The 53,939-nt window shown below is 65.4% G+C and carries 47 protein-coding genes, 1 other RNA gene and 1 pseudogene; 29 read left to right on the top strand and 20 right to left on the bottom strand.

Translation table 11 applies throughout. The annotated features are described in order from the left end of the window. Positions 1-174: 174 nt before the first annotated feature. The 3 genes from U5A58_RS37750 to U5A58_RS37740 form a co-directional block, all read right to left on the bottom strand. Positions 175-546: an SMR family transporter gene (locus tag U5A58_RS37750; protein ID WP_158757904.1), complete on the bottom strand. Its 372-nt coding sequence runs from the start codon at positions 544-546 to the stop codon at positions 175-177. 137 nt (positions 547-683) lie between these two features. After that, positions 684-2,375, bottom strand: a complete 1,692-nt coding sequence (locus tag U5A58_RS37745; protein ID WP_321965136.1) for a glycosyltransferase family 39 protein — start codon at positions 2,373-2,375, stop codon at positions 684-686. Between the two features lie 160 nt (positions 2,376-2,535). Next, complete coding sequence (locus tag U5A58_RS37740; protein ID WP_321917233.1) at positions 2,536-2,910, bottom strand: Mth938-like domain-containing protein; 375 nt, start codon at positions 2,908-2,910, stop codon at positions 2,536-2,538. A 533-nt stretch (positions 2,911-3,443) separates the two neighbouring features. Here U5A58_RS37740 and U5A58_RS37735 point away from each other — a divergent pair. The 6 genes from U5A58_RS37735 to U5A58_RS37710 all read left to right on the top strand — a co-directional run bounded on the left by U5A58_RS37735 (position 3,444) and on the right by U5A58_RS37710 (position 9,849). Beyond that, positions 3,444-4,682: a pyridoxal phosphate-dependent aminotransferase gene (locus tag U5A58_RS37735; RefSeq protein WP_321965135.1), complete on the top strand. Its 1,239-nt coding sequence runs from the start codon at positions 3,444-3,446 to the stop codon at positions 4,680-4,682. Positions 4,683-4,758: 76 nt separating this feature from the next. After that, complete coding sequence (locus U5A58_RS37730) at positions 4,759-6,090, top strand: homoserine dehydrogenase (RefSeq protein ID WP_321965134.1); 1,332 nt, start codon at positions 4,759-4,761, stop codon at positions 6,088-6,090. A 10-nt stretch (positions 6,091-6,100) separates the two neighbouring features. Beyond that, the gene (gene thrC / locus U5A58_RS37725) at positions 6,101-7,552 is read left to right on the top strand and encodes a threonine synthase (protein WP_321965133.1); all 1,452 of its coding nucleotides are present in this window, start codon (positions 6,101-6,103) and stop codon (positions 7,550-7,552) included. Between the two features lie 297 nt (positions 7,553-7,849). Further along, positions 7,850-9,076 (top strand): gephyrin-like molybdotransferase Glp, encoded by a 1,227-nt coding sequence (gene glp, locus U5A58_RS37720; protein WP_415774350.1) that lies wholly within the window; start codon positions 7,850-7,852, stop codon positions 9,074-9,076. A 13-nt stretch (positions 9,077-9,089) separates the two neighbouring features. Further along, on the top strand, positions 9,090-9,347 hold the full coding sequence (gene moaD / locus U5A58_RS37715; RefSeq protein WP_321965131.1) for a molybdopterin converting factor subunit 1: 258 nt from the start codon (positions 9,090-9,092) through the stop codon (positions 9,345-9,347). Positions 9,348-9,366: 19 nt separating this feature from the next. Next, positions 9,367-9,849, top strand: coding sequence for a molybdenum cofactor biosynthesis protein MoaE (locus U5A58_RS37710; RefSeq protein WP_321965130.1), 483 nt, complete (start codon positions 9,367-9,369; stop codon positions 9,847-9,849). Between the two features lie 102 nt (positions 9,850-9,951). Here U5A58_RS37710 and U5A58_RS37705 read toward each other — a convergent pair whose 3' ends face one another. Further along, on the bottom strand, positions 9,952-10,512 hold the full coding sequence (locus U5A58_RS37705; protein ID WP_321965129.1) for a group III truncated hemoglobin: 561 nt from the start codon (positions 10,510-10,512) through the stop codon (positions 9,952-9,954). Between the two features lie 216 nt (positions 10,513-10,728). Between U5A58_RS37705 and U5A58_RS37700 the strand changes: the two genes are divergently transcribed. Beyond that, on the top strand, positions 10,729-11,229 hold the full coding sequence (locus U5A58_RS37700; RefSeq protein WP_321965138.1) for an Rrf2 family transcriptional regulator: 501 nt from the start codon (positions 10,729-10,731) through the stop codon (positions 11,227-11,229). A gap of 257 nt (positions 11,230-11,486) precedes the next feature. Beyond that, positions 11,487-14,084: an ATP-dependent chaperone ClpB gene (clpB, locus tag U5A58_RS37695; protein WP_321965128.1), complete on the top strand. Its 2,598-nt coding sequence runs from the start codon at positions 11,487-11,489 to the stop codon at positions 14,082-14,084. A 136-nt stretch (positions 14,085-14,220) separates the two neighbouring features. On the opposite strand, the gene U5A58_RS37690 is transcribed toward clpB, so the two are convergent. The 3 genes from U5A58_RS37690 to U5A58_RS37680 all read right to left on the bottom strand — a co-directional run bounded on the left by U5A58_RS37690 (position 14,221) and on the right by U5A58_RS37680 (position 17,603). Then, a complete protein-coding gene (locus tag U5A58_RS37690; RefSeq protein WP_415774349.1) occupies positions 14,221-14,769 on the bottom strand; it encodes a YidB family protein in 549 nt (182 codons plus the stop codon). A gap of 16 nt (positions 14,770-14,785) precedes the next feature. Next, positions 14,786-15,373 carry a helix-hairpin-helix domain-containing protein gene (locus U5A58_RS37685; RefSeq protein ID WP_321965127.1) on the bottom strand — a complete coding sequence of 196 codons (588 nt, stop codon included), beginning with the start codon at positions 15,371-15,373 and terminating at the stop codon, positions 14,786-14,788. A 217-nt stretch (positions 15,374-15,590) separates the two neighbouring features. After that, a complete protein-coding gene (locus U5A58_RS37680; protein ID WP_321965126.1) occupies positions 15,591-17,603 on the bottom strand; it encodes a sigma-54-dependent Fis family transcriptional regulator in 2,013 nt (670 codons plus the stop codon). 488 nt (positions 17,604-18,091) lie between these two features. Here U5A58_RS37680 and U5A58_RS37675 point away from each other — a divergent pair, with 488 nt between their 5' ends. The 6 genes from U5A58_RS37675 to lipA all read left to right on the top strand — a co-directional run bounded on the left by U5A58_RS37675 (position 18,092) and on the right by lipA (position 24,217). Then, positions 18,092-19,159: an ATP-NAD kinase family protein gene (locus U5A58_RS37675; protein WP_321965125.1), complete on the top strand. Its 1,068-nt coding sequence runs from the start codon at positions 18,092-18,094 to the stop codon at positions 19,157-19,159. Positions 19,160-19,208: 49 nt separating this feature from the next. Further along, positions 19,209-19,985, top strand: coding sequence for an SDR family NAD(P)-dependent oxidoreductase (locus U5A58_RS37670; protein ID WP_321965124.1), 777 nt, complete (start codon positions 19,209-19,211; stop codon positions 19,983-19,985). Positions 19,986-20,052: 67 nt separating this feature from the next. Further along, positions 20,053-21,030 (top strand): thiamine pyrophosphate-dependent dehydrogenase E1 component subunit alpha, encoded by a 978-nt coding sequence (locus tag U5A58_RS37665; RefSeq protein WP_321917211.1) that lies wholly within the window; start codon positions 20,053-20,055, stop codon positions 21,028-21,030. A 46-nt stretch (positions 21,031-21,076) separates the two neighbouring features. Beyond that, entirely contained in the window at positions 21,077-22,081 is a 1,005-nt protein-coding gene (locus U5A58_RS37660; protein ID WP_321917209.1) for an alpha-ketoacid dehydrogenase subunit beta, read from the top strand. Between the two features lie 4 nt (positions 22,082-22,085). Beyond that, positions 22,086-23,207: an acetoin dehydrogenase dihydrolipoyllysine-residue acetyltransferase subunit gene (locus tag U5A58_RS37655; protein ID WP_321965123.1), complete on the top strand. Its 1,122-nt coding sequence runs from the start codon at positions 22,086-22,088 to the stop codon at positions 23,205-23,207. Between the two features lie 2 nt (positions 23,208-23,209). Further along, complete coding sequence (gene lipA / locus U5A58_RS37650; RefSeq protein WP_321965122.1) at positions 23,210-24,217, top strand: lipoyl synthase; 1,008 nt, start codon at positions 23,210-23,212, stop codon at positions 24,215-24,217. A gap of 44 nt (positions 24,218-24,261) precedes the next feature. Here lipA and U5A58_RS37645 read toward each other — a convergent pair whose 3' ends face one another. The 8 genes from U5A58_RS37645 to trxA form a co-directional block, all read right to left on the bottom strand. After that, the gene (locus U5A58_RS37645; protein ID WP_321965121.1) at positions 24,262-25,629 is read right to left on the bottom strand and encodes an MATE family efflux transporter; all 1,368 of its coding nucleotides are present in this window, start codon (positions 25,627-25,629) and stop codon (positions 24,262-24,264) included. 7 nt (positions 25,630-25,636) lie between these two features. Further along, positions 25,637-27,391, bottom strand: coding sequence for a glycosyltransferase family 39 protein (locus tag U5A58_RS37640; RefSeq protein WP_321965120.1), 1,755 nt, complete (start codon positions 27,389-27,391; stop codon positions 25,637-25,639). 321 nt (positions 27,392-27,712) lie between these two features. Beyond that, complete coding sequence (locus tag U5A58_RS37635; RefSeq protein ID WP_069267507.1) at positions 27,713-27,976, bottom strand: type B 50S ribosomal protein L31; 264 nt, start codon at positions 27,974-27,976, stop codon at positions 27,713-27,715. Positions 27,977-28,133: 157 nt separating this feature from the next. After that, a complete protein-coding gene (locus U5A58_RS37630; RefSeq protein ID WP_321965119.1) occupies positions 28,134-28,970 on the bottom strand; it encodes a M90 family metallopeptidase in 837 nt (278 codons plus the stop codon). A 35-nt stretch (positions 28,971-29,005) separates the two neighbouring features. Further along, the gene (locus U5A58_RS37625; RefSeq protein WP_321965118.1) at positions 29,006-30,562 is read right to left on the bottom strand and encodes an MFS transporter; all 1,557 of its coding nucleotides are present in this window, start codon (positions 30,560-30,562) and stop codon (positions 29,006-29,008) included. Next, positions 30,559-31,101: a MerR family transcriptional regulator gene (locus U5A58_RS37620; RefSeq protein ID WP_321965117.1), complete on the bottom strand. Its 543-nt coding sequence runs from the start codon at positions 31,099-31,101 to the stop codon at positions 30,559-30,561. Before U5A58_RS37620 ends, U5A58_RS37625 begins: the two co-directional genes overlap by 4 nt. Positions 31,102-31,269: 168 nt before the next feature. Further along, positions 31,270-32,532 (bottom strand): transcription termination factor Rho, encoded by a 1,263-nt coding sequence (rho, locus tag U5A58_RS37615; RefSeq protein ID WP_027818379.1) that lies wholly within the window; start codon positions 32,530-32,532, stop codon positions 31,270-31,272. A gap of 294 nt (positions 32,533-32,826) precedes the next feature. Further along, entirely contained in the window at positions 32,827-33,153 is a 327-nt protein-coding gene (trxA, locus tag U5A58_RS37610; protein ID WP_027818380.1) for a thioredoxin TrxA, read from the bottom strand. A gap of 454 nt (positions 33,154-33,607) precedes the next feature. Between trxA and ffs the strand changes: the two genes are divergently transcribed. The 5 genes from ffs to U5A58_RS37585 all read left to right on the top strand — a co-directional run bounded on the left by ffs (position 33,608) and on the right by U5A58_RS37585 (position 38,861). Continuing rightward, positions 33,608-33,706: signal recognition particle sRNA small type (gene ffs, locus U5A58_RS37605), an RNA gene on the top strand. A gap of 220 nt (positions 33,707-33,926) precedes the next feature. Next, positions 33,927-36,338 carry a DNA polymerase III subunit gamma/tau gene (locus tag U5A58_RS37600; RefSeq protein ID WP_321965116.1) on the top strand — a complete coding sequence of 804 codons (2,412 nt, stop codon included), beginning with the start codon at positions 33,927-33,929 and terminating at the stop codon, positions 36,336-36,338. Between the two features lie 82 nt (positions 36,339-36,420). Then, positions 36,421-36,747 (top strand): YbaB/EbfC family nucleoid-associated protein, encoded by a 327-nt coding sequence (locus tag U5A58_RS37595; protein WP_028204938.1) that lies wholly within the window; start codon positions 36,421-36,423, stop codon positions 36,745-36,747. Between the two features lie 185 nt (positions 36,748-36,932). Further along, positions 36,933-37,529: a recombination mediator RecR gene (recR, locus tag U5A58_RS37590; RefSeq protein ID WP_133184310.1), complete on the top strand. Its 597-nt coding sequence runs from the start codon at positions 36,933-36,935 to the stop codon at positions 37,527-37,529. 51 nt (positions 37,530-37,580) lie between these two features. Further along, positions 37,581-38,861, top strand: a complete 1,281-nt coding sequence (locus U5A58_RS37585; RefSeq protein WP_321965115.1) for a CaiB/BaiF CoA-transferase family protein — start codon at positions 37,581-37,583, stop codon at positions 38,859-38,861. 75 nt (positions 38,862-38,936) lie between these two features. Here the strand turns inward: U5A58_RS37585 and U5A58_RS37580 are convergent, their stop codons facing one another. Then, entirely contained in the window at positions 38,937-39,908 is a 972-nt protein-coding gene (locus U5A58_RS37580) for an NADPH:quinone oxidoreductase family protein (RefSeq protein WP_233881626.1), read from the bottom strand. Between the two features lie 269 nt (positions 39,909-40,177). Here U5A58_RS37580 and surE point away from each other — a divergent pair, with 269 nt between their 5' ends. Genes surE through U5A58_RS37555 form a run of 5 tightly spaced genes read left to right on the top strand, consistent with a single transcriptional unit; the run spans position 40,178 to position 44,854 of the window. Then, a complete protein-coding gene (gene surE, locus U5A58_RS37575; protein WP_321965114.1) occupies positions 40,178-40,939 on the top strand; it encodes a 5'/3'-nucleotidase SurE in 762 nt (253 codons plus the stop codon). Beyond that, a complete protein-coding gene (locus U5A58_RS37570; protein ID WP_321965113.1) occupies positions 40,936-41,997 on the top strand; it encodes a protein-L-isoaspartate(D-aspartate) O-methyltransferase in 1,062 nt (353 codons plus the stop codon). The genes surE and U5A58_RS37570 overlap by 4 nt, the downstream gene beginning before the upstream one ends. Before the next feature lie 5 nt (positions 41,998-42,002). After that, the gene (locus U5A58_RS37565; protein WP_321917185.1) at positions 42,003-42,926 is read left to right on the top strand and encodes a peptidoglycan DD-metalloendopeptidase family protein; all 924 of its coding nucleotides are present in this window, start codon (positions 42,003-42,005) and stop codon (positions 42,924-42,926) included. 13 nt (positions 42,927-42,939) lie between these two features. Continuing rightward, a complete protein-coding gene (rpoS, locus tag U5A58_RS37560) occupies positions 42,940-44,055 on the top strand; it encodes an RNA polymerase sigma factor RpoS (protein WP_321917182.1) in 1,116 nt (371 codons plus the stop codon). 19 nt (positions 44,056-44,074) lie between these two features. Further along, entirely contained in the window at positions 44,075-44,854 is a 780-nt protein-coding gene (locus tag U5A58_RS37555) for a 3'-5' exonuclease (protein ID WP_321965112.1), read from the top strand. A 23-nt stretch (positions 44,855-44,877) separates the two neighbouring features. Here the strand turns inward: U5A58_RS37555 and U5A58_RS37550 are convergent, their stop codons facing one another. From U5A58_RS37550 to U5A58_RS37540, 3 genes are all read right to left on the bottom strand, one after another. Then, on the bottom strand, positions 44,878-45,759 hold the full coding sequence (locus U5A58_RS37550) for an endonuclease/exonuclease/phosphatase family protein (RefSeq protein ID WP_321965111.1): 882 nt from the start codon (positions 45,757-45,759) through the stop codon (positions 44,878-44,880). A gap of 168 nt (positions 45,760-45,927) precedes the next feature. Then, complete coding sequence (locus U5A58_RS37545) at positions 45,928-46,233, bottom strand: hypothetical protein (protein WP_321917177.1); 306 nt, start codon at positions 46,231-46,233, stop codon at positions 45,928-45,930. 91 nt (positions 46,234-46,324) lie between these two features. Then, on the bottom strand, positions 46,325-46,516 hold the full coding sequence (locus U5A58_RS37540; RefSeq protein WP_321965110.1) for a hypothetical protein: 192 nt from the start codon (positions 46,514-46,516) through the stop codon (positions 46,325-46,327). Positions 46,517-46,745: 229 nt separating this feature from the next. Here U5A58_RS37540 and rlmD point away from each other — a divergent pair, with 229 nt between their 5' ends. Continuing rightward, complete coding sequence (rlmD, locus tag U5A58_RS37535) at positions 46,746-48,164, top strand: 23S rRNA (uracil(1939)-C(5))-methyltransferase RlmD (protein WP_321965137.1); 1,419 nt, start codon at positions 46,746-46,748, stop codon at positions 48,162-48,164. 113 nt (positions 48,165-48,277) lie between these two features. On the opposite strand, the gene U5A58_RS37530 is transcribed toward rlmD, so the two are convergent. Further along, positions 48,278-49,117, bottom strand: coding sequence for an outer membrane protein assembly factor BamD (locus U5A58_RS37530; RefSeq protein WP_415765986.1), 840 nt, complete (start codon positions 49,115-49,117; stop codon positions 48,278-48,280). A 98-nt stretch (positions 49,118-49,215) separates the two neighbouring features. Between U5A58_RS37530 and U5A58_RS37525 the strand changes: the two genes are divergently transcribed. The 4 genes and pseudogenes from U5A58_RS37525 to U5A58_RS37510 all read left to right on the top strand — a co-directional run. Continuing rightward, the gene (locus tag U5A58_RS37525; protein ID WP_321965109.1) at positions 49,216-50,469 is read left to right on the top strand and encodes an RluA family pseudouridine synthase; all 1,254 of its coding nucleotides are present in this window, start codon (positions 49,216-49,218) and stop codon (positions 50,467-50,469) included. Next, the gene (pgeF, locus tag U5A58_RS37520) at positions 50,466-51,344 is read left to right on the top strand and encodes a peptidoglycan editing factor PgeF (RefSeq protein ID WP_321965108.1); all 879 of its coding nucleotides are present in this window, start codon (positions 50,466-50,468) and stop codon (positions 51,342-51,344) included. Before U5A58_RS37525 ends, pgeF begins: the two co-directional genes overlap by 4 nt. Before the next feature lie 408 nt (positions 51,345-51,752). Then, on the top strand, positions 51,753-53,696 hold the full coding sequence (gene phaC / locus U5A58_RS37515; protein ID WP_321965107.1) for a class I poly(R)-hydroxyalkanoic acid synthase: 1,944 nt from the start codon (positions 51,753-51,755) through the stop codon (positions 53,694-53,696). A gap of 108 nt (positions 53,697-53,804) precedes the next feature. Next, positions 53,805-53,939, top strand: a pseudogene (locus U5A58_RS37510) (acetyl-CoA C-acetyltransferase); the annotation flags it as partial.

Below are 53,939 nucleotides of genomic sequence, written 5' to 3'. Positions count from 1 at the left end.
ACGGTCGACTGCGGAGAAGACTGGGTCATGAGTGCTTTGCTCTTTGCTCGTCAGAAAGTGGGGCCGGGCAGCAAGGCCGCCGCGGCGCATCTTACGAAATACTTATATGGGCGCAACAGGCTGCGCTGCAAGCGCTCTCGCAACGCGCGCCGGAGTCGTGGGCGCTGCGGCGCCTTAGCTGCGCGCGAGCACGAACACGCCGATCAGGATGATGCCGATGCCGACGAGCCGCTGCACGCTCATCACCTCGCCGAACAGATACCACGCCGCGAACGCGTTGACCACGTAGCCGAGCGAGAGCATCGGGTAGGCGATCGAGACATCCACGCGCGAGAGCCCGACGATCCACACGACTACGCTGAACACGTAGCACGTGAGGCCGCCGAGAATCGGCACTTGCGTCGCGAGCTTCAGGCCAATGGGCAAGATGTTCGCACGGCTGAATTCGAAGTGTCCAACGGCATTGACACCCGCTTTCAGCAACAGTTGCGCGCACGCGTTCAGGCCGACGCCGGCGAGGATGCAGATCAGGGAAATCGGATTCATCGAAAAGGGTGATTCAACGGGTTATCGGGTTGCGACGGGAAGGCCGGCGTGAGCTGGCCGCAACCGCGCGGCCAGCCCGATTATCGCGCATGCGTCAATCGGGGCCAGGAAGGTGCCAGGGAGGTGCCAGAAAGCGCTCAGGATTGCGGCTTCTCGACGATCACGCGCCGTGCGTCGCGGGCGATCACCTGCATGGGCAGGCCCTGCGCAGCCAGTTCTTCGTAGCGCTTCTCCGGAATCAGCGCGAGCGCGTAGCGGTCGGCTTTCCAGCGCGCTTCCCAGTCGGCGATGGTCGGCACCCATTTTTGCGGTTCCTCGGAGATGCCGAAGGCAAGCTCGTCGGTGACCTCGACCATCGTCATCGTGTGGCGCACGTAGAAGGGCATGGTGTGGTCGAGTACGCCCACGGAGTAGAAGGGCGTGTCGGGCGGCAGCTTCGCAATGGCGGCGCGCACCGCGGGTGCGAGCGGTGCGCCGGAGCTCAACGTGCCGAACACATCGTGGCCCGTGCCCGCGATGGTCGCGAGCAGCAGCCAGGCCGTGCCGAGCGCGAGCGCCGGCGCGCGCGCGCCGGTTTCGGGCGTCCGCTTCGCGCGGTTCAGCCGCAGGCCGACCATCGTCACGACGAAGGCCACCGCCGCGGCGGCGAACACCCACACCTGGAACTCGCGGTAGAGCGCATTGGGGTTGCGCGCGTCGCCAAGATGCGTGAGCACGAACGAGCCCCCCATCAGCACGACGGCGAGAAGCGCGTAGCCCGCAAGGTGCTTGTTCCACTGCGCGCGCGTCATGACCGGCAGGTACATGCCGATGATGAGCGCAACAGGCGGCGCGATCGGCAGGACGTAGGAGACGAGCTTCGAGTGCGAGGCGCTGAAGAACAGGAAAATGAACACCGTCCACACGAGCATCAGCACGACGGGCGAGAAACCGTTGGGCTGGCGCGGCGCGCGCAGCGCATGGCGCACACTCTGAACGCTCACCGAAAGCCACGGCATGAAGCCCACCAGCATGACCGGCACGAAATAGTAGAACGGGCCGGGACGGTTCTGCGCGGGGGTGAGGTAGCGCTGGAACTGCTGGACGATGAAGAAGAAGTTGAAGAACTCGGGATTGCGCTGCTGCACGAGGATGAACCACGGCGCAACGATCGCGAAGAACACGATCAGGCCGCTCACGAGATACAGACGCTTCCAGAGCGCCCAGTCGCGCGAAATCGCCGTATAGAGCACGAGCACCGCGCCCGGCAGGATCAGGCCGACGAGGCCCTTGGAGAGCACCGCCATCGCCATGGCCGCCCAGCACACCCACATCCACAGACGTGCGTGGTTTTTGGGCAGGTTCGGGCGCTGCGCGAGCAGCAGCGCGCACAGCGTGAGCTGCATCCAGAACGACAGGCCCATGTCGAGCGTGTTGAAGTGGCCCATCAGGTTCCAGTACGGCGCGCAGGCGAGCACGACCGCGGCGAAGAAGCCCGTGGCGGCGTTGAACACGCGCGCGCCGGTGAAGCCGATCAGCAGCACGCCGGCGAAGCCGGTGAGCGCCGTGTAGAGGCGCGCCTGCCACTCGCCGATGCCGAACCACGCGAACGTGAGCGCGTTCATCCAGGTTTGCAGCGGCGGCTTCTCGAAGTACTTGTAGTCGTTGTAGCGCGGCGTGATCCAGTCGCCGGTCGCGAGCATCTCGCGCGCCATTTCGGCGTAACGGCCTTCGTCGCTCGGCAGCAGGTGGCGCCAGCCGAGCGGCAGGAACCAGATCACGGCGAGGGCGAGGATCAGGAGCAGGATCGCGCTGCGGTTGAGCGGTAGCCTCGATGGCGTATCGTTCATGGGTTTCAGCCTGTTCTTGTTGCAGTCGTTGCGGTCGGGGTGCGGGCGTGCGCGCCAGGCACGCGCGGCACCTGCGCCACGCCCGGCGCGCGCGCTTCGCACGCGGCGCGCAAGTGTACTACGCCGCCGTTCGGCGACCTGAAGGCAAGCTTAAGGCGCGTCAGCTTTCGATCAGAAGCGCGGCCGCCACGCGGCGGCCTTCGGCCATGAGGATGTTGTAGGTGCGGCAAGCTGCCTTGAAATCCATCGCCTCGACGCCAATGCGTTTCGCGGCGAGCGCCGCGGTCAGGCGCGGGTGCGGAAAACGCAGCCGCTCGCCGCTGCCGAACACCACCACCTCGGGGTTCAGCGGCAGAAGCATCTCGAAGAGTTCGGGCGTGAGGGCGTCGAACGCGTGCACCGGCCAGGGCGTGACCGGCGATTCGGGCATCACGATGATGCTGCCCGCGTGGCGTTCGAGGTTCACTTCGACGTAGTCGGCGCCGTAACCGGTCACGGTGTTCAGCGCGGCACTGGAGTCCTGGTGTAGTTTCAAAACGGGGTTCCGGGATAAGGGCAGGCCGGGTGCGCGAGCGAGGGGCGCCTATCCTGTGCCGGCGCCGGTCTCGGCGCGAACCGCCTTGTCGCCCGCGCCGTATAGCCCGCCGTCGCCCGTTTCGCGACCCGCCTCCTGGCCGATTGCGCATTGCGGAAGTTGGTCAAAATCCGCTAAATTATAACTTTTTAGCCGCCGCTGCGGCGGTGAGCGGGGGAGCCCGCGCCGGCAACCGCTACGCGCGCCATCCGCGCATCGGACAAGGGCAGCCACAAGCTGCCGGGGCGGTCTGAGGTGATCTCAACGGACGCTTTGCGTGGCGTTGCGAGTGCGCGAGGCGCTTCCTCGCAATCGTGCACGGCTTTTGTCCCGCCGGGGGCGCGCCTCCGGCTCCCTTGTATGTCTTGTCCGCCAGGGCGCCATCCGCCGGCCGGTCGACGGCATTTCAGCCTGTTCCAGCCCTTTTACCGCGTCTGACTCGTCTCCGACGCCCTGACTGATTCTTTGACCGATTTTCTGACCGACAGCCCGCCGTGAAACCGATTCTCAAATCCAACAAGCTGCAGAACGTTTGCTACGACATCCGCGGGCCGGTGCTCGAGCACGCGAAGCGCCTCGAAGAAGAAGGCCATCGCATCATCAAGCTGAACATCGGCAATCTCGCGCCGTTCGGTTTCGACGCGCCCGACGAGGTCATTCAGGACATGATCCTGAACCTGCCGGGCTCCTCGGGGTATTCGGATTCAAAGGGCGTCTTCGCCGCGCGCAAGGCGATCATGCACTACGCGCAGCAAAAGGGCGTCAAGGGCGTCGAGCTCGACGACATCTACATCGGCAACGGCGCGTCCGAACTGATCGTGATGGCCATGCAGGCGCTGCTGAACGACGGCGACGAAGTACTGCTGCCCGCGCCCGACTATCCGCTCTGGACGGCGGCGGTGAGCCTGTCGGGCGGCACGCCCGTGCATTACATCTGCGACGAGTCGAACGCGTGGATGCCCGACCTCGACGACATTCGCGCGAAGATCACGCCGAACACGCGCGCGCTCGTCGTGATCAACCCGAACAACCCGACCGGCGCGCTCTATTCGGACGACCTGCTGCGCGGGCTTGTGACGATCGCACGCGAGTACGGCCTGATCCTGTTCGCCGACGAGGTCTACGACAAGATCATCTACGACGGCAAGACGCACACCGCGCTCGGCTCGCTCTCGGAAGACGTGATCACGGTCACGCTCAACAGCCTCTCCAAAAGCTATCGCGCGTGCGGCTACCGCGCGGGCTGGATGTTCCTCTCGGGCATGACGGGCGAAAACCGCCGCCGCTCGAAGGACTACACGGAAGGCCTCGGCATTCTCGCTTCGATGCGCCTGTGCGCGAACGTGCCGGGCCAGTACGCGATCCAGACGGCGCTGGGCGGCTATCAGAGCATCAACGAGCTGATCCAGCCGGGCGGGCGCCTCTATCGTCAGCGCGAGCTGGCGTACAACATGCTCACGGCCATTCCGGGCGTGACCTGCGTGAAACCCGAGGCGGCGCTCTACATGTTCCCGCGCCTCGACCCGAAGCTCTATCCGATCGAGAACGACCAGCAGTTCATCCTCGATCTGCTGTTGCAGGAGCGCGTGCTGCTCGTGCAGGGCACGGGCTTCAACTGGAAGCAGCCGGACCACTTCCGCGTGGTGTTCCTGCCGAACGTCGACGACCTGACCGATTCGATCAACCGCATTGCGCGCTTCCTCGACGGTTATCGTCACCGGCACGGCACCTGATCCGGTCACGGGCTGGGTCACCGGGCCACACGCGAAAACGCATTCCCTTTCACATATCTAGACGAACACACGCTGCATGGAACCGATCAAAGTAGGTCTCTTGGGCTTCGGCACGGTGGGCAGCGGCACCTTCACGGTACTGCGCCGCAACCAGGAAGAAATCAAACGCCGCGCGGGCCGCGGTATCGAGGTGGCGCGCATTGCCGTGCGCAACCCGGCCAAGGCCACGGCGGCGCTCGGCAATGAAGCCGGCACAGTCGATCTGACAACCGACTTCAATGCCGTGGTCGACGACCCCTCGATTTCGATCATCGCCGAAATGATCGGCGGCACGACGCTCGCCAAGGATCTCGTGCTGCGCGCGATCGCTAGCGGCAAGCACGTGGTCACGGCGAACAAGGCGCTGCTGGCGGTGCATGGCACCGAGATCTTCGAAGCGGCGCGCACCAAGGGCGTGATGGTCGCGTTCGAGGCGGCGGTGGCGGGCGGCATCCCCATCATCAAGGCGCTGCGCGAAGGCCTCACGGCCAACCGCATCCAGTACATCGCCGGCATCATCAACGGCACGACGAACTACATCCTCTCGGAAATGCGCGAGCGCGGGCTCGACTTCGCGACCGCACTGAAGGCCGCGCAGGAACTGGGCTACGCCGAAGCCGATCCGACCTTCGACATCGAAGGCGTGGACGCCGCCCACAAGGCCACGATCATGAGCGCGATCGCGTTCGGCGTGCCGGTGCAGTTCGACAAGGCTTACGTGGAAGGCATCAGCAAGCTCGACGCCATCGACATCAAGTACGCGGAAGAACTGGGCTATCGCATCAAGCTGCTCGGCATTGCGCGCCGCACCGAGCGCGGCATCGAGCTGCGCACGCATCCCACGCTGATTCCGGCCAAGCGCCTGCTCGCGAACGTGGAAGGCGCGATGAACGCCGTGGTCGTGCATGGCGACGCCGTGGGGACGACGCTGTACTACGGCAAGGGTGCGGGCGCAGAGCCGACGGCCTCGGCCGTGGTCGCCGATCTCGTGGACGTCACGCGTCTGCACACGGCCGACCCGGAGCACCGCGTGCCGCATCTGGCGTTCCAGCCGGACAGCCTCTCGAACACGCCGATCCTGCCGATCGACGAAGTCACGAGCGGCTATTACCTGCGCCTGCGCGTGGCCGACCAGACCGGCGTGATGGCAGCCATCACGCGTATCCTGGCCGACAGCGGCATCTCGATCGATGCGCTGCTGCAGAAGGAAGCGGAGCAGGTCGACGCGCAGGGCAAGGCGGAAACCGACATCATCCTGATCACGCACGAGACGGTCGAGAAGAACGTCAACGCGGCGATCGCGCAGATCGAAACGCTCGCGACGGTAAAGTCGCCGGTCACGAAGCTGCGTATGGAAGGACTGAACTAAGGCAAGGGCTATGAATTACGTATCCACGCGCGGCGCGGGTGCCGGCGAGCATCACTCGTTTTCCGACATCCTGCTGGGCGGTCTCGCGCGCGACGGCGGCCTGTACCTGCCGGCCGAGTATCCGCAGATCAGCAAGGAAGAACTCGCGCGCTGGCGCGGCCTCTCGTACGCGGATCTCGCGTTCGAGATCCTCTCGAAGTTCGCCGGCGACATTCCCGCCGACGACCTGCGCGACATCACGCGCCGCACCTACACGGGCGAGACGTACCGCAACGTGCGCCACGGTGAAGACGCGAGCAAGATCACGCCGCTTACCACGCTCGGCGAGGAAAACGGCGCCAAACTGTCGCTGCTCGAACTCTCGAACGGTCCGACGCTTGCGTTCAAGGACATGGCGATGCAGCTGCTCGGCAACCTGTTCGAGTACGCGCTCGCGAAGGCCGGCCAGGAGCTGAACATTCTCGGCGCGACGTCGGGCGACACCGGCAGCGCCGCGGAATACGCCATGCGCGGCAAGAAGGGCGTGCGCGTGTTCATGCTCTCGCCGCACAAGAAGATGAGCGCGTTCCAGACCGCGCAGATGTTCAGCCTGCAAGATCCGAACATCTTCAACCTCGCCGTGGAAGGCGTGTTCGACGACTGCCAGGACATCGTCAAGGCCGTTTCGAACGATCACGCGTTCAAGGCGCAGCAGAAGATCGGCACGGTCAACTCGATCAACTGGGCGCGCGTCGTGGCCCAGGTCGTGTACTACTTCGCCGGTTACTTCGCGGCGACGCAGTCGAACGACGAGCGTGTTTCGTTCACGGTGCCTTCGGGTAACTTCGGCAACGTGTGCGCGGGCCATATCGCGCGCATGATGGGTCTGCCGATCGAAAAGCTCGTGGTCGCGACCAACGAGAACGACGTGCTCGACGAGTTCTTCCGCACCGGCATCTATCGCGTGCGCGGCTCGGCGGAGACGTATCACACGACGAGCCCGAGCATGGATATCTCGAAGGCGTCGAACTTCGAGCGCTTCGTGTACGACCTGCTGGGCCGCGATCCGGCGCGCGTGACGCAACTGTTCCGCGACGTGGAGGAGAAGGGCGGTTTCGATCTCGTGGCGAGCGGCGATTTCGTGCGCGTGCAGCAGTTCGGCTTCGTGTCGGGCCGCAGCACCCACGACGACCGCATCGCGACGATCCGCGACGTCTACTCGCGTTACAAGACGATGATCGACACCCATACCGCCGACGGCGTGAAGGTCGCCCGCGAACACCTGCAGCCCGGTGTGCCGATGATCGTGCTCGAAACCGCGCAGCCGGTGAAGTTCGGCGAGACGATTCGCGAGGCGCTCGACCGCGAGCCGGAGCGTCCGGCAGCGTTCGATGGGCTGGAGGCACTGCCGCAACGCTTCGAAGTCGTGCCCGCCGATGCAAAGCGCGTGAAGGACTATATCGCCGCTCATACGGCAGACTGATCGACGCAGCCGGGGCCGGATCTGCTTCTGGTCCTGGCGCGTTGCTCTTGCATCAGCTTTCATGCGGCGGCGGGTTGCTCGAACCCGCCCGCTGCAACTCGCCAGCCGACCCTGCGCGTTCGCCTGCATGGCGCGCCAGGGATATCCACGGCATAAGGCGCAGCGCGCCCATCGCGCCGCTACAATAACAGCAGACCAACCGCTGCTGGCGGCCCGCCCGCCAAGTCCGAGACGACCTCGATGTCCACGCCTACGTCCCCGTCTTCCGCTGCGCCGGCACCCGCGCCGCGCGCGCCGATGCTTTCCACCGCCGACGCCCTTGCCACGCTGCTTGCCGCCGCGAAGCCGCTCGACGGTACCGAAACGATTTCGACGTTCGACGCGCTGAACCGCGTGCTCGCCGCAGACGTCGTTTCGCCGCTCGACGTGCCGCCGATGAATACGAGCGCAATGGACGGCTACGCGGTGCGCGTGGCCGATCTCGCGCAAGGCAGCCGCCATCTGCCGGTTTCGCAGCGCATTCCCGCGGGGCACGCGCCACAGCCGCTCGCGGCGGGCACGGCGGCGCGCATTTTCACTGGCGCGACGGTGCCCCCGGGCGCCGACGCCGTGGTGATGCAGGAGCAGACCGAGGCGGCGGACGGCGCCGTCACCTTCCTGCATGCGCCGAAGGCGGGCGAATGGATCACGGCGCAGGGCGCGGACATCCGCAAGGACACGGTCATCCTGCCGGCGGGCACGCGCCTTACGCCCGCGGTGCTCGGGCTCGCGGCTTCGGTGGGGTGTGCTGCGCTGACCGTCGTGCGCCGCGTGAAGGTCGCGGTGTTCTTCACCGGCGACGAGCTGACGATGCCGGGCGAGCCGCTCAAGCCCGGTGCGATCTACAACTCGAACCGCTTCACGCTCACGGGCCTCTTGCGCAACCTCGGCTGCGAAGTCACGGACTACGGCATCGTGGCGGACCAGCTCGACGTCACGCGCGCGACGCTGCGCAAGGCGGCCGCTGCGCACGATCTCATCCTCACCTCGGGCGGCGTGTCGGTGGGCGAGGAGGATCACGTGCGGCCCGCCGTGGAGGCCGAAGGCCGCATCAACCTGTGGCAGATCGCCATGAAGCCGGGCAAGCCGCTCGCGTTTGGCGCGGTGCGTCGTGCGCAAGGGGCAACGGATGCGCAAGCGGGCGAGGCGTTCTTCATCGGGCTGCCGGGCAACCCGGTTTCGAGTTTCGTCACCTTCCTGCTGTTCGTCCGTCCGTTCCTGCTGCGTCTCGCGGGTGCGACGCACGTCAGCCCCCGCGCGCTCTCGCTGCGCGCCGACTTCACGCAGACGAAGGGTGACCGCCGCAACGAATTCCTGCGTGCGCGCGTGAACCCGGCTGGCGGTCTCGACCTGTTCTCGAACCAGAGTTCGGCCGTGCTGACCTCCACGGTCTGGGGCGACGGCCTCATCGACAATCCGCCCAACCATGCGATCAGCGCGGGCGAGACCGTGCGCTTCATTCCGTTCACCGAATTGCTGTACTGAAAAGCCTTAACCGATGAAGATCCAGCTGAAGTTTTTTGCGAGTGTGCGCGAAGCGTTGGGCGTCGCGGACGAAACGGTCACGCTGCCTGAAGGCATCGTCACGGTCGGCGACGTGCGCGGCTGGCTGCGCGCGCGCGGCGGCGTGTGGGCCGATACGCTGGCGGAGGGCCGCGCGCTGCGCATGGCGTGCAATCACGTGATGACCGACCCGCGCACGCGCATTACCGAGGGCTGCGAAGTCGCGTTTTTCCCCCCGGTGACGGGCGGCTGAGCGCGACAGGAGATTCACGATGCCCGTGCGTGTACAAACGGAAGATTTCGACCTCACCACGGAGGTTGCGCAACTGCGCGCGCGCAATCCGGCGATCGGCGCGGTGGCGTGCTTCGTCGGCACCGTGCGCGACCTGAACGACGGCAGCACGATCGCCTCGCTCGAACTCGAGCACTATCCAGGCATGACCGAGAAGGCGCTGGAGGCGATCGTCGAGGCGGCGCAGCGGCGCTGGGCGGGCATCGAGGTGCTGATCGTGCACCGGGTGGGCAAGCTCGCGCCGCTCGATCAGATCGTGCTGGTCGCGACGACCTCGAAGCATCGCGGCGACGCGTTCGCGTCCTGCGAGTTCGTGATGGACTACCTCAAGACCGAGGCGCCGTTCTGGAAGAAGGAAGAAACAGAGCAGGGCGCGCGCTGGGTCGACGCACGCGAGAGTGACGATGCGGCGCTGGCGCGCTGGGGCGTGGCGTCGGGGAATGTTTCGCGGGAATCCAGCTAGGCGGTTGTTCGCCGGGCGCAGGCGGGTCGATTTTATCCGGCCACCTTGTCTCTCGAATGCAACTAACTGCCTAGCTCGCTCTCTCGCTGAAGGCAGACATGCTTACTCTGCCGGCGTGTTCTCGTCGACATCCATTTGGCGGCCAACAAAACGGGCTGGAAACGGCTCGCCGCCTGGGCGCGTAGGCAAGTCATGGCCGTGCCCGGCGGGCCGCCTGCGCGGCGCTACGCGATCGAGGATCGCCTGTTGCTCGGGCGGAATCGCGTAGTCCCAGCCAAAGCGGCTCAGTTGCAGGCTTTGCGCAATGCGCAGTGCGGGCTCCATGAACTGCACCGCCGCTGCCGGCTCGTAGCGTGCCTGAACGGTATCGAGGAAGAGATAGAGCCAGCGGCTGAAATGCTGCGGCTCGACGCCCGGCACTGGATCGTGCGCCTGCTGCACATTGCCGCGGTAGGTCTTGGTGCCGAGCACGAGGCTGGACCAGAAGCGGCACATCTTCGGCAAATGTTCGTCCCAACGCCCGGCCAGCACGCCGTCGAACACCGGGCCGAGCATGGCGTCGTCGCGCACGCGGTCGTAGAACGCGTAGACCAGTTCGCGGATGTTTTCTTCGGTTGGCTCGGCGTGCGGAGCGCCGGAAGGGCGGGTGTCGGGGCGAATCATTTGGGGCCTGGGTGATACCTGGAGTGCATGGAGTGTAGCGGCGGCGGGGCGCCGGTACGTCAGCACGCTGCGGCCCTGAGCCGCAGGTACGCTGCCAGGCACTGCGAAGTGACCATCGAAGTGCCCATGATACCCAGTCCGGGCAAAACCTGCATGCTAACTGCATGTTATTGTATGGGTTCTGTCACCCGCATCAGCGCCGTCATTGCCCCCGCCATGAGACTGACCGACTACACCGACTACTCGTTACGCGTGATGTTGTATCTCGCGCTGCGTCGCGACAGCCTGGCCACGATCCAGGAGATTTCGGACGCCTATGGCGTGTCGAAGAATCATCTGATGAAAGTGGTGCAGCGCCTTGGAGAACTCGGCTGGGTCGATACCATTCGCGGGCGCAACGGCGGCTTGCGGCTCGCGCCGGCCTCGCTCGATCTGACCGTCGGCGCGGTCGTTCGTCAGACCGAGAGCGACTTCTCGCTGGTCGGCTGCTTTCCGGACGAACACGGCGAGCGGCGTAGCTGCGTCATCGAGCCGCAGTGCAGGCTCAAGCACGCGTTGGCGGCGGCGCGCGATGCGTTCCTCGCGGAACTCGACCGTCACACGATCGGCGAACTCGCGCAGCCGGCAGACGCATTGACCGGCCTGCTCGGCCTCGCACCGATCCAGTTCATGCCGCGTGTGCAGACGGCTCGGCCCGCGTCTTCGCGGGAGCATTGAGGGGCGCGTTGGCGCCTCGTTCTCACACACCTGTTCTTCGCCCCGCAGCGGCGCCGCTTGGCAGCGGCGCTTTGCCTCGCACGGCTCCGGCCGCCTCTCAGTCCTCCCCCGTTTTCTCACGCCTCGGCAACGTTGCTGGCGGCCGCTGCGCGCGCTCGAATGCCGAAAATCGGAAAAAATGACGCCAGAGCGCTTGAAACCGGCGTGTCCCCCCTCAAATTTGGTGACAGTCTAGAAATCTGGAGGTCTCGCATCAAATGAGAATCGACAAACTCACCACCAAGTTCCAGGAAGCCATCGCCGACGCGCAAAGCCTCGCGGTTGGCCACGATAACCAGTACATCGAACCCGTCCACCTGCTGGCTGCGCTCGTCGCGCAGCAGGATGGCTCCGCGCGCTCGCTCATGTCGCGCGCCGGCGTGCAGGTACAGGCGCTGCAGAACGCACTGAACGACGCGATCAACCGTTTGCCGCAGGTACAGGGCACCGACGGCAACGTGCAGATCGGCCGTGAACTCACGGGTCTGCTCAATCAGGCCGACAAGGAAGCGCAAAAGCTCAACGACACGTATATCGCGAGCGAGATGTTCCTGCTCGCCGTGTCCGAGGACAAGGGCGAAGCCGGTCGTCTCGCGCGCCAGCATGGGTTGACGCGCAAGTCGCTGGAAGCCGCGATCGTCGCGGTGCGCGGCGGCGCGCAGGTGCACAGCCAGGACGCCGAGAGCCAGCGTGAGGCGCTCAAGAAGTACACCGTCGACCTGACCGAGCGCGCGCGTTCGGGCAAGCTCGACCCCGTGATCGGCCGCGACGACGAAATCCGCCGCTCGATCCAGATCCTGCAACGGCGCACCAAGAACAACCCGGTGCTGATCGGCGAGCCGGGCGTGGGCAAGACGGCCATCGTCGAAGGCCTCGCGCAGCGCATCGTCAACGGCGAAGTGCCCGAGACGCTCAAGGGCAAGCGCGTGCTCTCGCTTGACATGGCCGCGCTGCTCGCGGGCGCGAAGTATCGCGGCGAGTTCGAGGAGCGCCTGAAGGCCGTGCTCAACGACATCGCAAAGGACGAAGGTCAAACCATCGTCTTCATCGACGAAATCCACACGATGGTCGGCGCGGGCAAGGCCGAAGGCGCCATGGATGCGGGCAACATGCTCAAGCCGGCGCTGTCGCGCGGCGAGCTGCATTGCATTGGCGCGACGACGCTCGACGAATATCGCAAGTACATCGAAAAGGATGCCGCGCTCGAGCGCCGCTTCCAGAAGGTGCTCGTGGATGAACCGTCGGTCGAGGCGACCATCGCGATCCTGCGCGGCTTGAAGGAGAAGTACGAGCTGCACCACGGCGTGGAAATCACCGACCCGGCGATCGTCGCGGCGGCGGAACTGTCGCATCGCTACATTACCGACCGCTTCCTGCCCGACAAGGCCATCGACCTGATCGACGAAGCCGCTTCGAAGATCAAGATGGAAATCGATTCGAAGCCCGAAGCCATGGACAAGCTCGATCGTCGCCTGATCCAGCTGAAGATCGAGCGCGAGGCCGTCAAGAAGGAAAAGGACGAAGCGTCGCAAAAGCGTCTGCAGCTGATCGAGGAAGAGATCGACCGCCTGAGCCTCGAATATAAGGACCTCGAAGAGATCTGGACCACCGAGAAAGCCGCGGTGCAGGGCGGCGCACAGATCAAGGAAGAGATCGACCGCGTGCGTGCGGAAATCAATCGCTTCCAGCGCGATGGCAAGCTCGAGAAGGTCGCGGAACTGCAGTATGGCAAGCTGCCGGAACTCGAGGCGCAGCTCAAGCAGGTCACGCTCGCCGAGGCGAACGAGCAGAACAACCCCACGCGTTTGCGCTTGCTGCGCACGCTGGTGGGCGCCGAGGAAATCGCAGAAGTCGTGTCGCGTTCGACCGGCATCCCCGTGTCGCGCATGATGCAGGGCGAACGCGAAAAGCTGCTGCAGATCGAGGAAAAGCTGCACGAGCGCGTGGTGGGCCAGGACGAGGCCATTACCGCCGTTGCCGATGCGATCCGCCGCTCGCGCGCCGGTCTTTCAGACCCGAACCGGCCGTATGGCTCGTTCCTGTTCCTCGGGCCGACGGGTGTGGGCAAGACCGAGTTGTGCAAGGCGCTGGCGGGCTTCCTGTTCGATTCAGAAGACCACCTCATCCGCATCGACATGAGCGAGTTCATGGAGAAGCACAGCGTGGCGCGTCTGATCGGCGCGCCGCCGGGATACGTGGGCTATGAAGAGGGCGGCTATCTGACCGAGGCCGTGCGTCGCAAGCCGTACAGCGTGATCCTGCTCGACGAAGTCGAGAAGGCGCACCCGGATGTGTTCAACGTGCTGCTGCAGGTGCTCGACGACGGTCGTATGACGGACGGCCAGGGCCGCACCGTGGACTTCAAGAATACGGTGATCGTGATGACGTCGAACCTCGGTTCGCACCTCATCCAGGCGATGGCCGGCGAGCCGCAGGAAGCGGTGAAGGACGCCGTGTGGAATGAAGTGAAGCAGCAGTTCCGCCCCGAGTTCCTGAACCGGATCGACGAAGTCGTCGTGTTCCATGCACTCGATCGCTCGAATATCGAGTCGATTGCGAAGATCCAGTTGCAGCGTCTGCGCGAGCGTCTGGAGAAGCTCGACATGGAGCTCATGGTGTCGGACGACGCACTCGGTCAGATCGCCAAGGTCGGTTACGACCCGCTGTTTGGAGCACGGCCGCTCAAGCGGGCGATTCAGCAGGAGATCGAGAATCCGGTCGCCAAGCTGATACTCGCGGGCAAGTTCGGACCGAAGGATGTGATTCCGGTCAGCGTGCACGACGGGAAGTTTGTGTTCGAGCGCGTAGTGCACTAAGGCGTGCAGCGAAACCCGGGTCAGGCGTGTGCCGTGAGGTGCGCGCCGAGCCGAAACAAGAAGGGCAGCGGAGTGATCCGCTGCCCTTTTTTCATGCCTGCGACGTATGGCTGTGAATAGGCCTGTGAAGCGTTGCTCAGGCCTGCTTGTTGCCGCCGCCAAACAGCGACGCAAGCCCGCCAAGCGTGCCGAGCACGCTTTCGGTGTTGATCTGGCCGCCTTGCGGCACTTCGCCGTTCGGCGTGCCCGCGTTGACCACGTGCGGCAGCACCTGGGCGAGGAGCCCGCTGACCTGGTCGGGCTGCATGCCGACCTTCTGTGCAAGGCCGGAGACGACGTCCGAGCCGAGCACGTTGTGCAGTTGGTCGGCCGAAACAGGCTGGTTCTCGCCGTTGCCGACCCACGACTGGACGACGTCGCCGAGGCCGCCTTGCTGGAACTTCTCGATGAGGCCGTTCAGGCCGCCGGGCTGGTTGTTGACGAACTCCATCGCCGTGGCGATGAGCTGGGCCTGGCCGCCGCCTTGCTGTTGCGATTGCGAACCGAGCAGGGAACCGAGGGTATCTAGCAGACTCATGACGATCTCTCTGAGTGATGGCCGCGACGGGGGACGCGGCCGGTAAGTCGGACGGCGCGCGCGTTGACGGCGCCGCGATTCGAAGTCCGGCGCACGGTGTGCGTGCACCGGATGTTGGCAGCGATCACGCGCCGGAAGCGGCCGCTGCGGACGCGGCCTTGTCCTTCTTCGACTTCTTGGTCTTTTTCGCCTTCGTATCGGATGCCGAGGCAGGTGCTGCCGCAGCGGAGCCCGCTTCCGGCGCGCTCGCAGCCGCGGCTGCCTTGTCCTTCTTGCTCTTGTGCTTCGACTTGCCCGCCGCGTCCGAGGCGGCTTGCGCGGTGGTCGCGGCCGCCGGCGTCTGCGCCGTCATCGGATTGGCCGTGGTGGCAGCGGGTGCGGCGGTCGTTGCAGCGGCGCTCTTGCCGCTCTTCGTGCTAGCCGTCTTGCCCGCCGGCGGCGCGGACGAGCCGTTGATCGTGAGGCCTGCCGCCTCGAGGTTCTGCACCGACTTCGGGCCAATGCCCTTGACGCGGTTCGCGAGGTCGTCGGCGTCCTTGAACGGGCCGTTCTTCGTGCGTTCGTCGATGATCGCCTTGGCGTGCACAGGGCCGATGCCCTTGACCGATTCGAGCGCGGTTTCGTCGGCGGTGTTCACTTCCACGGCTGCGGCGAGCGCGGCGGACAGCGACAGGCCGATGGCGAGGAACAGCATCAGCAGCTTCTTGAGCATGGCAATCACTCCATTGAGGGCATTTCAGTTAGCCGGGAACGGACGACGCATCCAGCGGAGGGGCTGCGGTACAAGAATAGGCCAGATGGCCTATTCGTGGATCGCGAGCGCTCGATTTATACCGGTCGAGGTGTGGCAAGTAAATCGCACCGCACAATATTTAATACTTCTGTGCATTTTGGCGACGCCAAATGCCAGGCTGTCAGTGCAATCTGGTTCAAGCGCGGTGCGGCCCGACGATGCCGAGCTTCGCAATGCGCCGATACAGCGTCGCGCGCGAGATGCCTAGCGCCTGCGCGGCGGCGTTCGGACGCCAACGGTGCGCCGTGAGCGCTACGACGATGCGTGCGCGCTCATCTTCGTCGGAGAGCGGCGCGGCAGGCGGCATGCCGGCTGCGGAGCCGCGCGCGGTGGCCGGTGCAAGTTGCGGCAGGCTCGCCGCGAGGTCGGCGCTCAGGTGCTGCGCTTCGACCAGCACGGTGTCGCATACGGCGCATGCGTAACGCATCGCATTGCGCAGCTGCCGCAGGTTCCCTGGCCACGCGAAGGCCGCGAGCCGTGCGGCGAGCGTGGCGTCGAGCGCGAGCGGGCGGCCGGCGGCCTGCGCTTCTTCCGCGAATACCGTGTCGATGAGCATGGCGATGTCGCGCCGCTCACGCAGCGGCGGCAGCGTGAGCACCGCACCGCTCAGCCGGTAGTAGAGATCGTCGCGGAACGTCCCGGCGCTGGCCATTTGCGCGAGGTCCCGGTGGGTTGCGCACACCACGTCGATATCGATGCGCACCGCTGTTTCGCTACCGAGCGGCAAGACTTCGCCCTCGGCGAGCACGCGCAAAAGGCGCGTTTGCAGCGCGAGCGGCATGTCGCCGATTTCGTCGAGAAAGAGCGTGCCGCCGTCGGCCATCGCGATTTTGCCGCGCGCCCCATGGCGGCGCGCGCCCGTGAATGCACCCGGCGCATAGCCGAACAGTTCGCTCTCGATCAGCGACTCGGGCAGCGCGCCGCAGTTCACGGCGATGAAGGGTCGATTGCGTCGCGCGCTGGCGTCGTGAATGGCGCGTGCGAACACTTCCTTGCCGGCGCCGGTTTCGCCGAGCAGCAGGATCGGCAGACGCTTGCCTGCTACGCGTTGCGCGATGCGCGCATTTTCGGCGACGCGTGTGTCGACGCTGCGCAAGAAGGGGCCGAGCGCACTGCGATCGTATTCGTGCGCGTCGGCGCCGTCGCGCCGCAGCGGCATCGCGCCATGCGCCGCGCTGGCGCCGCCGCTGTGGCCGCTACGTGCGCTGTGTCCACCGTAACCGCTAGCCCCAAGCGGCGCGCGAATGCGCGCATACAGCATCGAGCCGTTCGCGCGCAGGCGCAGCGCCGCGATGGTTTCGATGCGCCCGATGTCGCGCAACTGCACGTGCGACGAATCGAAAATCTCGTCGATATGACGCGGGCCGTCGAGGCACGGCATGCACTCGCGTGCGCGCCGGTTCGCGGCGACCACGTTGCCGTTTTCGTCGAAAGCGATCAGCAGTTCGGGCTGCGCCTCGACGTAGTTGCGATTCTGGTGACCGAAGAGGATCCAGCACGACGCGAGGCGATGCAGGAAATAGCCGTCTTCGATGAGCGTGGCGCTCTGGCGCACGAGCTGGTTGACGATGCGCTGGCTTTCGCGATTGTCGGGCGACTGCACGGCCGAAGCGTCGAGCACGCCGATCAGCTCGCCGCCCGGCGCGAAGATCGGCGCGGCGCTGCACGTGAGCGTGGTGAACGCGGCGCGGAAATGATCGGTCTTGTGCACCGTGATGGGTGCGAGATCGGTGAGCACGCTCGCGATGCCGCAGGTACCTTCCTCGCTCTCCGACCAGCACGAGCCGATATAGAGCCCCGCGTGCTTGAAGTCGTTGCGGCGCTCGCGGTCGAGTCGATAGTCGATGGTCACGCCATGGGCGTCGGTCAGCATCACGCAGTAATCGGCTTCGCGCACCATATCGTGCAGGCGCGTGAGGCATTGGCCCGAGGCGCGCAGGAAGGACTCCTCGCGATCGCGGATCTCGCGCAGCTCGGCGGCGCTCAGCACGCGCGGACCGATCACGGAGCCAGGGTCCAGCTGATAGCGCTCGAACGAGCGCTGCCACGACGAGACGAGACGCGGCGAATCGGACGGCGCAGGCAGGCGGCCTTCTACGGCGCCACGCACGCGCTCGGCGTGCCGGGTAGACGCAAGGGCGTAGGGCATGAGCGGTTCCAGACGGTGGCTCGCAATGAGCGTCGGGGTACGTCGGCAAAACGTCGGATTACGTCGGACCGGAAAGCGTTCGGCGGGAGTCTTTTGTAGCACATCCTTTGCGCGCGATCACACCGCAGCGCAGCATGCGAGACGGTTGAGACGATTGTCTCAGCGCGCGGTGTCCCGCGTTCCGGCGCGCGACGCTGGGCGTCTCAGCCGCGGCACAGGCAGGCCGCGCGGGCGTGTGCGCGTTTTCGTCCGCGCGGGTGGCCGGTTGTGCGCGTGGACGCATTGCGCGTGCGAGACGGCGGCTGAGACGCCACACGCGACGCAAACGGCGCTCGCCCCACGCCATGCGATTGCCGCAGAGCCCCGTCGCGCGGCCTTCTACGCGGATACAGCGTGTCCTCGCCGTCATTGGCATGACGCTTGCAGAGTTTGCGGGCAAAAGCGGCGCGCAGCAGCTCACAGTGCGACGCCAACAGGAGACAAGACCCGTGACGACGCCCGTGACCGTAGGCGTGATCGCGAACCCCGCATCGGGCCGCGACATTCGCCGTCTCACTTCGCATGCATCTGTCTTTCCCACGGCCGAGAAGGCGAATATGGTCGTGCGCCTGCTCGCGGGCCTGGGCGCGCTCGGCGTCGCGCGGGTGCTCACATTGCGCGACAACACGGGCGTAGCCGCGCTGTTGCTGCGGGCGATCGAGACGCACGCGGCCATTGCCGCGCACGAGCCCTGGCCCGAGGTCGTATTCGTCGATCTGCCGGTGAGCGAAAGCGTTGCCGATACGCACGCGGGCGTCGATCACATGGTGCGTGAAGAAGTCGCGCTGATCGCGGTGCTCGGTGGCGACGGCACCCATCGCGCCGTCGCCGCGCATTGCGGCGCCACGCCGCTGCTCGCGCTCTCGACCGGCACCAACAACGCCTTTCCCGAACTACGCGAGGCCACCGTCGCGGGTCTCGCGGGCGCGCTCGTCGCGACCGGCGCGGTGCCCGCGGAAACGGCGCTCTCGCGCAACAAGCGGCTCGTCGCGCGCTGCGTGGAAGGGCCGTCGCGCGGGCGCGAGGAAATCGCGCTCGTCGATATTTGCGTGGCGCGTCAGCCATTCATCGGCGCGCGCGCGATTTCAGAAAGTTCGGATATCGAATCACTTTTCTTGACCTTTGCGCCGCCCGACGGCATCGGCCTCTCGTCGATCGGTGGGGCATGGGCGCCGGTCGGGCGCGACGCCGCGCACGGTCTGCATATGACTTTCGCCGAGCCAGGCGCGCCCGAGGGCGGCGCAGCGGGGGTGCCGTTGCTCGCACCGATCGCGCCGGGCCGCGTCGAGCGCCTGACGATGCGCACCTGCCAGCGCCTTGAAGTGGGCGTGGCGCTGCCGCTCGAAGCGGGCCACGGCACGCTCGCGTTCGACGGCGAGCGCGAAATCGAACCGGCGCGCGGCGACCGCTATGAAGTGACGCTCGACTGGCACGGCCCGCTGACCGTCGATGTTGCGCGCACGCTGCGTTACGCGGCGTCGCATCAGTTGTTGCGCGAGGCCGCCGCGCGCGTGTAGCGGCCTGGCTTGCTTGCTCCACTCATAACCGAAACAAGGAGACATCGGCATGGACACACCCTTGAAAGGCCAGGTCGCGATCGTGACCGGCGGTGCACGCGGCATCGGCCGCGGCATTGCGCTCACGCTCGCGCAGGCCGGTGCGGACGTACTGCTCGCGGATCTGCTCGAAGAACCCCTGGCAGCAACGGTCGAAGAGATACGCGCGCTCGGCAGACGCGCGGCATTCGCCAAGGTCGACGTCACCCAGGCGGCACAACTCGAAGGGATGGTCTCGCAGGCGATCTCCGAACTCGGTGGCCTCGATATTCTCGTGAACTGCGCCGGCGTGATTTCGATTAATCCGGTATCCGAATTAACGGAGCGGGACTGGGACTTCGTCATGAACGTCAATGCAAAGGGCGTGTTTCTCGGCTGCAAGGCTGCGTTGCCGCATTTCCTCACGCAAAAGCGTGGGCGGATCATCAACGTCGCTTCGATCGCAGGCAAGGAAGGGTTTCCGAATCTCGCGCACTACAGCGCCTCGAAGTTCGCCGTGGTCGGCTTCACCAACGCGCTCGCCAAGGAGGTTGCGCGCGAAGGCATCACCGTGAATGCGATTTGTCCCGGCATCGTGCGCACGTATATGTGGGACCGGCTCTCCGACGAATGGAAGACGCAGGGCGAGAGCGTCGAAGAATCCTGGCAGCGCCACCAGCTCACGCTGATCCCGCAAGGCCGCGCGCAAACACCGGAGGACATGGGGCGGCTCGCGCTGTTCTTCGCAACCATGGACAACATCACGGGCCAGTCGGTGAACATCGACGGCGGTTTCACTTTTCACTAGGAGCAGTGGCATTTCCCACAGCAGGCGAATCCAGAGCGATACAACGTAGTCCACCCAGGAGACAACCATGTCACTTCAGTTGAACAAGGAGCAGTTGCTCACCGCGTACCGGTCGATGCGCACGATCCGCGAGTTCGAGGAACGGCTGCACGTCGAATTCGCGACCGGCGAGATTCCAGGCTTCGTGCACCTGTACGCAGGCGAGGAGGCGTCCGCGGTCGGCACGATGAGCCACTTGAACGACACCGATTACGTCGCCACCACGCACCGCGGCCACGGCCACTGCATCGCCAAGGGCGTGGACGTGCACGAAATGATGGCCGAGATCTATGGCCGGACCACGGGGTCGTGCCGCGGCAAGGGCGGCTCGATGCATATCGCCGACTTGTCGAAGGGCATGCTGGGCGCGAACGGCATCGTGGGCGCGGGCGGTCCGCTCACGTGCGGCGCGGCGCTCGCCGCGAAGCAGAAGAAGACGGGCGGCGTGGGCGTGTGCTTCTTTGGCGACGGCGCGTCGAACCAGGGGGTGATCTTCGAGTCGATGAATCTCGCCTCCGTGTGGCGCCTGCCGGTGATCTTCGTCGCGGAAAACAACGGCTACGCCGAGGCGACGTCGTCCACGTGGTCGGTCGCTGCCGACAACATCGCCGACCGGGCGAACGGTTTCGGCATGCCGGGCGTGATCGTCGACGGTTTCGACTTTTTTGCCGTGTACGAGGCTTTGGGCGAAGCCATTGCGCGAGCGCGCAACGGCGGCGGCCCGACGCTCGTGGAAATGAAACTCTCGCGCTATTTCGGCCACTTCGAGGGCGACGCGCAAACCTATCGCGCGCCTGGCGAAGTGCAAAAGCTACGCGAGGAAAAGGACTGTCTGAAGCGCTTCGAGGAGCGTGTGGTGCGTGCCGAACTCGCAAGCAGCGACGATCTGCGCAAGGTGGACGCCGAAGTGAAGCAACTGATCGACGACGCGGTCACGCAGGCCAAGGCCGCGCCGTTGCCGCCGGCCGAAGCGCTGCTCACCGACGTGTACGTGTCGTATCCCTGAGCGCTGCGCGCTCGGGTCATCAGGATTCCAGATCAAGGAGACGAAAATGGCACGGAAAATCACCTATTCGCAGGCCATCAACGAAGCGCTGGCTCAGGAGATGGGGCGCGACGAGAGCGTGATCGTCATGGGCGAGGACAATGCGGGCGGCGCGGGCGCGCCGGGCGAGCAGGACGCGTGGGGCGGCGTGCTCGGCGTGACGAAGGGCCTTTACGGGAAGTTCCCGGGGCGCGTGCTCGATACGCCGCTCTCGGAAGGCGGCTTCATCGGTACGGCGGTGGGCGCGGCGGCGTGCGGCATGCGGCCGGTAGCGGAGTTGATGTTCATCGACTTCATGGGCGTGTGTTTCGACCAGATCTTCAACCAGGCCGCGAAGTTCCGCTACATGTTCGGCGGCAAGGCGGTCACGCCGGTCGTGATCCGCACCATGTATGGCGCGGGCTTGCGCGCGGCGGCGCAGCACTCGCAGATGCTCACCTCGCTTTTTACGCATATTCCGGGGTTGAAGGTCGTGTGCCCGGCCACGCCTTATGACGCCAAAGGCCTCATGATCGAAGCGATTCGCGACAACGATCCCGTGATCTTCTGCGAGCACAAACTGCTCTACACGATGGAAGGCGATGTTCCGGAGGAATCCTATTCGATTCCGTTCGGCGAGGCCAATATCGCGCGCGACGGCGACGACGTCACGATCGTCACGTATGGGCGCATGGTGCACTACGCGCTCGACGCCGCGCAGAAGCTCGCGAAAGACGGCATCGAAGCAGATGTGATCGACCTGCGCACCACGTCGCCGCTCGACGAGGAAACGATCCTCGAAAGCGCGCGCCGCACGGGCCGCGTCGTGGTCGTGGACGAAGCGAACCCGCGCTGCTCGATCGCAACCGACATTGCCGCGCTCGTCGGTCAGAAAGCGTTCAAGGAGCTGAAGGCCCCGGTCGGCATGGTGACCGCGCCGCATACGCCGGTGCCGTTCGCGGCGTCGCTGGAAGACCTCTACATCCCCTCGGCGGACAAGATTGCCGAAGCCGCGCGCGCAGCAAGGAGCTGAAGTCATGCCGATTCACATGATCACGATGCCCAAATGGGGCCTGTCGATGGAGCAGGGCCAGGTGAACGGCTGGCTCAAATCGCTCGGCGACAAGGTCACCAAGGGAGATGAATTGCTCGATGTCGAGTCCGACAAGATCGCGTCGGGGGTGGAGTGCGCGTTCGAGGGCGTGTTGCGGCGGCAGATCGCTCAGGAGGGCGACACGCTGCCCGTGGGCGCGCTGCTAGGCGTAGTAGCCGATGCCGAAGCCGCAGACGCGGATATCGACGCCGCCGTAGCCGAATTCCAGCGCGACTTCGTGCCTGCGCAAGCGGGCGACGCCGACGCAGGGCCGCAGCCGGAAAAGGCGCAAATCGGCGGCAGGATCATGCGCTACCTGAAGCAGGGTGAAGGCGAGGGCGTGCCGGTCGTGCTGATCCACGGCTTTGGCGGCGATCTCAACAACTGGCTCTTCAACCACACGGATCTGGCGGCGGAGCGTACCGTCTGGGCGCTCGATCTGCCGGGGCACGGCGAGTCGGGTAAGGCGCTCGAGAGCGGCAGCCTCGACGAGCTTGCGCAGAGCGTGATCGCATTCCTCGACGCGCAGAACATCGGCCGGGCGCATCTCGTCGGGCACTCGCTGGGCGGTGCGGTGGCGATGGCGGTGGCCGAGCAGGCGACCGGGCGCGTGGCTTCCCTTGCGCTGATTTCGAGTGCGGGCCTGGGGAGCGAGATCGACAGCGCGTATATCGAGGGCTTCGTCGCGGCGGCGAACCGCAACGCGCTCAAGCCGCACGTGACGAAGCTATTCGCCGATCCCGCATTGGTCACGCGTCAACTCGTCGAAGACCTCGTGAAGTACAAGCGGCTCGAAGGCGTGCAGGCCGCGCTCGGCAAGATCGCCGGGCAGGCGTTCGAGGGCGGCGCGCAGCGGCGCGTGTTCCGCGAGCGCGTTGCCTCGCTCGCGCCGCGCACGCTCGTGATCTGGGGCGAGGCCGACCAGATCATTCCGGCGCGCCATGCGCAGGGGTTGCCCTCGCAGGTGCGCGTGGAAGTGATCGCGGGCAAGGGGCATATGGTGCAGATGGAGGCTGCGCAGGAAGTCAATCGCCTGCTCAAAGCCTTTCTCGACGAAGGAGCCTGAGCATGGAGGCCGCTACTTCCCGCACGTCTCATGCGTCTCACGTGTCGAGCACGGCACTCGGTCAGGAGGGGCTGCGCAGCCGCGAGAAGCTTGCGCGGATTCCGGTAAAGATCGTGCCGCCCACCGGCCGCGACGCCGTCTTGCCGAAGCCGTCGTGGCTGCGCGCACGGCCGCTCATGAGCGAGACCGTCGCGGGCGTGGCGGCCGTCTTGCGCGAACACCGGCTTCATTCGGTGTGCGAAGAGGCAATGTGCCCGAACATCGGCGAATGCTTCTCGCAGCGCACCGCGACTTTCATGATCATGGGCGGGCTTTGCACGCGGCGCTGCCCGTTCTGCGACGTCGCTCACGGGCGGCCCGCGCCGCTGGACGAGGAAGAGCCCGCACATCTGGCGGCGGCGGTCGCGGCGCTGGGCTTGCGTCACGTCGTCATCACGTCGGTCGATCGCGACGACTTGCGCGACGGCGGGGCGGCGCACTTCGCGCGCTGTATTGCACAAGTGCGTGAGCGTGTGCCGGGGATCGGCGTCGAAGTGCTGACGCCGGATTTCCGCGGCCGCATCGCCCGCGCGCTAGACGCGTTTTCGCTCGCGTGGCCCGACGTGTTCAATCACAACATCGAGACCGTGCCCTCGCTTTATCGCGCGGCGCGGCCAGGTGCGGACTATCGCGGCTCGCTCGATCTGCTGGCGCGCGCCAAAGCGGTGAACGGTGCGCTCGTCACGAAGTCGGGGTTGATGGTGGGGCTGGGCGAAACCGACGCGGAGCTGCTCGCGACCATGCGCGATATACGCGAGCAGCGCGTAGAAGTGCTGACGATCGGGCAGTATCTCGCGCCGTCGAAGTTTCATTTACCGGTGAAGCGCTATGTGCATCCTGATGAATTTGCCGGATTGCGCGCGGCAGGCCTCGCGATGGGGTTTAGCGAAGTCGTGGCCGGCCCGCTTGTCCGTTCCTCGTATCACGCGGCGCAGACGGTGGAGTCGGCGCGACGAGCCGAGGCGGGGTGAGCTGTCTTTGCAACTAACCGCCGAACGCATTTTGCGACAGCAGGCTACGCGCCTGCTCGCAAAAATCGCGTACTCACCCGAGCGAGATAGAACAGGAGCCCAGCACCGGCAATCAACAGGCTCGCCATGTTGGCGAGCCAGAAGCCGCGCGCGCCCGTCGCCCAGGCGGGCATCGTGCCGGTCACGTCGAAGCCCAGCGCGTAGCCGCCGCCAAGCCCCACGCCCCAGAGCGCGATCGCATAGATGATGGTCGGCACGACCGCGACCTTGTAGGCGCGCAAGGCGAAGGCTGTCGTGATCTGCAGCGCGTCGAACACGTGATAGCACGTGACGATGGCGACGAGCGGCATGGCCGCGATCGCCACGGCGGGGTCCGGCGTGTAGCCGCCGATGATGAGCGGGCGCAGCACGAACACGATCGCGCCGTAGCAGCAGGCAATCGCCACGGCAGTGGCCACGCCGTGCCGCGCGAGCGTGCGCGCCTCGGCCGGGCGATTGCCGCCCAGCGCCTGCGCAACGAGCGTCGAGGTCGCCACGCCGATCGACAGCGGCGTCATGTAGAGCACTGCGCCGATGTTGCCGGCGATCTGATGACCGGCGAGCGTGGTCGTGCCCATGCGCGCGATGAAGATCGCCATGAACGTGTACGACGTCACTTCGATGAGGTACGAAAGCCCCATCGGAATGCCGAGCTTGAGCAGTTCGGCCTGGCGCTTCCATTCGGGCCAGCAGAAGTGCTTGAAGATTTCGAACGGCTCGAATACGTCGACACGCGTGAACGCGACGGCCGCGCACAACGCGAGCGCCCAGTTGATCGACGTGCTCGCGAGCGCGCAACCCGGGCCGCCGAGCGCCGGCACCCCAAGACCGCCGAAGATGAGCCACGTGTTGAGCGGCACCTTCAGGACGAGCGCGCCGACTTGCAGGAACATCACGAGGCGCGGCCGCCCCACGGCATTGGCGAGCGAGCTGTAGATGCGAAAGGCCAGCGCCGCGGGCAGCCCGAACGAGAGCAGCCGCAGATAGCCGACGGTGCGCTCGCGCAGCGCTTCGGGCGCCCGCGCGAGGTCGAGCAGCGGACCGGGAAAGTAGAGGATCGTGAAGCCGATTGCCATCAACACGAGCGCGAGCCAGAACGCCTGGCGCACTTCGAGACCGATCTCGGTGTCCTTGCGCGCGCCGTAGAGCTGCGCGGCAACCGGCTGCAGCGCGCTGAGAATGCCCGTGAGGGCGATGTAGACCGAGACGTAAATCGACGATCCGAGGCCGAGCGCTGCGAGGTCGAGCGCCGAGTAGCGGCCGACCATCGCGGTGTCGATCACGCCGAACGCGATGATCGCGAGCTGGCCGACCAGCACCGGCCACGCCAGCGCGGCAATGCGCCGGACGTCACCGACGAGCGTCGTCGTCACCGCAGCCTCAGTCCGGACGCTTGCGCCAGACATGCTTCTTGAGCGGCGGCGTCGGGCGGTCGGTGCGCACGTACAGGCGGAAGCGTTCGTCGCGGTCGGCCACGCGGCGGCCTTCCCATACGAGCTTCCACACGTAGTCCGGCATCGGGCTCGGCTCGCTGTAGTCCTGCGTGTCCTGGCGCAGGATCACGTCGCAGTCCTCGTTGAACGAGAAGTGCATCTTGCCGAAGTACGCGAACGTGGCGATCTGCGCGTCGCCGAGGCGCACGGGCGAGATGCACTGATAGTCGGCGGGCAGGTGCGCGGCGATCTGCTCGGCCACATCCTTGTAGGTCCGGCTGTAGTTGACGACCGGCAGCCAGAGCGTCATGAGCAGCACCCACATGAGCGTGGTGCCGCCGCTCGAGAGCACGACGCTGCGCCACAGCACCTTCGGATGACGCGCCACGCGCCACTGCACGAGCGCCATCCAGCACACGGTGACAGCCACCGCGCACACGAACGAGAGAATCTTGAACTGCGGCACGAAGCCCGGCGCGAGGCGCGCGAGATTGCGCGCGAGCGGTGCAGGGAAGCCGGTCATGCCCGCGAGCCACACGAGCCACACGAAGGTGCCGAGAATCGTGAAGCTCAGCACCGCGAACCAGTCGATCGCGTTGATCGCGCCGCGCTTGAGCGTAGGCAGCGCGAAGGTCGCGAGCACCGAAAGCGCGGGCAGCACGAGCATGAAGAGCCGGTTCGATTCGTGGCTCTGCACGACCACGAGGATGAGCAGCGGCACGATCACCGACAGCGGAATCGCGATGTGCGGCTTGCGGCGCAGTCCCGCCCAGCTCACGAAGGCCCAGATCGCCAGCGGCCACGCGGGCCAGGTGAAGAGCGGCAGGTTCTTGGCGGCGTAGCGCAGCACGTAGCCCGGCGGTCCCGCGAAGGCATTGACGTTGGTGTGCGCCCACTGGTTGAGAAACCAGACAGCGTCGTCGGGGTAGAAGTGCAGCGCCAGCAGCGGCCATGATGCGGAGATCACGAGTGCGACGGGCAGGCCCGCCACGAGGAGCCAGCGCGAGCGCGTTTCGGGGGCGATGGCGAGCATGGCGAGCGTGCCGATCAGGAGCGCGCCCACGAGCACGGGGCCGCTCGATAGCATCACGATGCCGAGCGCGAGGCCCCACCAGAGGGCGCCCTGAACCGGCTTGTCGATGGCGCGCACGATGCCGTACACGACCATGGCGATGCCGACGAACTGCATGAGTTGCGGCGTGGTTTCGTGGCCGCGCTCGGCGAGGCCGAAGCAGGCGAGCAGAATGAGCAGGGCGCCGTCACCGAGGGTGCGGCCGTAGTCGCGCGGCTCGGGCTCGCCGCCGAATGCGTACTTGAACGGCTGGACTTCGGGGCGCCGGCCCAGCAGATACGCGCTGTACCAGACGAACGCGCACGCGAGACAGAACAGCACGCCCGTGGCGATACGCGAGGCGTTGCTGGCGTCGACCCACGGTGCGAACAGGCGAATACAGGCGGCACCGAGCCAGTAGCCGAGCGGACCGTTCTCGGTCACGTACTTGCCGACGAGGTTCGGCAGCAGCCAGTCGTGCGAGGTGCCGCCCGCCATCGTCCACATCACGCCGAAGCCCGCCGCATCCTCGTTCTTCCACGGGTCGCGGCCAAAGAGGCCGAACGCCGCGAAGACGATACAAATGGTCAGCAGCAGCCAGCGCGGCAGGGCGCTGGTGGCGGAGGCGGTCAGTCGAATGGCTGGCTTCATGCAGTACGAAGGGAGACGGATAAACCGGGCGTGCTCGAGCGGGCGGCTCACACGCGAGGGTCAAGCAGGCATGCGCGGCAGACGGTACATCCGGCCGTGCGCCGCGGAGCAATCCGGCATTCTAGCCGGGCCGGTGACCGCGCGTCACGGCGTTAGCCGCGTATTAATCCAACGAAATATCTGAAAAGGGGCGGTAAGTCGCATCCGCCTGGCCCGCTGGACTGCACAACGGTGGCGCAGACAACAAAAAAGGGCAGCGTATGCTGCCCTTTTTGTGCACGTTCAATGCGGGACCGGCGAGAAGCCGGTGCGGCGAGGTGCTTACTTGCCGGCCTTGCCCGAGGCGCGTGCGCCGAACTTCTTGTTGAACTTCTCGACACGGCCTGCCGTGTCCATGATCTTTTGCGTGCCCGTGTAGAACGGATGCGATTCCGACGACACTTCGATCTTGGCGAGCGGGTAGGTCTTGCCGTTGAATTCGGCGGTTTCGCGCGTCTGGATCGTCGAGCGGGTCACGAACTTGAAGTCGTTCGAAACGTCGATGAACAGGACTTCGCGGTAATCCGGGTGAATGCCTTCTTTCATGATTATTCCTTAAATCTGGCGGTAGCCAACCCGCGTGCCTGCAACACCATGTTGCCGACTTTGCTCGCGCGAGCCACTTACCCAAGGGTCGAAAAACGGCGATTATGCCAGATAATCAGCCGGTTGGCGAATTTTTGAGGGCTCCGCGCGACAGGTTTCAGGCTGGTTGGCCATCCAACGCGCCCACGCGCGCCGGGTCCTGGCGGTAATACCGCGCAAGCAGCCGGTAAAGCTCGGGATATTCCGCTTCGAACGCCTTCGGCTTGACGAAAAGCGCCTCGCTGCACACTGCAAAGAACTCCGACGGATGGTCGGCGGCATAGGGGTCGATCAGCGAATCGCGCTCGAAGCGCGCCCAGCGGCGCTCCGGCACCGCGTCCACCTTGTCGCAGAACTGATCATAGGCATTGTCGAACACGTCGGCCCACGCCTGCGCGTCGAGTGGCGCATGCCAGCGTCGAAAAAGGGGCGGATGGCCGTCGGCCTCTCCGTTGAGCATGTCGATCTTGTGCGCGAACTCGTGGATCACGACGTTGTACGCGTCGCTGCCATCGGTCATCTGCGCGTCTTCCCACGAGAGGATCACGGGGCCGCCTTCCCAGGCTTCGCCGCTCGCGTCGTGCTCGACCTCGTGGACCACGCCGTCCTCGTCCTCGACGGTTTTGCGGATCACGAATTCGCCCGGATAGACGACGACGCCCACCCAGCCCTTGTAGAGATCGAGCGAAAGATTGAGCACAGGCAGCGACGCTTGCGCGGCGATCGCCACGGTCATCGGGTCGGTCAGTTCGAGATCGTGCGCCGTCGAGAACTCCTTCTGCGCGATGAAGAGGCTCGTCAGCTCGCGTAGGCGTACGAGGTCGGCGGCGTCGAGGTGCTTGAGGAACGGCAGCCCATTGACCGTAGCCTGCCAGAGCGCGTCGTCGATCGCGTAGGCGCGCAGCGCTTTTTCGCGGCGGCGCGCGTCGAACCAGTGAGAGAGTTTCGAAAGCATCGCTGGGTGTGTTTTCCCGTGCGTCTGAGTGTCGTTCAGTCAATCTGCTTTTGCCACGCGGCGAAGATCCCGCCGCACACCGCCACGCCAATCAGGAAGTAGAACCCGTCGAGCGAACTCAGAAAGCTCGCCTGCTGCGCGACCATGCGGCTCACCTGCGCGAGCGCGAGTCCATGCGCTTCGCTTGCGGACCGGCCCATGAGCTCGAACGAATGCGTGAGCGCGGCGTACGTGCTCTGAAACGCCGGGTTGAACGGATTCACGAATTCGGCGAGCCGCGTCTGGTGCAGCGCGAGCCGGTGCTGCTCGACGATGATAACCGTGGCGGTGGCGAACGATATCGTCAACTGCCTGACGATGTTTTTCAAGCGGTAACCGTGTGTGAATTCTTCGATCGCGAAGATGCGAAACGTGAGATTTGCGACGGGCAGTACGATGAAGAGCAGCAGCAGGCCGCGCAGCAGCAGCGGCGGGATGAGCCAGGCTTCGCTCGCGTCTGGCGTGAGCTGCGTCATCCAGAACGAGATGAACGCCGAGAGCACGAAGCCCGGCACGATGATCCATTTCTTGTGCGTGATGAACTTCGCGTAGCGGAAATAGAAAAAGAGCGCGCCGGCCGAGATGAGCGATGTGACGCCGGTGAGGCGTCCGGCATTTTCGACGGGATAGTTGAATCCGCCTTCGAGCAGCCGCGAGACCAGATAGCTGAGTGCCGTGCTCAGGTAGTAATAGGCCATGTAGAGCAACAGGCCCACCTGGAACGGTTTCTCGCGTAGCGCGTGCAGGCGCATGAGCGGCTTCGGATGATGCCACTGGTGCCAGCCGAACCAGGCGAGCGCGGTGACGCCGACGAGCGTGAGCAGGATGATTTCCGGCGACGCGCTGAAGAGTTCGAAGCGCACCTGCTGCATGGCGATTTGCAGCGCGCCCTGCGCAAACGCGAAGATGATGTACGGCCAGAAGTGCGCTTCGCCGCGCTCCTCTGGCAGCAAGTGACCCGTATCGGGCAGTGCGAGCAGGGCTAGCACGGCATAGAGCACGCCTGCGGGTGCGCAAAAGGCGAACAGGGCGCGCCAGTCGAAATGCGCGACGAGCTGGCCGCCCACGAGCGGCGCGAGCGCGCTGGAGAGCACGATGAGAATGAGGAACGCGCGCGTTGCGACCGGGCGTTGTTGCGGCGTGAAGCTGATCTGGATGAGGATGCGGCAGGTGCCCATCATCGGGCCGATGAAATAGCCCTGAAATCCGCGCGCGAAGGCGAGTTCGATCGATGATTCGCACAGAGCGGCCGCGATTGCGCCGGCGGAATAGAGCAGCAGGCAGCTAGCCACGTAGCGCCGGTAGCCCATGCGCTCCACCCACCATTGCTGCTGCAGGATGCCCAGAACGGCGCATACGGCGTAGGCGCTCGACGACCAGACGAGCTCGTCGGGCGAAGCGTTGATGCCGCCCGCGATATAGCTCGTGAAGAACGAAAAGATCGCGTTGTCGTAGTAGTCGAGACCGGTCGCGAGGGCGAGCACCCATGGGAAAAAGTCGCCGCGCAGGCGTGCCGCGCTGAAGATCGGCTCGCGGGGTTGGGCCGTGCTCATGCCGAATCGTTGTCGTCGCGTGCTTGGCCTGCAGGCTCTGTAGCCTTGCCGCTCGCGGCCGCCTTGCGGCGCCGCGTGGCGGCGAGGCGTTGCTCGATCAATTGATCGGAAGGCTCGCCGGCCAGCCGCCGCTGCAGGTAATCGAGATCGTCGGCAAGCTCCGCGCGCACCGTCTGCGCTTCCTTCAACTCGCGGCGCACGTCCGCAATGCGCGTGTCCAGCGTTGCGATCTGCTGCGTAAGCGCGTTAGCGATTTGCTGCAGCGACTCCTGCGAGTAGCGCCGGCGGCCTTCGCCCGCCTGCTCGAGCGGCCGCTTGAGCATTTCGGTGATGCCGTGCAGCGAAAAGCCGAGCGCGCGCAGCCGCAGGATGCGCGAGAACTGCTCGAGGTCGTGCTCGTCGTAGAGCCGGTAGCGGCCTTCGCTGCGCGAGGGGCTGACGAGCCCACGCTCTTCGTAATATTTGAGCGTGCGCGGCGTGACATTGAGCCGCTCGGCGGCGTCGCGCACCGTGAGTAGCGCAGGGGAATCCTTGGGCATGAGGCACTCTTTTTTCGCCGTGGGGCGATCGAGACATGCCGCGCATTATAGTTTAACGTGAACGTTCACGTACACGTACACGTTGTGGCGTGAAACGATGTGCTGCCGGAAAAGAAAAACGCCCGCGAATTCGCGGGCGTTTTGCACTGAATCGAGCGGGCGAGGGCGTTAGCCGCCGCGGCGCATCATGTCGAAGAACTCGGAGTTGTTCTTCGTCTGACGGATTTTGTCGAGCAGGAATTCCATGGCCTCGACTTCGTCCATGTCGTGGATGAACTTGCGCAGCACCCAGATCTTCTGGAGGATGTCCGGCTTGATCAGCAGCTCTTCGCGGCGCGTGCCCGACTTGTTCAGGTTGATCGACGGGTAGACGCGCTTTTCGGCGAGGCGGCGCTCGAGGTGCACTTCCATGTTGCCGGTGCCCTTGAACTCTTCGTAGATCACGTCGTCCATGCGGCTGCCGGTTTCGATCAGCGCCGTACCGATGATGGTGAGCGAGCCGCCTTCTTCGATGTTGCGTGCCGCACCGAAGAAGCGCTTCGGACGTTGCAGTGCGTTGGCGTCCACACCACCCGTGAGCACCTTGCCCGATGCGGGCACAACGGTGTTGTAGGCGCGGGCGAGACGCGTGATCGAGTCGAGCAGAATCACGACGTCGTGCTTCATTTCGACGAGGCGCTTGGCCTTTTCGATCACCATTTCGGCGACCTGCACGTGACGCGCAGCCGGTTCGTCGAAGGTCGAGGCGATCACTTCGCCTGCCACCGAACGCTGCATTTCGGTCACTTCTTCCGGGCGCTCGTCGATCAGCAGCACGAACAGGACCACGTCGGGGTGGTTCTGCTTGATGGCGTGCGCGATGTGCTGGAGCATCACGGTCTTGCCGGACTTCGGCGACGCGACCAGCAGACCGCGCTGACCCTTGCCGATAGGCGCGATCATGTCGATGATGCGGCCCGTCACGTTCTCCTCACCGCGCATTTCGCGCTCGAGCAGCAGCACCTTGTTCGGGTGCAGCGGCGTGAGATTCTCGAACATGATCTTGTGCTTCGAGGCCTCGGGCGGCTGGCCGTTGACCTTGTCCACCTTCACGAGCGCGAAGTAGCGTTCGCCGTCCTTCGGCGTGCGCACTTCACCTTCGATCGTGTCACCGGTGTGCAGGTTGAAGCGGCGGATCTGCGACGGGCTGATATAGATATCGTCCGTGCTGGCGAGATACGAGGTTTCCGGCGAGCGCAGGAAGCCGAAGCCGTCGGGGAGCACTTCGAGCGTGCCGTCACCGAAGATCGTTTCGCCCGTCTTGGCGCGCTTTTTGAGAATCGCGAACATGAGTTCCTGCTTGCGCAGGCGGTTCGCATTTTCGATCTCGAGGCCATTGGCCATCTCGATCAATTCGGACACGTGCAGAGACTTGAGCTCGGAAAGATGCATACGGAGAACCCGTCGGGGAGGATGCGACGAAAAGAAGTCAGGGGGAACAGAAGCGAGCGGAACCGCTCAAGGACTTTTGCTTGAAACTTTGCTTGAAACTTTTATCAGGGCGCCGGATAGACGCTTTATGAATTCTAGCATAGCACACGCCAGAAACCGTCAGTGAAGACCGACAGCAAGTTTTGACGTGTTTTTATGGTGCGTGTTGTCGCATGACAACACGCACCATTGCGTGGCTCGTTCCCTTGCTGGCCGGACAATGCGCCCGGCAGGGTGGGGCGGCCGACGAAGAAGTTACAGGTGGCTGTCCAGGAACGCGGTGAGCTGCGACTTCGACAGCGCGCCGACCTTCTGCGCCGCCACGGCGCCGTTCTTGAAGAGGATCAGCGTGGGGATGCCGCGCACGCCGAACTTCACCGGCGTCGACTGGTGCTCGTCGACGTTGATCTTTGCGACCTGAAGGCGATCGCCATAATCCTTCGCGACTTCATCGAGAATCGGCGCGATCATCTTGCACGGACCACACCACTCGGCCCAGAAGTCCAGCAGCACGGGCTTGTCCGATTTCACGACGTCCTGTTCGAACGATGCGTCGCTGATATGCTTGATTTGTTCGCTCATTGTATGAATACCTCTTTCGATTCGAGGCTGAGTAAATTGCTCGCCACGATACACCAAAACTGAAAATTCATCCGGGGCCGCCGGGGCGGCCAGACCGAACCCGAGTCACACGTCCGAACCACACGCCATTCGCACGAAAACCACGTGGCCCAGCCAATTGCCGACGCCAGTGTAGCCTAAATCCCTATGCGTTGCCGACGGTGATAGTACTCATGCCGCAAGCAGGGTTTCCGTCCTGCAGACCACATTCGGCGGGATATTCCGGCGGCGGCGCAACCATTTTCGCGGGGCGTTTTCGTGCGACACCTTGTGTTCCTGAACGCTATCTGGAGGCGGCGCGGGCCGTTGCAAGAGGGGGCGCTTCATGGTGCGCAAGGACGTCTGGAGCGGCTTGGCACGTTTTTTCGCACTGCAGCAGTCGCATTGCTGCGCGAGCGATGTTAGAATGCGCCGTGACGGGCCTCCTCGCATGGAGGGGCGGTCAACCTGGTCAGGTCGGGAACGAAGCAGCCACAGCCGTTTTCCGCCAGTGCCGAGGGTCAGGCTCGTCACCTTCCTCTTTTTTCTTCCGGTTTTTCCCCCGATACGACATTCACGCCGCGCAATTGACTGCGCGACGCCGTGCTTCGTTCGTCGTGTTTTTCAAGCCTTCATCGCCGCTGTTTCGGCGCTTCGCAATCGCTCGCTGGTGCCGCCGCACGGCCGCGGCGCAGTAAGCATTGGCCGCCTTTCGATTCATCTGGACGCGCGGGCGTTGCTGATACAATTTCCGGATGACCTATCAAGTTCTCGCACGCAAATGGCGACCGAAGGATTTCGCTTCGCTCGTCGGACAGGAGCACGTGGTGCGCGCGCTCACGCACGCACTCGACGGCGGCCGCCTGCACCACGCGTATCTCTTCACAGGCACGCGCGGCGTGGGCAAGACGACGCTGTCGCGGATCTTCGCCAAGGCGCTCAACTGTGAGACCGGAGTGACGTCGAAGCCGTGCGGCGTGTGCCGTGCGTGCCGGGAAATCGACGAAGGGCGCTTTGTCGATTACGTCGAGATGGATGCGGCGAGCAATCGCGGCGTGGACGAAATGGCTGCGCTGCTCGAGCGTGCGGTCTATGCGCCGGTCGATGCGCGCTTCAAGGTCTACATGATCGACGAAGTGCACATGCTCACGAACCACGCCTTCAATGCGATGTTGAAGACGCTGGAAGAGCCGCCACCCCATGTGAAGTTCATCCTTGCGACGACCGATCCGCAGAAGATTCCGGTCACGGTGCTGTCGCGCTGTCTGCAGTTCAATTTGAAGCAGATGCCCGCGGGCAACATCGTCGAGCATCTCACGCACATTCTCGGTGAGGAGAAGGTCGAGTTCGAGCAACAGGCGCTGCGCCTGCTCGCACGCGCGGCCGACGGCTCGATGCGCGACGCGCTTTCGCTCACCGACCAGGCCATCGCGTATTCGGCCAACCAGGTCACCGAAGAAGCGGTGCGCGGCATGCTCGGCGCGCTCGATCAAAGCTATCTCATCCGCCTGATCGACGCGCTCGTCGCCGGCGACGGCGCGAACGTGCTCGCCATCGCCGACGAAATGGCGCTGCGCAGCCTGTCGTTCTCCACGGCGCTGCAGGATCTCGCGAGTTTGTTCCACCGCATTGGCTGGGCGCAATTCGCGCCTTCGTCGGTGCTCGACGAGTGGCCCGAAGCCGACGACATCCGCCGTTTTGCGCAGTCGTTGAGCCCGGAGCAGGTCCAGCTTTTCTATCAGATCGCGACCCTCGGCCGCAGCGAGCTAGGCCTCGCGCCCGACGAATACGCGGGCTTCACGATGACGCTGCTGCGCATGCTCGCGTTCGAGCCTTCCGTGGGCGCGGGCAGCGTGGGCAGTGCGCCGGCTTCGAAGCCCGCTGTGGCGGGTCCGGGCGCGCGTGCGGCGGCTCCGGTTGCGGCGTCGGCGCGCGGCGCGGAGCCTGCCGTTGCGCAGCCGTTCGCGCCGAAGCCGGCAGCACCCGTGCCGCCGCAAGCCGAAATCCTGGCGAGTGTGCCGCCGGCGGTGGAAGCCGCTCCGGCGAATACGCCCGTTGTCGAGCCGCAAGCGAGTGCGCCTGCACCGCTCGCCAAGCCAGCGGCCGAAGCGCGCGTCGTGCCGCCCTGGGAGGACGAGGGCGAGTCTGCACCGAACGTGAGCACGGTGCCGGATGCTGCCGCTGCCGCCGAGGTCGAACCGGCCACAGCTGCACCCGCTCCAGCCGAAGAGACGCAAACCGTTCAAAGCGCCGCAGCCGTTGCGCCCGCACCGCAAGTCGAGACGCGTGAAGAGCCTGCGGCTGCGGCGTCCACGCGCGGTGGTGCAAGCGCTGCGCTCGACGTGCTGCGCAGCAAGGGCATGCGCGTTGCCACGGGCCGCGCTCCCGCAGCCGCTGCCAGCGGGGCCGCCCCGGCGCCCGCGCCGAAGGCTGCGCCGCGCATGGAAGTGAAGGTGCCGACGCCCGATCCGGCCCGCCGCGCCGCCGCCGCGCAGGAAGCGCAGGCGCGCCAGCCGGCGCGCAACGCCAACGCGCAGCAAGATGCCTCGGGCGCGCCGCCGTGGGACGATATCCCGCCCGACGACTATGTGCCGCTCGGCGCCGACGACGCATATTTCGCGCCGCCCGACGATGGTTTCGTGTCGGCCTACGACAGCGAGCCGTCCGCGCCGCGCGCCGGCGCTTCGGCGCCGACGCCGTCGCCGGCCGTGGTCGATGTGAGCAAGCTGCCGCCTGGCATCCCGCTCGATCCGATCGGCTTCACCGGCGACTGGCCCGCGCTTGCCGCCACGCTAACGCTCAAGGGCATCTCGTACCAGCTCGCCTTCAACAGCGAACTGATGGCGCTCGAAGGCACGCTGCTCAAACTGAGCGTGCCGGTGCCGCAGTACGCCGAAGCCTCGCAGGTGGCGAAGCTGAAGACGGCGCTCGCCGAGCGTCTTGGCAAGGCCGTTGAAGTGAGCGTGGAAGTCGGGCCTGCACGCCGTACGGCGGCCGCGCTCGACGCAGCAGAGCGCGCCCAGCGTCAACGCGAAGCCGAGCGCGAGATCGGCGCCGATCCCTTCGTGCAGCAACTGATTCGCGACTTCGGCGCGAGCATCGTGCCGGGCTCGATCCGGCCGGTCGCGCCGGACGCCGCATCGGGCGGCAGCCAGGCCGCCCACTGATTTGCGCCGCGCGGCGCGGCAAGCGTCGCGCGCTTTTGAGCGCATCGATTCGAACGACTACGATCCAGAAGGAGCAGTGACTATGTTGAAAGGCCAACTCGCAGGGCTCATGAAGCAAGCCCAGCAGATGCAGGAAAACATGAAGAAGATGCAGGAGCAGCTTGCCCAGATCGAAGTCGAGGGTCAGGCGGGCGCCGGTCTCGTCAAGGTCACGATGACCTGCCGCAACGACGTGCGCCGCGTGTCGATCGATCCGAGCCTGCTCGCAGACGACAAGGACATGCTCGAAGACCTCGTGGCTGCGGCGTTCAACGACGCGGTGCGTAAGGCCGAAGCGACGTCGCAGGAAAAGATGGGCGGCATGACCGCCGGTCTGCCGCTGCCGCCGGGCTTCAAGATGCCGTTCTAAGGAACGTTGCGAGCGCCGCGTCTGCTTTCGGCAGGCCGGCGCCCGCGCGTCTCGTGTGCCTTCTCGTGGCCGGTACGGCTGCGCAGGCGCTGGCATCGAGGCGCCAAAACTACCAGGCAGCAGCCAGTCGTCGCAAGAAGCCACATCCGCTTCAACCCCCGTCGCGCATCTCGCGCTGAATCCGCATGAAACAACCTTCCGCTCTCGCCGCTCTCGTCGAGGCGCTGCGCGTGTTGCCCGGCGTCGGGCCGAAGTCGGCGCAACGCATGGCGTATCACCTGATGCAACACGACCGCGACGGCGCCGAAAAGCTCGGCAACGCGCTTCTGTTCGCGACCGAGAATCTGAAGCATTGCGAGAAGTGCAACACCTTCACCGAAGCTCAGGTCTGCGAAACGTGCCTCGACGAGGAGCGTGACCCGACGCTCCTGTGCGTGGTCGAAACGCCGGCCGACCAGATCATGCTCGAACAGACCATGACGTACCGCGGTTTGTATTTTGTGCTGATGGGGCATCTGAGTCCGCTCGATGGCATCGGTCCGAAAGAGATCCATTTCGACCGCCTCGTGAAGCGCGCCTCGGACGGCGTTGTCAAGGAAGTGGTGCTCGCAACCAATTTCACGAACGAGGGCGAGGCAACGGCCCACTACCTCGGCCAGACGCTCAAGGCGCGCGGGCTCGCCGTCACGCGCCTCGCACGCGGCGTGCCGGTGGGCGGCGAGCTCGAATACGTCGACGCTGGCACCATTGCGCGAGCCATGCTCGACCGGCGCTCGATGTAGCGTTTCGCCATGCCTTGGCGCCGTTAGCCGAACAGAACGACAGGAGACACCATGAGCGCAGCCGCTGCTTCCCCCAATTCCGCCGATTCACAATCGAACGCATCCGCAGCCAAAGGTACGGGACCGCTCGCGGGCGTGAAAGTCCTCGAACTCGGCACGCTGATCGCCGGCCCCTTCGCCGCGCGCTTTCTCGGCGAGTTCGGCGCCGAAGTGATCAAGATCGAAGACCCCAAGGGCGGCGACCCGCTGCGCAAATGGCGCAAGCTCTATCCGGAAGCGGGGGGCACGTCGCTCTGGTGGGCCGTGCAGGCGCGCAACAAGAAGTCGGTTACGGTCAATCTCAAAGCCGAAGAGGGCAAGGAGATCGTGCGGCGCCTCGCGAAGGAAGCCGATATCGTCATCGAGAACTTCCGGCCTGGCCTGCTCGAAAAGCTCGGGCTCGGCTACGACGTGCTCTCGAAGGAGAATCCCGGTCTCGTGATGGTGCGGCTCTCTGGCTACGGCCAGACGGGCCCGTACCGCGACCGCCCGGGCTTCGGCGCGATCGCCGAATCGATGGGCGGTCTGCGTCACATCACCGGCTATCCCGAGCTGCCGCCGCCGCGCATCGGCATTTCGATCGGCGACTCGATCGCAGCTTTGCACGGCGTGATCGGCGCGATGATGGCGCTCCATCACCGCAACATGAACGGCGGCAGCGGCCAGATCGTCGATGTCGCGCTCTATGAGGCCGTGTTCAACATGATGGAGAGCGTCGTACCCGAGTACGGTGTCTACGGGATGGTGCGCGAGCGTACCGGCGCGTCGCTGCCGGGTATCGTGCCGTCGAATACGTATCCGTGCCGGGACGGCAGCATCGTGATCGGCGGCAACAGCGATCCGATCTTCAAGCGCCTGATGATGGCAATCGAGCGCGCGGACCTCGCCAACGATCCGCAACTCGCGCACAACGACGGCCGCGTGCCGCGCACGGCGGAGATCGATGGCGCCATCGCAGCGTGGCTTTCCACGCGCACGATCAACGAAGCACTCGACGTGCTCAACGCCGCCGACGTGCCCGTGGGCCGCATCTACAGTGTGGCTGACATGTTCGCCGATCCGCAGTTCGCGGCACGCCAGATGATTCAGCAGTTCCGCTGGCAGGCGCCGGGTGCGAAGGAAGGCGAGGGCGTGGATATCGCGCTGCCTTCGGTCACGCCCAAGCTCTCGGTAACGCCTGGCGACACGCGCTGGCTTGGACCCGCGCTCGGCGAGCATACCGATGAAGTCCTGCAAGCGTTGGGTTATGGCGCGGACCACATCGCACGGTTGCGCGAGCAACAGATCGTCTAGGGCAGCTGGCATCATGCAAAACGGCTCGCACATCGCGAGCCGTTTTCGTTTTACTTGCCATGTCGCAGGAAGCGCTCAGGGCTCGATCACGATCTTGCCTGTCACCTTGCGCGAAGCCATGTCCTTGAGTGCCTGCGCTGTATCGGCGAGCTTATAGCGCTTCGAGACGTACGGTTTGAGCTTGCCTTCGCCGATCCAGCCGACCATTTGCGCGAACGCGGCCGCATTGTGCTGCGGCTCGCGGCGCGCGAAATCGCCCCAGAACACGCCGACGAGGCTCGCGCCCTTGAGCAGCGCGAGATTGAGCGGCAACCTGGGAATCTCGCCATTCGCGAAGCCCACGACGAGATAGCGCCCGCGCCACCCGATGCTGCGAAACGCCGGCTCGGCATACTCGCCGCCCACCGGGTCATAGATCACGTCGGGGCCCTTGCCGTCGGTGAGCGCCTTGACGCGCTCGCGCAAGTCCTCGGTGCTGTAGTTGATGGTGGCGTCCGCACCGAAGCGGCGGCAGACTTCGAGCTTCTCCTCGCTCGAGGCCGCCGCGATCACGCGCGCGCCGAGCACCTTGCCGATCTCCACCGCAGCGAGGCCCACGCCGCCCGCGGCGCCGAGCACGAGCATCGTTTCGCCTGCGCGCAGCGCGGCGCGATCGACCACGGCGTGGTGCGACGTGCCATATGCAAGCGTGAAGGCGGCGGCCGTTGCGAAGTCGGCGCCCTCCGGCAGCGCCACGCACGCCGACGCGTCCGCAAGCGCCTGTTCGGCGAACGCTCCCGTGCCTACGTACGCCACCACGCGCGTGCCCGGCGCGAGCTTCACGCCTTCGCCCGCGGCGCGCACCACGCCTGCGAGTTCGGCGCCGGGCGTGAAGGGCAGCGGCGGCTTCATCTGATACTTGTTCTCGATGATGAGCACGTCGGGGAAGTTGACGGCCGCGGCCTTCACGTCGATCACCACCTGGCCCGGGCCCGGCACCAGGTCGGGCGAGTCTTCGAGCGTGAGCGAGTCGGGCGGGCCGTACTGGTTGCAGCGGATTGCGCGCATCGTGTCTCCTGTCTTGGTCCGGTTCGGTTGCTTTCAGTTGCATCGGTCATGGATTCGCTACAGCAGGACAGTGTACGGCAATCCGTCTTGATGCGAACGATCGTGCGATTTATTTCGTATCGCTGCCACGTGTCTTTCCAGGCGTAGCGCGAATGCGAATGCGTCCCGGATCGGCAAGCGATTCGACGTTCGACTCAAGGCCCAACGCGTGCTGCCGCAAGGGCCGGGCTGTCGTTCGCGTGCCTTCTTTCCTCGGTTACAATCGCTCGATGCGAATACTACTCAGCAACGACGACGGTTATCTCGCCCCCGGCCTGGCCGCGCTCTATGAAGCGCTCAAGCCGCTCGGCGAAGTCACGGTCATGGCGCCCGAGCAGAACTGCAGCGCCGCATCGAACTCGCTTACGCTGTGGCGCCCGCTGTCGGTGTTGCGATCGGCGAGCACCGGCTTCTACTACGTGAACGGCACGCCCACCGACTCGGTGCACATCGCGCTCACGGGCATGCTCGACCAGCAGCCCGACCTCGTGGTCTCCGGCATCAACAACGGCCAGAACATGGGCGAGGACACGCTGTACTCGGGCACCGTGGCTGCGGCGACCGAAGGCATCATGTTCGGCGTACCGGCCATTGCGTTTTCGCTCGTCGACAAGGACTGGGTGCACCTCGATTCCGCTGCGCGCGTTGCGGCCGAAATCGTTGCGCATTACCTCGCGAACCCGTTGCCGGGTCATCCGCTGCTGAACGTCAACATCCCGAACCTGCCGTACGACGAACTGGGCGATTGGCGCGTCACGCGCCTCGGCAAGCGTCATCCTTCGCAGCCCGTGATCCGCGAGACCAACCCGCGCGGCGAGCCGATCTACTGGATCGGGCCGTCGGGCAGCGCGCGCGACGCGAGCGAGGGCACGGACTTCCACGCGGTGTCGAACGGCCACGTGTCGATCACGCCGCTGCAACTCGATCTCACCCATACGCAGATGCTGTCCGCGACGCACGACTGGGCGCGCAAGGGCGGCAGCGTTTCATGACGGGCGAGCGCACGAAGCGTTTTCCGCTCGGGCTTGCGGATCTCGTGCGCGAGCCGCGCCGGCGCGACACGCGCCCGGGCGATGCACGCACGCCGCTCGCGGGCGCGGGCAACAGCAGCGTCTCGAAACCAGGCGTCGGCGCGCTCGCGAAGCCGGGCACGAAGGTCGGCACGCCGGCCGTTGCGAAGTCCAACGCAAACGCACCGTTCAAGGCGCCGCCTGCGAAGCCGGTCAATGCAAAGCCAATGGCCGCAAAGCCGGCAGGTTCGATCAAGCCAACGCATCCTGCTGGCAGCGCGGCCGCGCCACGCGCCGCAATGCCGGGTGGTGCGAGTGCGCCGCGTCCTGCCGTCACCGTCACGGGCGCGCCTGGCGTTGCGCTCAACGGCGCGCATGCACTGACTTCGGAACGCGTACGCGAACGCATGGTCGAACGCCTGCGTGCAAACGGCATTGCCGATGCGCGCGTGCTCCAGGCGCTCGCGGCCGTGCCGCGCCACATGTTCATCGACCCGGGTCTGGCTACCCAGGCCTACGAAGATGCGGCGTTGCCGATCGGTCATCACCAGACCATCTCGAAGCCTTCCGTGGTCGCGCGCATGCTCGAACTCGCGGGCGCGGGCCGTGTGCTGGAGCGCGTGCTGGAAATCGGCACCGGCTGCGGCTATCAGGCCGCCGTGCTGAGCCAGATTGCGCGCGACGTGTATTCCATTGAACGCATCAAGCCGTTATACGAGCGCGCGAAGACGAATCTTCGTCCGCTGCGTATCCCGAATATCCGCTTGCACTACGGCGACGGACGGCTCGGTTTGCCGTCGGCGGCGCCGTTCGACGCGATCGTGATCGCCGCCGCCGGCTTCGACGTGCCGCAGGCGCTGCTTGAGCAACTCGCCATCGGCGGGAAGCTCGTGGCGCCCGTGGCGGTGTCCGGCACGCAGAGTGCCGCCGGCGAAGCGACGCAGGTCCTCACGCTCGTGGAGCGCACGGGGCCGGCGCAGTGGCGGGAGTCACGCCTGGATCGCGTTTTCTTTGTCCCCTTAAAATCTGGAGTGATCTGAATCCGATGAGTATGTTGCGCGCGATCAAAAGAAACCGCCCGAATGTCGACCTGCCCGCAGCCACGCTGATCGCAGCCCAGCGCGGCACCGCGGTCGTCGCGCTCTGCCTTCTGGCCGCATGCGCCACGCGACTCGATCAGGCACCTGTGGTGGACCGCACCGCGCCGCTCGGCACGGCGGCCGCGCAGCCTCCGGTGCCGCTCGGGCCGCCGCCTCCGGGATACTACCGGGTGAAGCCGGGCGATACTCTCTATAGGATTGCGCTCGAAAACGGCCAGAATTATCGCGACATCGCGACGTGGAACAATCTCACCAATCCCAATCAGATCGAGGTGGATCAGTTGTTGCGCGTCGTGCCGCCGGGTGCGAATCCGTCGGCGTACACGCCGGGCGTTGTGACCGCGCCGGTTCCGGGTGTGGGTGCTGCACCGGGCGCAGCGGCAGCAGGCTCGCCTGCGCAGCCGCCGCTCTACGGTCCGGGTGCGAATGCATCGGCGCCTACGGCGGCCGTGCCGCCGCAGCCGGGTGCAAGCGGCGGTGATATGGCCGCGGCGCCAAGTGGCAACATCGCGCTTGCGTGGCCGGTGCGTGGTCCGGTGCTCAACGGCTTCGACGATACGAAGAACAAGGGCATCAATATCGGCGGTGCGCCGGGCGATCCTGTCAAGGCTGCTGGCGATGGGCGCGTGGTTTATGCCGGAAATGGGCTGCGCGGTTACGGCAATCTCATTATCATCAAGCATGACGCGACGTTCTTGACCGCGTATGCACACAACCGGACTTTGATGGTAAAAGAAGGGGATGCGGTCACCAAAGGTCAGAAGATCGCCGAAATGGGCAATACCGACTCGGACCGGGTGATGCTGCATTTCGAAGTACGCCGTCAGGGTAAGCCCGTCGACCCACTGAAGTACTTGCCGCCGCAATAAAAGCGAGCCGACCATGCCGAAATCGAAGCGCCGTCTGCAGCAATCCGAGTCTGACAGCCAAGCCGCCCAGGTTTCGGTGGAGGACGGCGCGCAGGCGGGCGACGACGACACGTCGCCCGACCTCGACGGCGGCCGCGATTTCGAGGAGCGCGACGAGCGCGAGGAACGTGAAGAGCGCGATTCCCCGGCCGACGAAGGTGGCTCGGGCGAGGGCGCCGAAACGGCCGAAGCCGCACCCGACGCCGACGATTTCCGTGCCATGCTGCAGGCCGAACTCACGGCCGACACCATCCAGCATTATCTGAACCGGATCAGCGTGAAGCCGCTCCTCACTGTCGAGGAGGAGCAGCGCTACTCGCGTCTCGCCAAGGCCGGCGAGTTCGAGGCGCGTCAGGTCATGATCGAGCGCAATCTGCGCCTCGTCGTCAGCATTGCCAAGGGTTATCTCAATCGCGGTGTGCCGCTGCTCGACTTGATCGAGGAGGGCAACCTCGGCCTCATGCACGCGATCGAGAAGTTCGATCCCACGCGCGGCTTCCGTTTCTCGACGTATGCGACCTGGTGGATCCGCCAGAGCATCGAGCGCGCCATCATGAACCAGGCGCGCACCGTGCGCTTGCCGGTGCACGTGATTCGCGAGCTCAACCAGGTACTGCGCGCGAAGCGCCATCTGGAGAAGAATTCGCTCAACGCCGACTCGGCCTCGGAGCGGCGTGACGCGAGCATCGACGACATCGCCTATCTCACCGGCAAGACCACCGATGAGGTCACCGACATTCTCGCGCTCAACGAACACACGGCTTCGCTCGACGCGCCGCTCGACCTCGACCCGGCCAGCAGCCTGCTCGACCTGCTTTCGGACGACCAGAGCCAGTCGCCGGATGCCGAAGTGCAGCACCGCGAGCTGGAAACGCTTACACGCGCATGGCTCGGGCGTTTATCCGATAAGCATCGCCACGTCATCGAGCGGCGCTTCGGGCTGAATCATATCGAGCCCGCCACGCTCGAAGAGCTGGCCGACGAGATGGGTCTCACTCGCGAGCGCGTGCGGCAGATCCAGCAGGAAGCGCTGGTGCGCCTCAAGCGCTTTTTCGCATCGAACGGCGTGCGCAAGGACGCCGTTCTCTAAACCCTCGCAGTCCATCTGAATGACAGTTCCTGTACTCGTATTCGACATCGAGACGATTCCCGATGTCGACGGCATTCGCCGTCTCGAAGATCTGCCTGCCACGCTCACCGACACCGAAGTGGCCGAACACGCGTTCGCTGCGCGCCGCGAGAAAACCGGCAGCGATTTTCTGCCGCATCATCTGCAGCGCGTCGCCGCGATCTCGTGTGTGTTCCGCGACGGGCAGGGCTTTCGCGTGCGCTCGCTCGGCACGCCCGAAGACGGCGAAGCGCGCCTGATCGATTCGTTCTACCGCACAATCGAGAAGTACTCGCCGCAGCTCGTTTCGTGGAACGGCGGCGGCTTCGACTTGCCGGTGCTGCACTATCGCGCGCTCGTGCACGGCATTCGCGCGGTGCGCTACTGGGAAATGGGCGACGCGGACCGCGAGTTCAAGTGGAACAACTACATCAGCCGCTACCACACGCGCCACACTGACCTGATGGACCTGCTCGCGATGTACCAGCCGCGGGCGAACGCGCCGCTCGATGCGCTCGCGAAGCTATGTGGTTTTCCGGGCAAGCTCGGAATGGACGGCGGGCAGGTGTGGACCGCATTTCAGGAAGGCCGCATCGAGGAGATCCGCAACTACTGCGAGACCGACGTGGTCAACACGTATCTGCTCTATTGCCGGTTTCAGATGATGCGCGGCGGCTTCACAGAGCGCGAATATGCGGATGAGATTGAGTTTGTGAAGCAGTCGCTCGCCGCCGAAACCGCACCGCATTGGGGCGAGTACCTCGAAGCGTTCGCCGGCTGAGCGCGCAGCCGGCCGATTGCCCCTTAGCCTAGTTCGAGCACGATCGGCTGATGATCCGAAGCCTGGGTCGCGCCGTCGATTTCGCAGCTTCGCAGGCGTGGGCGCAAATCCGCCGTGACAAAGACGAAGTCGCACGCGAGCGGGCCGTCCGACCATTGCTTCGTGTCATAGACGCCGGCCGTGGGCGGCGGCGTCGCGCCGGCGTGCAGCGCGGTCCACGCGTCGATGAAGGCGGGGCTCCCCGCGAGCGGCTCGAGCATGCGTGTGTACGCCTCGCTGCCCCATGCGCTGTTGAAGTCGCCGCACACGATTGCCGAGACGGGGCGCGCGGTGCGGGCGAACGGCCCCGCATCGTTTTCGGCGGGCGCGGGATGCGCTGCGTGATCGGCAGCTTCCTGCTGCAGGCGCCGCAACTCGTCCACTTGTGCGAGCCGTTGGCGCAGCGAGTAGAACTCCAGATGCGTGGTCAGTACGCGCAGCGCGCCGCCCGGCGCGTCGAGCACGGCTTCGAGTGCGACACGCTGCATTGAGGGCGCGGCGGAGTCGGCGGGCCACGGCAGGGCGTGGCGAAACACCTGCGCGGCGGGCAAGCGCGTGGCGAGCGCGTTGCCGAACTGGCGGCGCGGCATCGGCGCCGCGCCTTGATGGGAGCCTGGTGGGTCAAGTTGCGCAGGCAAGTCGGCGCCGATTGCCTCGATGACCGCAAAGCCTGGCAGCAGCGTCCGGAGTTCGGCGAACTGATCGTCGCCTGGACCGCCCGGCAGCGCCCGGAACCCGCGCGTGATTTCCTGCAGGCATAGCACGTCGAAGTCGGCAAGACGCCGCGCCTCGCGCACCGTGCGCGCGAGATCGACGGCGCCAGAAGCGTCGCGGCCCCACTGCACATTCCAGCTGACCAGTTTCATCGGCACGCTCCTCGCATGGCGCGGCGGCGGTTCCCGCACGTGTAACCCTAGCCTGGTTTCTCCTGCCGTGTTGTATGAAGAATATCGTGTGCGAAACGCTGTTCGCCCGCCGGCTGGCACGGGCAGGCGTTTGCACGCAGTGGCGTCGCTCGCTCGAGCGTATTGACGTTAGATCCGGCGACCCTGACACGCGGCGCGCGTCGTGCCGGCAACATGGTTACTGCGGTCGAAATACACGGAGAACGGCACGTTGCGGGCGCTGCCGAGATCGTATTTGCCGAGGTCGTACTGGAAACAGTCTAGGCCGTTGGTCTGGTAGCCGCGATCGGGCGGCCCCATACGCTTGTAGACATCGCTCTGTGTCATGCCCGGCTGGATGGAGGCGACGAGTTGATCGGGCTGGATGGTCGGGCCGCACGCCGCGAGGCCCACGAGCGTCGTTGCGACGAGCGCACAAAGAGGTAGCTTGCTCACTTCGGTTCCGTTGGTGAAGGGGTGGATATCCTTGCCGCCGCAACCGGCGTCAATCTATGGGACGATTCTGAAAGCGTCTGATCGAGCTGCATCAGTCGAACAGAATGGACAGGCCGAACAGCAGCAGCGCGAACAGCGCGATGGGGATCGCGAGGTTGGCAACGCCGAGCAGCAGCCGGCGGTGCGTGCTTGCGCGTCTGGAAGCCAGCGGTTCGGCGACGGTGGCGGCGCCGAGTGCGACAAGCAAAAGCGCGAACGATTGCAGGAAGACGAGGGCAGACATGTTGGCGATTCCTTCGCGTGAGTGGGGCTTATCACGCGTCAGGAATCATCGTAGTGACGGGGGGCAGCGAGCACGATCGGACAAGTTCGAAAACAGCAGCGCCGGGGCGCGGGCGCAGACTTCGACTACAATCTCGCCTTCGCCCACAATTGACTCATCGTCAGTCAGGAATCCGCTGGTGTCTCAAGCTGCCCCCGACCCTCAAGCCGAGCCTGCTCAGGCCGAGCCCATGCCGCCCACGCCCACGAAAAAGCGCAGCAAGCGCGAGCGCCGCGCCGAAAAACGCGCCGCCATCGAAGCCTCGGTCGCTCATGCCCCCATTCTCGAGATCGAGTCGCTCGACATGGAGGCGCGCGGCGTTGGCCGCACCGTCACCGAGACGGGCGAGCCCGGCAAGGTGATCTTCGTCGAGGGCGCGCTGCCGGGCGAGCGCGTGACCTACTCGAGCTACCGCAAGAAGCCCACGTTCGAACAGGCGCAAGTGGTGAGCGTGCTGCGTGAGAGCGCGATTCGCACGAAGCCGCAATGCGCGTTCTTCGGCACCTGCGGCGGCTGCTCGATGCAGCACCTCGACGTGCGTGCGCAGATCGCCGTCAAGCAGCGCGTGCTCGAGGACAACCTCATGCACCTCTCGAAGGTGCGTTCGGATACGATGTTCCGGCCGATTCACGGGCCGTCGTGGGGCTACCGCTATCGCGCGCGCCTCACGGTGCGCAACGTGCCGAAGAAGGGCGGCGTGCTGGTCGGCTTCCACGAGAAGAAGAGCAGCTATGTGGCCGACATGACGAGCTGTGAAGTGCTGCCGCCGAACGTCTCGGCGATGCTCGTGCCGCTGCGCCATCTCGTGGCCCAGCTGTCGATCAGCGATCGCATGCCGCAGATCGAACTCGCCGTGGGTTCGAGCGTGACGGCGCTCGTGTTGCGCATACTCGAGCCGCTCACGGCCGCCGACGAAGACCTGCTGCGCGCGTTCGCCGACGAGCACAACGTCCAGTTCTGGCTGCAGCCGAAGGGCCCGGACACCGTGTTCCCGTTCTATCCGCTCGACAAGGAACTGGACTACACGCTGCCCGAGTTCGGCATTCGCATGCCGTTCAAGCCCACGGACTTCACGCAGGTCAATCACCAGATCAACCGCGTGCTGGTGGGCCGCGCGCTGCGTCTGCTCGCGCCGGAGCCGGGCGACCGCGTGCTCGACCTGTTCTGCGGCATCGGCAACTTCACGCTGCCGCTTGCGCGTCTCGCGCGCGAAGTGGTGGGGATCGAAGGCAGCGACACGCTGACGGCCCGCGCACTGGAAAATGCGCGCGCCAACGGCGTGGACGGGCATACGTCGTTTGCATGCCGCAACCTCTTCGAAGTCACCGCGGACGACATGCGCGCACTCGGCCACTTCGACAAGTTCCTCGTCGACCCGCCGCGCGAAGGCGCGTTCGCCGTTTCCCAGGCGCTCGCGGAAATCGCGCAGAGCGGCAATGGCCCGCTGCCCAAACGCATCGTCTACGTGTCGTGCAGCCCCGCGACGCTCGCGCGCGATGCGGGCGTGCTCGTCAACGAGGCCGGCTACCGGCTCAAGGGCGCGGGCGTGGTCAACATGTTCCCGCACACGTCGCACGTGGAGTCGATCGCGCTGTTCGAGCGCGATTGAGGATGTCAGCGCGGCGCAGGCGCGGAGCCTGTGCCGCCGCAGAAATAAAAAAAACGCCACGGAAAACCGTGGCGTTTTGCTTTCCTGCGCGCCTCAATGCAGAGGCGCGGCGATCACCAGATCTGCCACCAGGACTTGTCTTCCTTGCCTGGGCGCGCGTGACCGGTGATGTACGGGCTGTCCGGGAAGGTGCCGGCGAGCACGCGACGCGTGTCTTCGGCGAGCTGCGGCTGATCGAGCTTCTGATACGACAGGATCATGATATGCAGCGCGTCTTCAATCGCCGGCGCGCTCTTGTAGTCCTGGATCGCGAGCTGCGCGCGATTGATGGCCGCCACATAGGCGCCTCGGCGGTAGTAGTAGTCGGCCGCATGCACTTCGTGCGAAGCGAGCGCGTTCACGATGTAACGCATGCGCTGGGCGGCGTCCGGTGCGTACTTGCTCTGCGGATACTTGTCGACCACGACCTTGAATGCGTCATACGACTCGCGCAGCGACTTCGGGTCGCGCTCGCTCATGTCCTGGCCCGAGAAGCGGCCGAACAGACCCAGGTCGTCGTTGAAGTGGATCATGCCCTTGAGGTAGTACGCGTACGCGACGTCCGGGTGATCCGGGTGCAGCTGGATGAAGCGGTTGATCGCCTGGTCGGCGGCGTCGTTCTCGTTGTCCTTCCAGTTGCAGTAGGCTACGTTGATCTGCGCCTGCTGGGCGAAGTGGCCGAACGGATCGCGGCCCTGAAGTGCTTCAAAATATTTCGCGCACTTGCCCCAGTCGCCGCCGGAGAGCGCATCCTGGGCCTCCGTATATAATTTGTTGTTGTTCCACGCTGCCGTTTCGTCGGTCTTCTCCGGCAGGCCGTGGCAGGCCGCGACGACGGCAATCGCCGCGCCGCAGACAGCAAGGCGAACGACGTTGCCAATCTTGCCGAGCAGGTTTGCTCGCGCCGCGCGCATTGCGTTTCGGTCCACCGCGTGTTGGGCCAGTTTCGTAATCGTGTTCAAGGCTCGCATTTATCCAGTCCAGCTTCAGGTCCACAGGTGACCCAGACTCAATGACCCGTACAGTTATTCCGGGGGCCGGCGCTCCCGGCGCCCAAAACAGCATCAGCGATTATAGCCTGGGCGATGCACCCGATGACGCAGCCGCCAGTGAGGCGTACAACGACGAGCTCGCCGGCGAGGACGCCGGTCGCGCCCCGCGTGCGCGCCGCGACGAGGCCCCGCGCTCGATTCAGGTGCCCGATGAACTCGCGGGCGAGCGCCTCGACAAGGTCCTCGCCAAAGTATTTCCGGAATTTTCACGCAGCCGTTTGCAGGGCTGGATCGAGGAGCAGCGCGTGCGCGTGGACGGCAAGCCGGCCAAGGTGCGCCAGCCGGTGCCGCTCGGCGCGACCATCGAACTCGTGCCGGACCTCCTGCCCGAGCAGCTTGCGTTCACGCCCGAGCCGGTGCCGCTCGACATCGTCTATGAAGACGACGCCATCGTGGTCATCAACAAGCCCGCCGGGCTCGTCGTGCATCCGGCGGCGGGCAACTGGAGCGGCACGCTCCTCAACGGCCTCCTGCATCGGTATGGCGAAGCGGCGGCGGGGCTGCCGCGCGCCGGCATCGTCCATCGGCTCGACAAGGAAACGTCCGGGCTGATGGTCGTCGCGCGCACGCTGCAGGCGCAAACCGACCTCGTGCGCCAGTTGCAGGCGCGCACGGTCAAGCGCCGCTACCTCGCGCTCGTATGGGGCAACATGGCCGACGAAGGCACCATCGACGCGCCCATCGGCCGCGATCCGCGCGAGCGCACGCGTATGGCGGTGATGAAGGGGGCTTCGGGCAAGCCCGCGCGCACGCATTTCCGGCGTATCGACAAGACGCTCTGGCACAACCAGCCCATTAGCGCCATTCATTGCGATCTGGAAACGGGGCGCACACACCAGATTCGCGTGCACTGCGCGCATATCGGCCATCCTTTGCTGGGCGATCCGGTGTATGGCCACGCGCGCGGCAAGCGCTCGGTCGCGGCGCTGCCCGACGGCTTTGCGCGCCAGGCGCTGCATGCGTGGCGCCTCGGCCTCGTTCATCCGGTCACGGGCCGCGCGATGCAATGGCGCGCCGAGGTGCCCGACGACCTGGACGCGCTGATCGAGGCACTTGGCTTCGGCGGCAAAGATGACGAGGACGAAGTCGGCTTCGATGAAGACATGTTCGACAGCGCCTACACCGACGAAGGCTACGTGATCGGCAGCGACGAAGACGATTACGAAGACGACGAAGAAGAAGACGATTCGCAGGACGAGGACAAGCACGCATGACGACCCGCCCGGAACTGACATCCGATGATGTGTTGCATCCCGACTGGCAGGTTTCGCCGCGTGTGCGCGCGCTGGTCACGACGCGTAACGGCGGCGTGAGCGAGCCGCCATTCGGTCGTTGGCAGGCGGCACAGGGCGGTGAAAGCGGTGAGGGCATCGATCTTCCCGGCGGCCTGAATCTGGGCCGCGGCTCCGGCGACGATCTCGCGCACGTCGAGGCGAACCGCGAACGGCTGCTCGCGCATGCGGGCGTGCCTGCCGCGTGGCTCAAGCAGATCCACGGTCCCGTCGTGGTCGACGCCGCAGCCGCGCTTGCCGCCGCGCGCAAAGGCGCGCCGCTCGAAGCCGACGCGAGCGTCACCGCCGAGCCCGGCATCGCCTGCACGGTGATGGTGGCCGACTGCATGCCCGTCCTGCTGTGCGATGGCGAGGGCCGCGCCGTAGGCGCCGCGCACGCGGGTTGGCGCGGGCTGGCTGCGGGCGTCATCGAGCGCACCGCCGAGCGCGTCGCCGCGCTCGCAGGCTGTGCGACTGCAGACCTCCACGCCTATCTCGGCCCCGCCATCGGGCCCACGGCCTTCGAGGTCGGTGCAGACGTGCGTGACGCGTTCATGACTCATGTGGAGCATGTCGATGCGGCACAACGCGACGCGCACCGCGCGGCCACCGCGGCGGCCTTCGTCGCGCGCCCCGAGGCAAGCGGAAAATACCTCGCCAATCTTCCAGCACTCGCGCGGCTGCGCCTCGATACGCTCGGGCTGCGCCACGTCAGCGGCGGCGACATGTGCACGGTTACGCTGCGCGAGCGTTTCTACTCGTACCGGCGCGATCGCGTCACCGGCCGCATGGCCGCGTTGATCTGGCTCCACCCCTGACTTTGCCGCACCGCGCCGCCGTGACGCAACGCGGCGGCGCGTCGTGAACCGGACGATGATTTGTTGCGCTGCAGCGATTCCCGCAAAGCGCCATGTGCCACCCAGCGCGCGTCGAATCCCTATCTGCCGCATTGCACTGCAAGCGCTTGCCGCCACGGCGGATTTTTGTGCGCCAGACCGCACAACGATATGTCGCGACAGTTAAACAATTGATTACATCGGGAAAACGATAATTAAAAAAATATCGCAGCGCGGCAAAATCGGGCACAAGCATTGACACGCTTTGCAATGGGGAGCAAGAATGTCCCTCACCCACGGGACAGGTCGTGACGAGCGCCGCAACGGCGTCCGTATGCGTACCACCTGCCTCTCAACCAGTCCTTCGGGACACATCGGTCAAAAGCAGGCATGACGGCATCTCAACGTTCCAAGACTGCCCCGGGCTCGGGCGCTTCAACTGATGGTGCAACGCGCGGCAATCCGCCTTTCGCCCCCGACGCAGCAGGCATGCAGCACTATCTCGACGCGTGGACGAACGCCTGGAAGAGCGCCCTGAATGCTGCGCAGCAAACGGGCGGCGCGGCGCAGCAAGCACCTTTTGCGGGACTGGCTGCCAACTGGTGGCCGTCGACGGGCAACGGTGCGTCGAGCAACCCCTTCGCTGCGGGCAATCCCTTCGCCGCGGGCAATCCCTTTGCTGCAGGCAATCCCTTCGGCGGCGCGAACCCGTTCGAAGGTTTCAAGCTTCCTACGGCGTCGATCGAACCTACACGGCTGCAGCATCTGCAGGCGGAATATTCGCGCGACGCGCTCGACTTGCTGCGCCAGGCCACCGACACCACGCCCAAAGCGCCCGAACTCAAGGACCGGCGCTTTAGCTCCGACGCCTGGAAGGCAACGCCCGCGTACGCGTTCACGGCGGCGTGGTATCTGCTCAACGCGCGCTACCTGCATGAGCTCGTCGACGCGATCGATACCGATCCGAAAACGCGCGAGCGCATTCGCTTCGCCGTGCAGCAGTGGACGGCGGCAGCCTCGCCCAGCAATTTCCTCGCGCTCAATCCCGACGCGCAGAGCGCCTTGCTCGAGACGCACGGCGAGAGCCTGCGCCAGGGTGTCATGAACCTGCTCGGCGACATGTCGCGCGGCAAGATCTCGCAAACCGACGAATCGCGCTTCGTGGTGGGCCGCAATCTCGCGACCACCGAAGGCTCGGTCGTGTTCGAGAACGCGCTCTTCCAGCTGATCCAGTACAAGCCGCGCACGGCCACCGTGCGCGAGCGGCCGCTCTTGATCGTGCCGCCGTGCATCAACAAGTACTACATCCTCGACCTGCAGCCCGAGAACTCGCTCGTCGCCTATGCGCTGGAGCAGGGGCAACAGGTGTTCCTCGTCTCGTGGCACAACGGCGACGCGTCGATCGCGGACCGCTCCTGGGACGACTACATCGAAGAGGGTGTGCTCACGGCGATCGAGACGACGCGCAGCATCAGCGAGCGCGAGCAGATCAACACGCTCGGCTTCTGCGTGGGCGGCACGCTGCTCGCTACGGCGCTGGCGGTTGCGGCGGCGCGCGGTGAACATCCTGCTGCGTCCATGACGCTGCTCACCGCGATGCTCGACTTCGGCGACACGGGCGTGCTCGACGTGTTCGTCGACGAAGCCCACGTGCAGATGCGCGAGCAGACCATCGGCGGCAAGAATGGCGGCACGCCGGGCCTCATGCGCGGCGTCGAGTTCGCCAACACGTTCTCGTTCCTGCGGCCCAACGATCTGGTCTGGAACTACGTTGTCGACAATTACCTGAAGGGCCGTACGCCCGCGCCGTTCGACCTGCTGTTCTGGAACAGCGACTCGACGAGCCTGCCGGGGCCGATGTACGCGTGGTACCTGCGCAATACCTACCTGGAAAACAAGCTGCGTGAGCCCGGCGCGCTCACGGTATGCGGCGAGGAAGTGGATCTTTCGCGCATCGACGTGCCGACGTTTATCTACGGCTCGCGCGAGGACCATATCGTGCCGTGGCGCACGGCTTACGCGTCGATCCCGCTACTTTCCGGGCCGCTGAAATTCGTGCTTGGCGCATCGGGCCATATTGCAGGCGTGATCAACCCGGCGTCGAAGAACAAGCGCAGCTTCTGGAGCATCGAGGCCGACGCGAAGCATCTGCCGGAAGAGGCCGACGACTGGTTTGCCGCCGCTGAGGAGAAACCCGGCAGCTGGTGGCCGACCTGGGCCGAATGGCTCGAGCAGTACGGCGGCAAGAAGGTGAAGCCGCGTGCGCAAGCCGGCTCGGCGGAATTCCCCGAGATCGAGCCGGCGCCGGGGCGTTATGTGCAGCAACGCGATTGAAACGATCGAAGCGATTCGAGCGCTTGATCCGCTTGCTGCGGAATTCGGATTAACAACTTGACGGGCGGGGCGCATGGCGCGCCTTCAAGCCGCCCGGAGGATCTGGAAATGACTGACATTGTGATCGTTTCGGCCGCACGTACGGCAGTTGGCAAATTCGGCGGTTCGCTCGCGAAGGTGGCGGCGCCTGACCTGGGTGCGATCGTCATCAAGGCTGCGCTCGAGCGCGCAGGCGTGAAGCCG

This window comes from Paraburkholderia sp. J7, from assembly GCF_905220155.1.
Lineage (GTDB): Bacteria > Pseudomonadota > Gammaproteobacteria > Burkholderiales > Burkholderiaceae > Paraburkholderia.
Note: the sequence above shows the minus strand (reverse complement) of the source record. Positions and strands in the feature narration are given on the sequence as shown.

Bases quoted from the DNA above. Each gene is read 5' to 3' on its own strand.
- U5A58_RS37750 (WP_158757904.1), bottom strand. From the start codon at position 546: ATGAATCCGATTTCCCTGATCTGCATCCTCGCCGGCGTCGGCCTGAAC.
- U5A58_RS37745 (WP_321965136.1), bottom strand. From the start codon at position 2,375: ATGAACGATACGCCATCGAGGCTACCGCTCAACCGCAGCGCGATCCTG.
- U5A58_RS37730 (WP_321965134.1), top strand. From the start codon at position 4,759: ATGGAACCGATCAAAGTAGGTCTCTTGGGCTTCGGCACGGTGGGCAGC.
- thrC (WP_321965133.1), top strand. From the start codon at position 6,101: ATGAATTACGTATCCACGCGCGGCGCGGGTGCCGGCGAGCATCACTCG.
- glp (WP_415774350.1), top strand. From the start codon at position 7,850: ATGCTTTCCACCGCCGACGCCCTTGCCACGCTGCTTGCCGCCGCGAAG.
- moaD (WP_321965131.1), top strand. From the start codon at position 9,090: ATGAAGATCCAGCTGAAGTTTTTTGCGAGTGTGCGCGAAGCGTTGGGC.
- U5A58_RS37710 (WP_321965130.1), top strand. From the start codon at position 9,367: ATGCCCGTGCGTGTACAAACGGAAGATTTCGACCTCACCACGGAGGTT.
- U5A58_RS37705 (WP_321965129.1), bottom strand. From the start codon at position 10,512: ATGATTCGCCCCGACACCCGCCCTTCCGGCGCTCCGCACGCCGAGCCA.
- U5A58_RS37700 (WP_321965138.1), top strand. From the start codon at position 10,729: ATGAGACTGACCGACTACACCGACTACTCGTTACGCGTGATGTTGTAT.
- clpB (WP_321965128.1), top strand. From the start codon at position 11,487: ATGAGAATCGACAAACTCACCACCAAGTTCCAGGAAGCCATCGCCGAC.
- U5A58_RS37685 (WP_321965127.1), bottom strand. From the start codon at position 15,373: ATGCTCAAGAAGCTGCTGATGCTGTTCCTCGCCATCGGCCTGTCGCTG.
- U5A58_RS37680 (WP_321965126.1), bottom strand. From the start codon at position 17,603: ATGCCCTACGCCCTTGCGTCTACCCGGCACGCCGAGCGCGTGCGTGGC.
- U5A58_RS37670 (WP_321965124.1), top strand. From the start codon at position 19,209: ATGGACACACCCTTGAAAGGCCAGGTCGCGATCGTGACCGGCGGTGCA.
- U5A58_RS37665 (WP_321917211.1), top strand. From the start codon at position 20,053: ATGTCACTTCAGTTGAACAAGGAGCAGTTGCTCACCGCGTACCGGTCG.
- U5A58_RS37660 (WP_321917209.1), top strand. From the start codon at position 21,077: ATGGCACGGAAAATCACCTATTCGCAGGCCATCAACGAAGCGCTGGCT.
- U5A58_RS37655 (WP_321965123.1), top strand. From the start codon at position 22,086: ATGCCGATTCACATGATCACGATGCCCAAATGGGGCCTGTCGATGGAG.
- lipA (WP_321965122.1), top strand. From the start codon at position 23,210: ATGGAGGCCGCTACTTCCCGCACGTCTCATGCGTCTCACGTGTCGAGC.
- U5A58_RS37640 (WP_321965120.1), bottom strand. From the start codon at position 27,391: ATGAAGCCAGCCATTCGACTGACCGCCTCCGCCACCAGCGCCCTGCCG.
- U5A58_RS37635 (WP_069267507.1), bottom strand. From the start codon at position 27,976: ATGAAAGAAGGCATTCACCCGGATTACCGCGAAGTCCTGTTCATCGAC.
- U5A58_RS37630 (WP_321965119.1), bottom strand. From the start codon at position 28,970: ATGCTTTCGAAACTCTCTCACTGGTTCGACGCGCGCCGCCGCGAAAAA.
- U5A58_RS37625 (WP_321965118.1), bottom strand. From the start codon at position 30,562: ATGAGCACGGCCCAACCCCGCGAGCCGATCTTCAGCGCGGCACGCCTG.
- U5A58_RS37620 (WP_321965117.1), bottom strand. From the start codon at position 31,101: ATGCCCAAGGATTCCCCTGCGCTACTCACGGTGCGCGACGCCGCCGAG.
- rho (WP_027818379.1), bottom strand. From the start codon at position 32,532: ATGCATCTTTCCGAGCTCAAGTCTCTGCACGTGTCCGAATTGATCGAG.
- trxA (WP_027818380.1), bottom strand. From the start codon at position 33,153: ATGAGCGAACAAATCAAGCATATCAGCGACGCATCGTTCGAACAGGAC.
- U5A58_RS37600 (WP_321965116.1), top strand. From the start codon at position 33,927: ATGACCTATCAAGTTCTCGCACGCAAATGGCGACCGAAGGATTTCGCT.
- U5A58_RS37595 (WP_028204938.1), top strand. From the start codon at position 36,421: ATGTTGAAAGGCCAACTCGCAGGGCTCATGAAGCAAGCCCAGCAGATG.
- recR (WP_133184310.1), top strand. From the start codon at position 36,933: ATGAAACAACCTTCCGCTCTCGCCGCTCTCGTCGAGGCGCTGCGCGTG.
- U5A58_RS37585 (WP_321965115.1), top strand. From the start codon at position 37,581: ATGAGCGCAGCCGCTGCTTCCCCCAATTCCGCCGATTCACAATCGAAC.
- U5A58_RS37580 (WP_233881626.1), bottom strand. From the start codon at position 39,908: ATGCGCGCAATCCGCTGCAACCAGTACGGCCCGCCCGACTCGCTCACG.
- surE (WP_321965114.1), top strand. From the start codon at position 40,178: ATGCGAATACTACTCAGCAACGACGACGGTTATCTCGCCCCCGGCCTG.
- U5A58_RS37570 (WP_321965113.1), top strand. From the start codon at position 40,936: ATGACGGGCGAGCGCACGAAGCGTTTTCCGCTCGGGCTTGCGGATCTC.
- U5A58_RS37565 (WP_321917185.1), top strand. From the start codon at position 42,003: ATGAGTATGTTGCGCGCGATCAAAAGAAACCGCCCGAATGTCGACCTG.
- rpoS (WP_321917182.1), top strand. From the start codon at position 42,940: ATGCCGAAATCGAAGCGCCGTCTGCAGCAATCCGAGTCTGACAGCCAA.
- U5A58_RS37555 (WP_321965112.1), top strand. From the start codon at position 44,075: ATGACAGTTCCTGTACTCGTATTCGACATCGAGACGATTCCCGATGTC.
- U5A58_RS37550 (WP_321965111.1), bottom strand. From the start codon at position 45,759: ATGAAACTGGTCAGCTGGAATGTGCAGTGGGGCCGCGACGCTTCTGGC.
- U5A58_RS37540 (WP_321965110.1), bottom strand. From the start codon at position 46,516: ATGTCTGCCCTCGTCTTCCTGCAATCGTTCGCGCTTTTGCTTGTCGCA.
- rlmD (WP_321965137.1), top strand. From the start codon at position 46,746: ATGCCGCCCACGCCCACGAAAAAGCGCAGCAAGCGCGAGCGCCGCGCC.
- U5A58_RS37530 (WP_415765986.1), bottom strand. From the start codon at position 49,117: ATGCGCGCGGCGCGAGCAAACCTGCTCGGCAAGATTGGCAACGTCGTT.
- U5A58_RS37525 (WP_321965109.1), top strand. From the start codon at position 49,216: ATGACCCGTACAGTTATTCCGGGGGCCGGCGCTCCCGGCGCCCAAAAC.
- pgeF (WP_321965108.1), top strand. From the start codon at position 50,466: ATGACGACCCGCCCGGAACTGACATCCGATGATGTGTTGCATCCCGAC.
- phaC (WP_321965107.1), top strand. From the start codon at position 51,753: ATGACGGCATCTCAACGTTCCAAGACTGCCCCGGGCTCGGGCGCTTCA.